This is a genomic window from Agrococcus sp. KRD186 (assembly GCF_017168255.1).
GTDB lineage: Bacteria > Actinomycetota > Actinomycetes > Actinomycetales > Microbacteriaceae > Agrococcus.
Genome location: NZ_JABFAP010000001.1, coordinates 1,051,267 through 1,103,241, shown reverse-complemented (window position 1 = coordinate 1,103,241; position 51,975 = coordinate 1,051,267). Strand labels below are relative to the sequence as shown.

Sequence of the window (51,975 nt, the reverse complement as noted above, 5' to 3'; positions counted from 1 at the left end):
TCTCGGGGCCGGGGGCCGCGGAGGACGTGGTCGGGGTGACGGAGGTGCCGGACGAGCCGGGGGTGCTGGTGACGGATGCGACGATGACGCGGGATGCGTCGGCATCGGCGGGTGCGGGGAAGGCGGTGCCGGGCATCGCGGCGGCTGCCGAGCCGTAGGCGACGGACTGCTGCAGGCGGCCTGCGGCGTCATCGCCGCGGGCCTCGGCGATCAGCCAGCCCGCGAGACTGGCATCGCCCGCGCCCACCGTCGAGCGCACGACGGTGGGCGGCGGTGCGGCGTGCAGCGTGTGCTCGGCGTCGGCGAGGATCGCGCCGTCGCCGCCGAGGGTGAGCAGCACGGTGCCGACGCCGCGGTCGACGAGCGCACGCGCTGCGGCCGCGGCGGTGCTGCCGTCGATCGTGCCGCGCACCAGGCCAAGCAGTTCCTCGAGCTCTTCATCGTTGGGCTTGACGAGGTCGACGCCGCCGGCGCGCACGGCTGCGGCGAGCGGTGCGCCCGAGCTGTCGACGGCGACGCGGATGCCCGGGCGTGCTTCGCGAGCGGCGCGGATGGCGTCGACCACCAGTTCGGCGTTCGCACCGGTCGGCAGCGAGCCGGCGATGACGAGCCACTCAGCCGCGCCGGCGTTCGCTCGCACTGCACCGAGCATGGCGGCGGCGGCCGCATCGTCGATCGCCGCGCCCGGCTCGTTGACCTTGGTGGTCGTGCCGTCCGGCTCAGTGAGCGCGAGGTTCGTCCGCACCCGCGCGCCGACCGGCACGCACACCGCGTCGACGCCGTCCGCGGCGAGCAGTGCGGCGAACCGGTCGTCGGGGCGGGCCATCACGATCGCGCGCGCGGCGACGCCGGCGGCGGCGAGCACGCGGGCGACGTTGACGCCCTTGCCGGCGGCGACCTCTGCTGCGGCGGCGGTCGCACGTTGCACTTCGCCGCGACCGAGGGCCCCGTCGAGCTCGACCGTGCGGTCGATTGAGGGGTTGAGGGTGAGCGTGAGGATCATGCGACCAGCACCTCACAACCGGCTGCCTCGAGCGCCGCGGCGAGCTCGCCGTCAGGTTCGGCGTCGGTGAGCAGCACGTCGAGCTGGTCGAGCGTGGCGAAGCGGCACAGCGACGCGGCGCCGAGCTTCGACGCGTCGGCGAGCACAGCGACGCGGCGGCCCGATGCGACGATCGCCTGCTTCACCGCCGCCTCGTCGGGGTCGGGCGTGGTGGCGCCGCTGCCGTCGAGCCCGTTGGCACCGAGCACGACGATGTCGGGGCGCAGCGCGTCGATCGCGAGCACGGTCTGCGCACCGACCGCAGCACCCGTGACCGCGCGGACCCTGCCGCCGAGCGCGTGCACCTCGATGGAGGGGTGCGCCGCGAGCTGCTGGGCGATCGCGGGGGAGTGCGTCGCCACCACGAGCCTCGGCCCCTCGGTGTGCGGCCAGGTCGCGACGAGCTCAGCGGCGAGCGCGGCGGTGGTCGTGCCGGCGTCGAGCAGCAGGCTGGTCGCGCCCGAGGCGAGCAGCCGCTCGCACGCGAGCCGCGCGATGCGGCGCTTGCCTGCGGCGTTGGCGTCGGTGCGCTCGGCGACCGCTGTCTCGACCAGGCTCGAACGGCCTGCGGCGACAGCCCCGCCGTGCACGCGCCGGGCGATGCCGGCCTGCTCGAGCGCGTCGAGGTCGCGGCGCACGGTCTCGGCCGTGATGCCGAGCTCGTGGGCGATGTCAGCGACGAGCACGCGGCCATCCGCCTGGATGCGTGCGGCGATCTCGTCGCGGCGCTGGGTTGCGAGCATGGGTGCCTCCTTGCGAGCACGCTAGCAGGCGAGCACAGAAAAACGCAACGAAACAAAGAAAAACGCAGACTAAGCGGCGCGACGATGCGCCCGGGCGCCCGGGCGACCGGGCGTCATGCGCCTGCCGGACTCGCGTCAGACGCCGCGCGCGAGCGCAGCGGCGCCGATGATGCCCGCGTTGTTCCGCAGCATCGCCGGCACGATGGGCGTCTTGAGGTCGAGCAGGGGCAGGAACTGCTCCGACGACTTCGAGACGCCGCCGCCGACCACGAACAGATCGGGAGAGAAGATGAACTCGAGGTGGCTGTAGTAGCGCTGCAGCCGTGCAGCCCACGCCTCCCAGCTGAGTTCCTCCCGCTCGCGGGCGCTGTTGGCGGCCCGCGACTCGGCGTCGTGGCCGTCGAGCTCGAGGTGGCCGAGCTCGACGTTCGGGATGAGCACGCCGTTGTAGATGAGCGCCCCGCCGATGCCGGTGCCGAGCGTCGTCAGGATGACGAGGCCCGAGGCATCCTTCGCCGCACCGTAGTGGTCCTCGGCGAAGCCCGCCGCATCCGCGTCGTTGACGAAGTGGATGTCGCGGCCCAGCGCATCCTCGAAGAGCTGCTCGGCCTCGAGGCCGATCCACGCCTTCGAGACGTTCGCGGCGCTCATCGTGCGGCCGTGCCGCACGATCGCAGGGAAGGTCACGCCTATCGGGGTGTCATCGTCGATGTCGAAGCGCTCGATGAGCTCGACCACCACGTCGCGGATCGCGTCGGGCTCGCCGCCCTCGGGCGTCGCGATCTTCTCGCGGTCGCTCAGCAGCTCACCGCTCTTGACGTCGACGAGCGCCGCCTTCACGCCGGTGCCGCCGATGTCCACGCCGACTGCCATCTGCTTCGATTTCGCCACGGCGTCGATCCTGCCACGGAATGTGTGCCGGGGCAGCCCGACCCTCAGGCGGAGGGCAGCGTGAGGATCTCGGCGCCCGTCTCGCGCACGACGATCGTGTGCTCGAACTGCGCCGTGATCGAGCGGTCCTTCGTCACGACCGTCCAGTCATCCGCCCACATGTCCCACTCGTGCGTGCCGAGCGTGAGCATCGGCTCGATCGTGAACACCATGCCCGGCACGATCTCGGTGTCGAATCGGTCGGTGTCGTAGTGGGGGATGATGAGACCCGAGTGGAACGACGTGCCCACGCCGTGCCCGGTGAAGTCGCGCACGACGCCGTAGCCGAAGCGCTTGGCGTACATCTCGATCGTGCGGCCGATGACGTTGACCCGGCGGCCCGGCAGCGCCGCCTTGATCGCGCGCCGCAGCGACTCCTCGGTGCGCTCGACCAGCTGCGTCACCTCGTCGCTCGCCGTCCCGGCGATGAAGGTGCGGTTCGAGTCGCCGTGCACGCCGTCCTTGTAGGCGGTGATGTCGATGTTGACGATGTCGCCCTCGCCGAGCACGGTGTCGTCGGGGATGCCGTGGCAGATGACCTCGTTGATGCTCGAGCAGACCGACTTGGGGAAGTCGCGGTAGCCGAGCGTCGAGGGGTACGCGCCGTGGCTTGTGACGTAGTCGTGCCCGATGGCGTCGAGCTCGTCGGTGGTGATGCCGGGCCGCACGGCGGCGCCGACGGCGGCGATCGCGTCGGCCGCGATGGTGCCTGCGGCGCGGATGCGCTCGACCGTCTCGTCGTCGTAGACGTCGCCGCCGGTGTGCTTGGCGGGGCCGGCCTTGCCGACGTACTCGGGCCTGGTGATGGATGGGTCGACCCGGCGCAGCGGGCCGATGCGGCCCGGGATGAGGTGACCTGAGGCGTCCTTGGGCATGTCCTCCATCCTAGGAGCGTCGGCTGCGGCCCGGCCGTCGCTGGAGCCGCCTCGCACCCGCTCGGCCGCTGTGCATCCGCTCGGCCTACACTGTGGCCTCATGAACGCTGCCGAGTACTGGTACAACCTCGAGACCGGTGTCGTCGAGGAGGGCATGGTCTCTCCCGGGTACGACCGGGCCGGGCCCTTCACGACGCGCGAGGAGGCCGCCCGCGCGCCCGAGATCATCAAGGAGCGCTCCCGCGCCTGGGCGGCGGAGGATGCCGCCGAGGACTCGTGGGGAGAGGGCGCCGATGGCGGTGCCGAGGCCCCGGAGGGCGATCCGGCCCAGCGCTGAGCCCGGCGTCACGCCGCGGCGAGCACCTTCCGCAGCGTGCGCAGGTTGCGGGTCGTGACGCGGTCCTTCGCGGTGCGCTCGAGCGCCTTCGCGAACGCGCTGGTGAGCGTCGTGCCCTTCGGGTTCGACCAGTGCACGACACCGTGGCCACCGCGCTTGCCTGCCGCGATCGACTCGCCGTCGCCCGGCTCGAGCTGCGCCAGCTCGGCGGCCAGTCGCGGCTCGAGCTCGAACACCACGTACGGCGTGTGCTCGTCGTCCTCGGCGTGCGGGTAGCCGTCCACGACCGCGGCGAGCGCGTCGATCGCGATTCCCAGCACCCGGATGCGCCTGCCGTACCGCGCTGCCAGGGCGGCCTCGGCGGCCTCGGCCGCGGACGACGCATCCGTCGCCGTCACCACGGCGTTCCCGCTGGCCAGCACGGTGACCACCTCGCCCATGCCCGCATCGGCGAGCAGCGCGCGCAGATCGGCCGAACGCACGGTGACGCCACCGACGTTGACGCCCCGCAGCAGCAGCGCGATGCGCATCGGGCTACTCGTACTCGTGCTCGGCCGCCGGGTAGGCGCCGCTGGCGACGTCCTCGCGGAACGCGATGGCGGCCTCCTCGAGCGTCTTCGCGAGCTGCGCGTACTGCTTGACGAACTTCGGGATGCGGCCGCTGGTCATGCCCGCCCAGTCGCTCCACACCAGCAGCTGGCCGTCGCAGTGCGGCCCGGCGCCGACCGAGAGCGTCGGGATCGAGAGCGCCTCGGTGACGAGCTTCGCCGACTCGGAGGGCACCATCTCGAGCACCACCGCGAACGCGCCGGCCTCCTCGACCGCGCGCGCATCGCGCAGCAGCTGCTCGGCACCCGCCTCACCGCGGCCCTGGATGACGTGGCCGCCCAGGCCGTGCTCGGACTGCGGCGTGTAGCCGACGTGGCCCATGACGGGGATGCCGGCCTCCACGACGCGGCGGATCTGCTCGGCCGAGCGCTCGCCGCCCTCGAGCTTGACGGCGTGGGCGCCGGTCTCCTTCATGAAGCGGATCGCGGTGTGCAGCGCCTCGCGGGCGTTGACCTCGTAGGAGCCGAAGGGCATGTCGGCGACCACGAGCGCGCGCTTCGCGGCCCGCGCGACCGCACGGGTGAGCGGGACGAGCTCGTCGACCGTCACCGGCAGCGTCGTGTCGTAGCCGAACACGGTGTTGCCGGCGGAGTCGCCGACCAGCAGGAAGTCGATGCCCGCGCTGTCGAACACCTGCGCGGAGAGGAAGTCGTAGCTCGTCAGCCCGACGATCTTGAGGCCGTCCTGCTTCGCCTTCTGGAAGTGCCGGATGCGCACGCGCTTCTGAGGGGCGCTCCCGCCGCCGTAGGGCGCGGCGGCCTCCTGGGGCTCGCCGGGCGTGACGGGGCCGCTCTCGTTGAATGCCATGCGCCCGAGCCTAGACCGCGCGGCGCGACCACTAGCCTGTGGGAAGGCGAGAGAGGGGCCGGGATGGACAAGCAGCAGGACTTCGTGCTTCGCACGATCGAGGAGCGCGGCGTCAAGTTCGTGCGACTCTGGTTCACGGACGTGCTGGGCTCGCTGAAGTCCGTCGCGATCGCGCCCGCAGAGGTCGAGGGCGCGTTCAGCGAGGGCATGGGCATCGACGGCTCGTCGATCGAGGGCCTCTCGCGCTCGTCCGAGGCTGATGTGATCGCCAAGGCCGACCCCTCGACGTTCCAGGTGCTGCCGTGGCGCGGCGAGACCGACCCGACCGCGCGCATGTTCTGCGACATCTACACGCCCGACGGCGAGCCGGCGGCGGCTGACCCCCGCAACGTGCTCAAGCGCACGCTGGCGAAGGCGGCCGACCGGGGCTTCAGCTTCTACACGCATCCCGAGTGCGAGTTCTACCTGCTGAAGTCGGCTGATGTGCGCAATCCTGAGCCGGTCGACCGCGCCGGCTACTTCGACAACGTGCCCGGCGGCACCGCGCACGACTTCCGACGCGCCTCCGTGCGCATGCTCGAGGACATCGGCATCTCGGTCGAGTTCAGCCACCACGAGGCCGGTCCCGGCCAGAACGAGATCGACCTGCGCTACGCCGACGCGCTCTCGACCGCCGACAACATCATGACCTTCCGCACGATCGTGAAGGAGGTCGCCATCTCTGAGGGCGTGTTCGCCACCTTCATGCCGAAGCCCTTCGAGGGGCAGCCCGGAAGCGGCATGCACACCCACATGTCGCTGTTCGAGGGCGAGCGCAACGCCTTCCACGACCCGAGCGGCAAGTACCAGCTCTCGAAGATGGGGCGCCAGTTCGTGGCCGGGCTGCTGCACCACGCGCCCGAGTTCACCGCCGTCACCAACCAGTTCGTCAACTCGTACAAGCGGCTGTGGGCCGGCGACGAGGCCCCCAGCTTCGTCAGCTGGGGCCACAACAACCGCTCGGCGCTCGTGCGCGTGCCGCTGTCGAAGCCGAACAAGGCGCAGTCGGCCCGCGTCGAGTACCGGGGGCTCGACTCGGCGGCGAACCCCTACCTGGCGTTCTCGGTGCTGATGGCCGCCGGCCTCAAGGGCATCGAGGAGGGCTACGAGCTGCCCGACGAGGCGGTCGAGGACATCTGGCAGCTCTCCGACAAGGAGCGCAGGGCGCTCGGCTACACGCCGCTGCCGACCAGTCTCGACGCGGCGCTGCAGGCGATGGAGGAATCCGAGCTCGTCGCCGAGACCCTCGGTGAGAAGGTCTTCTCGTTCTTCCTGCGCAACAAGCGCGAGGACTGGCGCAACTACCGCAATCAGGTCACCAGGGTCGAGCTCGAGTCGAACCTGCTCTCGCTCTGACGCATGCGCATCCCCTCGCCGCGGACGCGCCTGGCGCGCCTGGGGTACCGCGAGCCCGGCGCGGCCGAGGCGTGCCTCCACGAGCTGCCCGAGGCGCTGCGGGGCATGGCCGACGAGTGCGCGCGCACGGCCGACCCTGACACCGCGCTGCAGATGCTCGTGCGGCTCGTGCGCGCCGAGGTCGATCTGACGGATGCGCTGGGCGACGACGTGGCACGGGCGTCACTGCTGCGCGTGCTCGGGGGGTCGCAGGGCATCGCCGAGCACCTGGAACGGCATCCGGAGGATCTGGACGTCGTCATGCGCCCGGAGGAGTCGGAGGGCGCGGCCGCGTACCGCGCGAGCCTGCTGGAGGCGGTGGGCGCGCAGCAGCAGGGCCAGGGGCCGCTCGCGGCGACGCTGCCGCATGCCGAGGCGGTCGCCGCGATGCGCGGCCGCTACCGCAGGCACCTGGCAGAGCTGGTCGCCTGGGATCTCGCGCTCGAGGACCCGAAGGAGCGCGTCGACACCGTCTCGGCGGCGCTCGCCGATCTCGCCTCCGCGGCGCTGGAGGCGGGCATCGCCATCGCGCGCTCGGTCGCGCGCGAGCGCTTCGGCGCCGTCGCCGATCGCGTGCAGCTGGCGGTGATCGGCATGGGCAAGACCGGCGCCCGAGAGCTCAACTACCTCAGCGACGTCGACGTCATCTGGGTGCACGGCGTGGATGGGCACGGGCTGGATGCGCGCGGCGTGGATGCCGATGCGGCCGCCGGCGAGCTCGACGACAGCAGGGTGACGCAGATCGCGACGCTCCTCGCCCGCGAGACCACCGCGGCATGCACGCAGTTCCAGGCGACGCCGCCGCTGTGGGAGGTCGACGCCAACCTGCGCCCGGAGGGCAAGGACGGCGCTCTCACCCGCACGCTCGCCTCGCACGTCGCCTACTACGAGCGCTGGGCGAAGTCGTGGGAGTTCCAGGCGCTGCTGAAGGCGCGGCCCATCGCCGGCGATGAGGAGCTCGGCGCCGCGTACGACGCTGCCGTGCGCTCGCTGGTGTGGGAGTCGTCCAGCCGCGACGGCTTCGTCGACTCGGTGCAGCGGATGCGCGAGCGGGTCACCGAGCACATCCCGGCGGACGAGGTGGACCGGCAGCTGAAGCTCGGCCCTGGCGGCCTGCGCGACATCGAGTTCACCGTGCAGCTGCTGCAGCTCGTGCACGGCGCCGACGATCCCTCGCTGCGGCAGCGCGGCACGCTCGAGGCGCTCGACGCGCTCGCGGCCAGGGGCATCGTGGGCCGCTCCGACCGTGACGAGTTCAGCGACCACTACCGGTTCCTGCGCGTCATCGAGCACCGCATCCAGTTCTGGCGCATGCGTCGCACCCACCTGATGCCGACGGAGGACGACGAGCTGCGCAGGCTCGCCCGCACCGCCCGCATCGACAGCGCGACTGAGCTGGTGGCGCAGTGGCAGGCCGTGCGGCGGGCCGTGCGCAGCCTGCACGAGCGCATCTTCTACCGCCCGCTGCTGGGCGCGGTCGCCTCGCTCGAGCGCGACGACGTGCAGCTGACGCCCGAGGCCGCCCAGCGGCGCCTGCAGGCATCCGGCTACGTCGACCCGAAGGGCGCGCTCGGCCACATCGCCGAGCTCACGGCGGGACACACCCGTCGCGCGCAGATCCAGCGGCTGCTGCTGCCGGTGCTGCTGGGCTGGTTCGCCGAGGGCGCCGTGCCCGACATGGGGCTGCTGGCGTTCCGCCGGCTGAGCGAGGCGCTGGGCGAGAGCCCGTGGTTCCTGCGCATGCTGCGCGACTCGCCGGTGGCGGCGCGCAGGCTCACCAACCTGCTCTCCTCCTCGCGGCTGATCGGCGCGCTGATGGAGCGCATCCCCGAGTCGGCCTCATGGCTCGACAGCGACGAGCAGCTGCGGCCGCGATCGGAGGAGGCGCTGAGGGAGGAGGCCTCGGCCGTCCTGACCCGCCACAGGGACGACCCGGAGGCGCTGCAGCGCGCGCTGCGCGGCCTGCGCCGCCGCGAACACCTGCGCGTGGCGATCGCCAGCGCCCTGCAGCGCATCGACGAGACGGGCGTCGGCGCGGCGCTCACCGCGATCGCCGCGGCGCTCGTCGACGCCGCCGTCTCCCTGCACCGCCCGGAGGGACTCGAGCTCGCGATCATCACCATGGGCCGCACGGGAGGGCGGGAGATCGGCTTCGGCAGCGACATCGACGTGATGCACGTCGCGCGCGGCGGCGATGACCCGGTGGCGGCCGCCACCACCGTGGTGCGCAAGGTGCAGGAGACGCTGAACGACCCGACGCTGCCGTTCGAGCTGGATGCGGGGCTGCGGCCCGAGGGACGCCAGGGACCGCTGGTGCGCACGGTGGACAGCTACCGCGCCTACTACGACCGCTGGTCGGAGCCGTGGGAGGCGCAGGCGCTGCTGCGCGCGCGGCCGTTCGCCGGCGACGCAGGCCTCGCCGACGAGCTGATGGCGATCATCGACGAGCGCCGCTACCCGGCGGAGTTCCCGGCCTCATCGGTGCGGGAGGTGCGGCGCATCAAGGCGCGCGTCGAGGCCGAGCGGCTGCCGCAGGCGGCCGACCGCCGCCGCCACCTCAAGCTCGGCGACGGAGCGCTCAGCGATGTCGAGTGGCTCGTGCAGCTGCTGCAGCTGCGCCACGCGGGCCACGAGGCGAGCCTGCGCACCCCCTCGACGCTCGAGGCGCTGACGGCTGCCGCCCGCGCCGACCTCATCGCCGATCGCGATGCCGACGTGCTGCGCGAGGCATGGCTGCTCGCCACCCGCATCCGCAACGCGCTCGCGCTCGCGCGCGCCCGATCCATCGACCTGCTGCCGGAGGATCGCGGCGAGCTCGAGGCGGTCGCCCGGCTGGTCGGCCTGCCCGCGGGCTCTGCGGCAGCGCTCGAGGAGCAGTACCTCGCCACCACCCGGCGCTCGCGCCGCGTCTTCGACCGCTGCTTCTACGACGACTGACGAGGTGGACATCCGGTGGCAAGCCCGCTGCAGATGCCCCGGAATGGCTGTTGAGTGAGGATGGCACGGCCGCTGAGCGCGCGAGCCCGACGTCGAGGGGTCGCCACCGCCCCTCGGCGATGGCGACCCCTCGGCACGTTGCCGATTGTCAGCTCGTCCGGTCGAGCTTCCAGCGGCGCGTCTCGGGCGCGAGCAGTCCCGTCACGAGCGTGATCGCCGTCACAGCCATCAGGTACCAGATGAAGACGTGCTGGAGATCGTTGCTCGCGAACCATGTGTTCAGATACGGCGCAGTACCACCGAAGATGGCCGTGGCGAGCGACAAGGGTGCCGCGACACCCGCAGCGCGAACCGACGTGGGGAACACCTCGGCCCAGACCGCGCCGTTGACGGCGAAGAGGCACGCCATCAGCACCAGAGCGATGGTCATCGCGAGGAACAGACCCCAGAAGGAGCCATCGATCATGCCGTTCAGCACGAACGACAGGGCTATGAAGCCCACTCCGAACGCGATGATCAGCGGACGGCGCCCGATGCGGTCGCCGAGCATGCCCAGCAGCGGGAGCGCGATGAGGAACACGACTTGCGCGAGGAGCGCCGCGAGCAGCGCGCTTCCGGCATCTTGCCCGCGTGCAACCTGAGCGTAGGTCGGCGCATAGATCAGCCAGGTGTAGAACATGATGGATCCACCGGCGGACAGGCCCATGACGATGGCGACTCCCGACAGGTGCGGGCGGAGGCGCTGCCACAGCGGTGCACGCGGTTCCTTGCGGCGCTCGGACGGCTCGTCGACGACGGCCGTCTCCTGGATCCTGCGGCGCAGCCACAGCGCGTAGAGACCGAGGAGGCCGCCGAGGCCGAATGCGACGCGCCAGCCCCAGCCGGCGATGTCTGATTCGCTGAGCAGATTGGTCACGGCGAGTCCGGTCAGCGTGGCCAGCATAGTGCCGAGGATCACACTGACCCAGGATGAGCTGCCCCAGAGCGCGCGCCGTCCGTCCGGCGCCCGCTCGACGAGGTAGGTCACAGCCGTTCCCATCTCTCCTCCGTGCGCGAGGCCCTGCACGAGCCGGGCCAAGAGCAGGATGATGGATGCCGCGACGCCTACCGCGCCGTAGGTGGGTGATACGGCGATGACGAGGCTCCCGACCGCGACGATCGCCATCGCAAGGGTGAGCGCCGTCTTGCGTCCGTGGCGATCGGCGTATCTGCCGAACAGCCACCCGCCAAGGGGGCGCGTGACGAAGCCCACCGCGAAGACCGCGAGTGTCGCGAGCAACGCAGCGACGGGGTCATCAGTCGGAAAGAATTGACCGGCGAAGTACGGCGCGAAGATCGTGTAGATCGTCCAGTCGTACCACTCAAGTGTGTTGCCGGCATTGACCGCGATGAGATCGCGGGCGCGATGACCCTTGCTGTCGACGATGGTCGAGCCAGAGCCGACGACGTTGTCGGTGTTGGATGTCATGGTTCTCGTGTTCCTAGTCGTGTTTCTGATGTACGGGGCGGTCAGGCCGGGGAGCCTTCGAGCCCCAGTTGGGCGTCACCGTCAGCGCCGGGAACGCGCATCTCGAACGTCTCGGTCACACTCGTGTAATCGAAGTAGCCGAGCCGCGCGAGCGGGCGGATTCGGGGGATGTCGAGCTTGCCCTCGGGCGTGACGAAGGTGTCGTCGACGTGGATGCGCTCGACTTGACCGAAGACGATGTCGATCGCACCGACGGTGGAGCTGCCTGGCAGGCGGTGAGTCGAGTGGTAGCGGACCTCGAAATGACAGGGGCTCTCAGCGACCATCGGACCGGGTGCGAGCTCGGCGGAGACCTTGGACACGCCCGCCCGCTCGAACTCGCTCTCGCTCGGCGGCAGCGCCATCGCGCTGATGTTGACGGCTTCGCGCAGATCCCAAGTCGCCATGTTCCAGACGAACCACCCGGTCTCTTCAGCGTTGATCACGGTGTCCTTGCGGCGCCCGTCCGGGTACTGGTTCGCCGAGAACATCACCATCGGAGGATCGAAGGTGAGGTTCTGCCACTGGCTGTACGGCGCGAGGTTCTCGACGCCGTCGACGCTGACGGTCGACAGCCAGCCGATCGGACGCGGGACTGTGCAGCTCTTGAACGGTGAGTAGGGCAGAGGGCTCTTCTCGCGGCTCGGATCGTACTTCATCGTCGCTCCTGTTGCTCGTTGATGGTGAAACATCCATCCAACCGATATACAACCAACATATCGGCACTGATGCAAGAGTCGATACCGCGTACGCTTGAGCTCGTGGCAGACGAGCGCCCGCACGAGGGGAGTCGGATGAGCAACGGCGGTAAGGCCGAAGAGGCATACCAGGCGATTGAGGCACTCATCGTGTTCCAGCGTCTCGAGCCTGGGTCGCTGGTTTCCGAAGCGCAGCTGACCGAACTCACCGGACTCGGGCGCACACCGGTGCGAGAGGCGCTCCAGCGCTTGGCCCGCCACCGGATGGTGCACATCTATCCGAACCGGGGTGTGCTCATCCCCGCGACGTCAGTGGAGGAGCAGCTGCGGCTTCTCGAACTGCGGCTCGCCTTGGAGCAGCTTGCCGTGCAGCTCGCCTGCGAACGCGCCACCGCCGCCGACCGCGCCTCGATGGAGGGCATGGTGGGCATGCTGGCGCAGGACGGCGTGGACATGGATGCGTACGCGGGCACGGTGCGAGAGACGCACATGCAGATCGTGCGCGCCGCGCACAACGACTACCTGGCCGACGCCATCGCTCCGGTACAGGGGCTGTCGAGACGATTCTGGTTCGCTCACGTGAGCGATGAAGCTTCTGAGATCCGTACCGGCGCGCGGCTGCATCGAGCGATCCTCACTGCAGTTCTGGGTGGCGAGGTCCGTGCCGCCGAGGCAGCGGTCCGAGCGCTCAACCGCTATCTCGTGGAGTTTGCATACGCGACGATTCGGCCGCCGAAGATCACCGACGGCCGTTCATAGTCGATGCGGCCGAACTGTCGCCCACATCGTGGACCGAGCTCAACGACGACTGAGCGCAGCGCCTTGCAGGCGAGTGCGGTAGACCTCCTTGGAGAACGAGCACTCGCGCGTCCGAAGGGCTCTTCTACGCCTGCGGCTCTTCCAGCTTGAAGCCGACCTTGATCGTGACTTGGAAGTGCAGCACCTGTTCGTCGTCGGCGTGGCCGCGCACCGAGACGACCTCGAACCAGTCGATGTTGCGGATGGTCTGGCCGGCACGCTCGATGCCGTTGCGGATCGCGGCGTCCATGCCGTCCGGCGACGTGCCGACGATCTCCGAGACGCTGTAGGTATGGCTGCTCATGGACTGCTCCTTCGACGTTGAAGACTCGCGATGCTGCGCGCGTGTCCACCATGGCACCGGTCGCGCCGACGGGCCACCCGCTGATCGACCTGCCGGTCGCCGCTCCGCTTGCAGCGCGCATCGTGCCGAGGCTGCGGCGCAGTGCATCTACGACCCGGCGAAGCGGTGCACGTAGCGGCGCTGCCAGAGCGTCTCCACCGCGCGCGGGTGGTAGTGCTCGCGCACGAACGCGACGGCGCTCCCGGCGGGGACGCCGTCGAGGATCGCGATGCACGCGAGCGCGGTGCCGGTCCTGCCGCGGCCGCCGACGCACGCGACCTCCACGCGCTCGGAGGCAGCGCGGTGCCATGCTTCGCGGAGCGCGGCTGCGGCGTCGCGGCGATCGGCGGGCGCCCGAGAATCCGCCAGCGCACCCTCCGCGCATGCCACGGCACGGGCGGAGGGGGCTCCGGGAGAAGATAGAGCCCGAACTCCGGCGCCATGCCATCGGGTGCCGGATGGCCCAAGCCGCGGCCGCGGACCAGCCGACCCGACGGCAGGGCGAGGACGCCGTCGTCCGAGGCGCTCCAGGCATCGACGCTCACGACTGTAGGCGGCGCCGATCGGCCGACGGCGCGCATCCGCCCCTCATGCCCTTTGCGCGAGCGCGGGGCCGGGTCCCTGAAGGAACCCGGCCCCGCGTGCGCAGCCGTGTCAGACGCCGTAGTAGAGCTCGAACTCGTACGGGTGCGGACGAAGCGCCATCGGCAGGATCTCGTGCTCGCGCTTGTAGGCGATCCAGGTGTCGATGAGGTCCTTCGTGAACACGTTGCCCTCGAGCAGGAACTCGTGGTCGTTCTCGAGCGCGACCAGCGCCTCCTCGAGCGTGCCGGGCACCTGCGGGATGTTCTTGGCCTCCTCGGGCGGCAGCTCGTAGAGGTCCTTGTCGATCGGGTCCAGCGGCTCGATCCGGTTCTTGATGCCGTCGAGGCCGGCCATCATCTGCGCGGCGAAGGCGAGGTACGGGTTCGACGCGGCGTCCGGCACACGGAACTCGATGCGCTTGGCCTTCGGGTTCGAGCCGGTGATCGGGATGCGCACGGCGGCGGAGCGGTTGCCGGCCGAGTAGGCGAGGTTCACCGGCGCCTCGAAGCCCTTGACCAGGCGTCGGTAGGAGTTGATCGACGGGTTGGTGAACGCGAGCACCGCGGGAGCGTGCTTCAGCAGTCCGCCGATGTACCAGCGAGCGGTGTCGGAGAGGTTGCCGTAGCCGTTCTCGTCGAAGAACAGCGGCTTGCCGTCGAGCCACAGCGACTGGTGCGTGTGCATGCCCGAGCCGTTGTCGCCGAACAGCGGCTTGGGCATGAAGGTGGCCGTCTGGCCCCACTGCTCCGCCGTGTTCTTGACGATGTACTTGAACGCCAGGATCTCATCCGCCGACTTCACCATGGTGTTGAAGCGGTAATTGATCTCGGCCTGGCCGGCGGTGCCCACCTCGTGGTGGCTGCGCTCGACCTGCAGGCCGATCGCCTCGAGCTTGAGCACGATGTCGTCGCGCAGGTCGGCCTGCTTGTCGACGGGGGAGACGGGGAAGTAGCCGCCCTTGAAGGGGGTCTTGTTGCCCAGGTTGCCTCCCTCCTCGACGCGGCCGGAGTTCCAGGCCGCCTCTTCGGAGTCGATCGCGTAGAAGGAGCCCTCCGGCTTCACCTCGTAGCGGATGTCGTCGAAGATGTAGAACTCGGCCTCGGGCGCGAAGAAGGCGGTATCGGCGATGCCGGTCGAGGTCAGGTACTGCTCTGCCTTGTGCGCCACCTGGCGCGGGTCGCGGTGGTAGATCTCGCCCGTGCGCGGGTTGTAGATGTCGAAGATCATCACGAGCGTCTTCGCGTCGCGGAAGGGGTCGATGTAGGCGGTCGTGACATCGGGGATGAGCTGCATGTCCGACTCGTGGATGCTCGCGAAGCCGCGGATCGACGAGCCGTCGAAGAGCTGGCCGACGCTGAAGAACTCCTCGTCGACGGTCGACGCTGGGATGTTGAAGTGCTGCTGCACACCCGGCAGGTCGGTGAAGCGGATGTCGAGGAAAGCCACCCCCTCGTCCTTGATGTAGGCGAGGACCTCGGAGGAATCCTTGAACATGGTGCTCCTTGACTTGGGCGTGCGGGTGGGCGGTGGGCGGTTGCCGTGACCTCGACGCTACGCGGGAGCCGTTGCTCGTCGGTGACGCCGATGTTTCGGCGGTGTTACATCAGCGCGGGCGCCCCGGCCGCACTCGGCGGGGATCGATGCCCTTCGGGATGGGCAGGCTCGACTGGCCGAGCGACGTGAGGCGGTTGGAGACGGCCATCACCTCGGCACGGGCGAGCGTCCGCTTGAGGCGCCGCATGGTCTTGGTGAGCTTGCGCAGCTCGAGGGGCGAGTCGGGCCCGATCTCGATCACGTGGATCGGCACGTTCGGCACGATGCGCTTCACCTTGCGCTGCTCCTCGCTGAGGATGCGCGCGACGCGCTGCTGGGGGCCCTCGGCGATCAGCACGACGCCGGGCTTGCCGACCGCGCGGTAGACCGCGTCCTGCGTCTTGGGGTTGACCCCGACCGGCATCTCGCTCGTGGTCCAGTTGCCGCGCAGGCCGCTCTTGAGCACGGAGCCGACCGCGCCCGGGCGGCCCTCGATCTGCGCGAACGCGATCTTCTCCGCGCGCCACGTGAGCGTCATCATCATCAGCATCAGGCCGATGAGCACGCCCGAGACGATCCACAGGATCAGGAAGAGCACGTCCTGGCGGAAGACGATCGCCAGCACCGTGACGACGATGATGGGGCCGAAGAAGGCCAGCAGCATCAGCGGCAGCGCCAGCTTGTCGTGCTCTCGGGTCATCTTGAAGATGGACCACATCGTCTTGAGCCTGCCGGGCTCCTTCTCGGTGTCGCGTGCCATGCCATCAGGATACCGGGGCGATCGCGCTCCGCTCTCCACAGTCCTGCCGATCGCGCCGACGGCACTGCGGCTCGCGCTGGCATGGTCGCGTCCGTGGACGAGCATGCAGTGACGATCGCGGCCCACCCGCTGGTGCGGGCGCTGCGCAGGGACGCCGAGCGCGAGGTCTGGGTGGCGGCGGATGCGTCGGGTGCGGGCGTCGAGGTGCATCGCAGCCTCGCGGGTGGCGAGGCATCGCTCGCCCGCGAGGCGGAGGCGCTGCTGACGCTCGACCACCCCCATCTGGTGCCGATCCTCGACGTCGCGGTCGATGCGGGCACGGTGCTGGTGCGGCCGCTGCTGCAGCGGAACCTGGCCGACTGGCTGGTGCAGCGGCAGTCGCCGTCACCGGGCGAGGCGGTGACGGCGCTCGCGCCCATCGCCGCCGCCCTCGGCGCGCTGCATGCCCTCAGCGCGAGCGCCGGCGGGTGCAGCGCGGGCGACATCCGGCTCGACCCCGACGGCGCTCCGCTGCTGATGGCCGAGGGCGCACGCATCGAGACCGAGCGGGCGACGGATGCCTGGCGCGAGTCGAGCGAGGGCGTGGCGGCCGATGTCGCCGGCTGGCGGCAGCTCGCCCTTGCCGTGCTCGAGGCGGCCGGTGCGGCGCTGCCGGATTCGGTCGAGGCAGCCCTCGAGCAGCGGCAGCTGGCCTCGGCGGGCGATGCGCTGCTGGCGGCCTGGCCGGCGCTGCCGCTCGAGCTCGATGCAGCGGCGCCGCCGCTGGCGGACGTACGGGTGCGGATGCGTCGCCGCGACCGGGCGGTCGGCGTCGACGCCGTCTGGGCGCGGCTCGCGCTGCTGGCGGAGCGGCTCGCCGAGCGCGGCGGACCGCTGGCGCAGCGCGCGCTGGCCGCGCTCTCGGTCGTGCGGCCGAGGTTCTGGGCGGTCGCCGGCGGTGGAGCTGCCGCCCTGACCGTCATGGCAGTGCTGCTGTCGCAGGCGGGCGCCGCTGATGCCGGTGCGTTGGACGCCGGTGGCGCACGCACCGACGCTGTGCCGGCTGCTGCACCCGCGAGCGATGCGACCACTGACGCCGCACCCACGAGCACTGCGCCCACGAGCGCTGCGCCCACGACGATGGCGCCGACGGCCCCCGCACCCGCGGATCCAGGGCCGGCCGGTACCGCGACGCCGACCGCGGAGGGTGACCCGGTGGCGAGCGCCGCCGCGCTGCTGGCCGAGCGTGAGGCCTGCCTCGACGCGGGCGATGCGGCCTGCCTCGTCGCGCTGCACGACCCCGGCAGCCCGCAGCTGACAGCAGCGGACCCATGGCGGATGCCAGACGACGGCACGGTGGAGCTCGTGCAGCGGCTGGGCGACGCGTGGCTGCTGCGCGTGGTGTCCGAACGCGAACCGGCCTCGGTGCTCGTGATGAGCACCGAGGCCGGCTGGACGCTGCGAGACGCCTGGTCGGACTAGACCTCGAACTGTCCCGACTCGAGCCGGGCCTTGACCTGGCCGAGGTACCGGGCCGCGTCGGCGCCGTCGATGATGCGGTGGTCGTAGGACAGGGCCAGGAACACCATCGAGCGGATGGCGATCGAGTCCTGACCGTCGACCTGCACCACGACCGGGCGCTTCACGACCGTGCCGACGCCGAGGATGGCGCGCTGCGGCTGGAAGACGACGGGCGTGTCGAAGAGCGCGCCGCGCGAACCGGTGTTGGTCAGCGTGAACGTGCCGCCGGCCAGCTCGTCGGGCTTGAGCTGGTTGTTGCGCGTGCGCTGCGCGAGGTCGGCGATCGAGGCGGTGAGCTCCTTGATGCTCTTCGCGCTGGCGTCGCGGATGACCGGCGTCAGCAGACCGCGCTCGGTGTCGACCGCCATCGCGAGGTTCTCGGTCTCGGGGTAGGTGATCGTCTCGCCGTCGTCCGTGGCGTTGATGAGCGGGTGCGACTTGAGCGCCTGCACAGCAGCCTGCGTGAAGAACGGCAGGAAGGTCAGCTTGTTGCCCGTCTCCTGCTGGAACGAGGCCTTGCTCGCCTCGCGCAGCTGCGCGACCTTCGTCACGTCGACCTCGACGACCGTCGTCAGCTGGGCGAGCGTCTGCATCGACTCGACCGCGCGCTTGGCGACGACCTTGCGCAGGCGAGACATCGGCGCGGTGGTGCCGCGGAGCTCCGAGACCTCGACCTCAGCCGGGGCGGCGCTCGGCGCAGCGCTGCCGCCAGCGGCGGCCGGTGCGGCCTCGGCGGCCGAGAGCACGTCCTCCTTGCGGATGCGTCCGCCGACACCCGTGCCGGTCAGGCTGCCGAGGTCGACGCCGCGCTCGTTCGCGAGCTTGCGCACGATCGGCGTGACGTAGGCCGACGCCGAGCCCGCGGCGGGGGCCGCCGGAGCAGCAGGTGCTGCGGGCGCCGCCGGGGGAGCGGAAGCGGTCGATTCGGCTGCCTTGGGAGCCTCGGCCGCGGGCGCTGCCGCCTTCGGCTCTGCTGCCTTGGGTGCCTCGGCCTTGGGCTCCTCCGCCTTGGGAGCTGCTCCTGCCGGCTCCGGGTCCTTCGCCGGCGCGGGCTGCTCGGTCGAGGGCGCGGCGGGCGCCGGCTGCTCGGCCGGAGCGGCATCCTGTGCCTCGGCGGAGCCCTCGGACTCGGCAGGGGCCTCGTCGGTGTCGAACTTCTCTGCAGCTGGCGCAGCCTCGGCGGCGGGCGCACCGCCGACACGGGCGATGACGGCGCCGACCTCGACGGTGTCGTCCTCCTGCGCGAGGATCTCCGACAGCGTGCCGGCGATCGGCGAGGGGACCTCGGTGTCGACCTTGTCGGTGGAGATCTCGACGATGGGCTCGTCGACCGCGATCTCGTCGCCCACGGCCTTGAGCCAGCGCGTGATGGTGCCCTCGGTGACGCTCTCGCCGAGCTCTGGCAGCTTGATGTCCTGCGCGTCGCCGCCGCCGGCGGCGGGTGCGACCTCGGCCTGCGGTGCAGCCTGCTCGGCCCGCGGCGCAGCCTCCTCGTCCTGCTCCTTCGACGGCGAGTCCTGCGCCTCGGCGGCCGACTCCTCGTCGGCCTCCTGGTCGGGCTCGCTGTCGGTGCCCTCGGTCGCCGTCTCGGAGGCCGACTCGTCCTCGGCCGGCTCGGCAGTCGCGGGAGCCTCCTCGGCGGCAGCGTCCTCCTGAGCGGGCGCGTCGTCGGCAGCCGGTGCGTCGCCGGCATCGCCCACGCGGGCGATCACGGCGCCGACCTCGACCGTGTCGTCCTCGCCGACGAGCAGCTCGGTGATGGTGCCGGCGATCGGCGAGGGCACCTCGGTGTCGACCTTGTCGGTGGAGATCTCGACGATGGGCTCGTCGACCGCGATCTCGTCGCCCACGGCCTTCAGCCAGCGGGTGATCGTGCCCTCGGTGACGCTCTCGCCGAGCTCTGGGAGCTTGATGTCAGTCATGAGTTGTCTCCTGTGGCGGTGATCAGATGGCGTGCAGGGGGGTGCCGGCGAGCTTCAGCATGGTCTCGCCGAGCGACTCGGCCTGGGTCGGGTGTGCGTGGACGAGCTGCGACACGTCCTCCGGGTAGGCCTCCCAGTTGACGATCAGCTGCGCCTCGCCGATGAGCTCGCCCATGCGCGCGCCGATCATGTGGACGCCCACGACGGGGCCGTCCTTGACCCGCACGGCCTTGACGGAGCCCGAGGTGCCGACGATCTCGCTCTTGGCGTTGCCGCCCAGCGAGTACTCGTAGCTCTCGATCTTGTCCTCGCCGAACTTCTCCTTGGCCTTGGCCTCGCTGTAGCCGACCGAGGCGACCTCGGGGTCGCAGTAGGTGATCTTCGGGATGTTGACGTCCTCGACCATGCGCGGGCTGAGGCCGCCGATCTCCTCGGCGACGAAGATGCCGTGCTGGTAGCCGCGGTGCGCGAGCTGCAGACCGGGGGTGATGTCGCCGACGGCGTAGACGCCCTTGACGCTGGTCTCGAGGCGGTCGTTGACGGTGACGAAGCCGCGGTCCATCTCGATGCCGACCTCTTCGTAGCCGAGGTTGGCGGTCACCGGCCCGCGGCCGACTGCCACCAGCAGCAGGTCGGCGTCGATGGTCTCGCCCGTCTCGAGCGAGACGTGCACGCCAGAGTCGTCCTGGGTGACGCCCGAGAAGCGGGCGCCGAGCTGCAACTGGATGCCGCGCTTCTTGAACGCGCGCTCAAGCTGCTTGGAGATCGACTCCTCCTCGTTCGGCACGAGGTGGGGCAGGCCCTCGACGATGGTGACCTCTGCGCCGAAGGAGCGCCAGACGCTCGCGAACTCGACGCCGATGACACCGCCGCCGAGCACGGCAACGCGCTTCGGCAGCCAGTCGAGCTGCAGCGCCTGCTCGCTCGTGATGACGTTGCCGGTGATCTCGAGGCCCGGCAGGCTCTTCGAGAAGGACCCGGTGGCGAGCACGATGTTCTTCGCGGTCAGCGTCTGGTCGCCGACCTGCACGGTGGTGGGAGAGGTGAGCTTGCCCTCGCCGGCGATCACAGGGATCTTCTTCGCACTGAGCAGGCCCTGCAGGCCCTTGAACTTCTTGGCGACGATGTTGTCGCGGAACGACGAGACGCCCGCGATGTCGATGCCCTTGAGCTCGGCGTCGATGCCGGAGTGGCTGGAGTCGCGGACGACGTCGGCGACCTCCGCCGAGTGCAGCATGGCCTTCGTCGGCACGCAGCCGCGGTGCAGGCAGGTGCCGCCGAGCTTGTCCTTCTCGACGATGGCGACGGTCTTGCCGAGCTGCACGGCGCGCAGCGCCACGGCGTAGCCCGCGCTGCCTCCACCCAGGACGACGATGTCAAAGCTCTGATCGGACACGCACTTGCTCCTTATGAGTCTTCGTTCCCGCGCCGGTGGGCGCGGCGGTGCACGGCAGTTCCTGCCGGTCCCAGCCTAGTCGGATGGGCTGAGCGGAAACCGGTCACTCCGCTGATCGGGACATCTTCGACAGCGTGCGCAGCAGCCCGCGCACCGCGACACCGGTCGAGCCCGGGGGGGTGAACCCGAACGGCGAGCCCGTGTTGGTCGAGGGGCCGGCGATGTCGATGTGGGCCCACGGGATGGGCGAGCCGTCCCGCTCGCCGACGAACTCGTTCAGGAACGCGGCGGCCAGCAGCATGCCGCCCGCACGGTTGCCGACCTTCGCATTCATGAGATCCGCGACGTCGGAGTCGAGCATCCCGATCATCTCCTCCGGGATGGGCATCGGCCACAGCTGCTCGCCGACCTCGCGCGACGCGCGCAGCACGGCCTCGACGAAGGCCTCGTCGTTGCCCATCACGCCGCTGACTCGGTTGCCGAGCGCGACCATCTGCGCACCCGTGAGCGTGGCGACGTCGATGATCGCGTCGGGCTGCGCCTCGCTGGCGAGCACGAGCCCGTCGGCCATCACCAGACGGCCCTCCGCATCCGTGTTCGTCACCTCGACCGTCTTGCCGCCCCGCATCGTGATGACGTCGTCGGGGCGCGTCGAGGTCGAGGAGACCAGGTTCTCGGCCAGGCACAGGTGCGCGGTGATGCGGATGGGCAGCTGCAGCGCAGCGGCGGCGACGGTGACGGCGTAGACGGTCGCGGCACCGGTCATGTCGTACTTCATGTGCTGCATCGATGCGGCCGGCTTCAGCGAGAGGCCGCCCGAGTCGAACGTGATGCCCTTGCCGACCAGCACGACGTGGCGGGTGGCGTTCTCGGGCGTGTGCTCGACCGTCACCAGGCGCGGCGGTCGGCTCGAGCCCTGCCCGACGCCGACGATGCCGCCGAAGCCCTCGCGGCGCAGCCGCTCCTCGTCGCGCACGACCACGCTGAGCCCGGTCGTGGCGGTCTCGGCGACGACCCGGTCGGCGAAGTCGACGGGGCTGAGCAGGTTGGGCGGGGTGTTGGACAGGTCGCGCGTGGTCCAGACCGCCTGCGCCGCGATGCCCGCGCTCTGCACGATGTAGGGGGAGACCTCTGCGTCTCCCGCCACCACCGCGATCTCGCACACGACCCGGTCGCCCTCGGCGCGCCGGCGGTGCTCGTAGCGGTAGGCGCCGAGGGCAGCGCCCTCGAGCACCGCCTGCACCTCGGTTCCGGTCGTCACCGGCAGCGAGATAGCGAGCGAGGGCACGTCGCGAAGCGAGCGCACCGCAGCGCCCGCCACCTCCCGCAGCCGGTCGGCGGTGACCGTGTCGCCGAGGCCGACGAACGCGATCTTCCTGCCGTCGACGACGGCGCGGGTGACCTGCTCGCGCTTGCCGGTGATGCCGAGCGCGGTCAGCAGCTCGGCGTCGAAGCCGGGGGCTGAGGGCGTCTCGCCGGCGAGCACGCCGTGCACGATCAGCTCTGCGGTCGCGTCGTCGGGGCTGGCGATGATGGAGAGTGCGGGGATGGGCATAGGTCACGAGGATACCGGCGCCCGGCGGCTCAGTAGGCTGGGTGGGTGTTCGATCCCCACGAGCTGACGCTTGCCCTAGAGGACCTCGAGTCCGTGCCGCGAGGCCTCGATCTTGTGATCGCGATCCACGGCTTCGTGGACGCGGGTGCCGCCGCAGAGGCGGCCGCGGCGGCGATCCTGGACACGCTGCCGTTCCGCGGCATCGTCGAGTTCGACACCGACCTGCTGATCGATCACCGATCCCGCCGCCCGCGCATCCTCTTCAACGAGGACCGCATCGACGAGTACCTGCCGCACACCCTCACGCTGCTGCAGGTCGAGGACGACGCGGGCAAGCCCTTCCTGCTGCTCACGGGACCCGAGCCCGACTGGATGTGGGAGCGGTTCACGGATGCGCTGCTCGAGCTGCACGAGCAGCTGGGCGTGGCGAGCACCACGATCATCACGTCCATCGGCATGCCGGTGCCGCACACGCGCCCGCTCGTCTCGACCGTCTCCGGCAACCGCTCCGAGCTGATCGAGCAGTACTCGGCCTGGCGGCCGGTGTCGTCCGTGCCGGCATCCGTCATCCACCGCATCGAGCACCGGCTGCACGACCTCGCCCCCGTCACCACCTTCACGGTGCTGGTGCCGCACTACGTCGGAGAGTCCGGCTCGGCCGGGCCGGCGCTCGCCGCGCTCGAGGGCGTCACGAGCGCCACCTCCCTGGCGTTCCGCACCGAGGAGCTGCGGCAGGCCGATCGCGAGTTCCAGCAGCTCGTCGCGCAGCAGATGGAGACGAACGAGGAGCTGCGGCGGATCGTGCGCACGCTCGAGGCCCGGTACGACGCCTTCATGGCGCAGTCGTCCGTGCGCTCGCCGCTCACCGATGAGGATGGCACGCTGCCCAGCGCGGATGAGATCGCCGACGAGCTCGAGCGCTACCTGCGGCAGCAGCGCCGGCCGGGCTCGGATCCGATCGGATGAACAGCGCCCGCTCCTGGCTGGTCTGGGGCGCTGGCGCTCTCGCCTACATCATCGCCATCCTGCACCGCTCCTCGCTCGGGGTCGCCGGGCCCGATGCCGCCGCGCGCTTCGAGGTGCAGGCGACGCTGCTGGCGACGCTCGGGGCCGTGCAGATCGGCGTCTACGCCGCCATGCAGGTGCCGGTCGGCGTGCTGCTCGACCGATACGGCCCGCGGGTGCTCATCGCCTCGGGCGCGATCATCATGGCCGGCGGGCAGGTGCTCGTCGCCCTCGCCGAGGAGCTGCCGCTCGCGGTGGCCGGCCGCATCCTGATCGGCATCGGCGATGCGGCGACGTTCATCTCGGTGATCCGGCTGCAGTCGGGCTGGTTCCGCGGCCCGATCGTGGCGCAGATGTCGCAGTGGACCGCCGTCGGCGGGCAGTTCGGTCAACTGGCCTCCGCGGTGCCGTTCGCGTGGTTCCTGCAGCAGGCCGGCTGGACGCTCTCGTTCGGCACCCTCGCCATCCTCGGCGTCGGCGCCTTCGTGCTCGTGCTGCTGCTGGTGTTCGACGCGCCGCCCGGGGGTGCTCCGGCGACCGGCTCGATCGACGTGCCGGAGGGCTGGTGGCCGCGCCTGAAGGCCGCCTTCCGACAGCCGGGCACGCGCCTGGGGTTCTGGACGCACTTCTCGCTGCTGGCATCCACCAACGTGTTCATGCTGCTGTGGGGCTTCCCGATGCTCGTCGACGGGCTCGGCTACACGACCACCGCGGCCGCCGGCCTGATGTCGGTCGTGGTGATCACCGGCATGATCGTCGGCCCCGTCGTCGGCATCGCGACCGCCAGGTTCCCGCTCCGCCGCTCCACGCTGGTGCTGTGCATCGTGGCGCTGGTGATGGCGACGTGGAGCGTGGTGCTGCTGTGGCCGGGCCATCCTCCGGGGTGGCTGGTGCTGACGCTGGTGATCGTGCTCGGCATCGCCGGCCCCGGCTCGACGGTGGGATTCGACTTCGCGCGCACCTTCAACCCGCTGCGCATCCTCGGCTCTGCCAACGGCATCGTCAACATCGGCGGGTTCCTCGCCTCATTCGCGATCATGCCCGCCATCGGCATCCTGCTCGACATCGTCCACTCCGTCCGGGTCTCGAACGGCGAGCAGGTCGGCCTCTACGACTGGGAGGGCTTCCGCATCGCGCTCTCCTCGCAGCTCGTGCTGCTCGTGCTCGGCTTCGTCATGGTGGTGCGGATGCGTCGCATCACCCGGTCGAAGATGCGCGAGGAGGGACTCGAGGTCGGCCCGATCTGGACCGCCGTCGCCCACTGGCTGCGCGATCGGAGGCGCTGAGGCAGAGGACTGCGCCGCCTGGGAATGCCTATGCCATACGCGGCGCTATACTGTCAAGACCGACCCAGTCGAATCTCGTGCCAGCCGCGGGACTTGACTTGGGTCATTCGACTGCCCTCAGTCCGACCGCACTGGGTCGGGGCGCCCGAGACCGACCGGAGGACGCATGCCAGCCAAGGCAACCACCACGACGCCAGAAGAGAAGGCACCTGCCAAGAAGGCGCCGGTGAAGCAGGCGGCTGCGACGAAGCCTGCCGCTGAGAAGACGACTGCGGCTGCTGCGAAGACCACTGCCGCGAAGGCACCGGCAAAGACGGCCGCTGCCAAGACGACCGCCGCCAAGGCGCCCGCGAAGACGACCGCCGCCAAGGCACCGGCCGCGAAGACGGCCGCGAAGACGACAGCTACCAAGACGACCGCTGCGAAGACGACCGCTACCAAGACGACAGCCGCCAAGACGACCGCTGCGAAGACGACCGCCGCGAAGGCGCCGGCAGCGAAGACGACCGCCGCCAAGAAGACCGCCGCTGCGAAGGCAGCGCCGGCGGGCACCAGCGCGGCCGCGAAGGCTGCGGCCGAGGCCGCCAAGGCGCCGGCGGCGAAGAAGGCCGCTGCGAAGCGCCCGACCACGCGCCGCAAGGCCGCCGCGGCGGAGGAGCCCGAGACCGTCGAGCCCACCGGCGAGGCAGAGCCCGAGGAGGACGAGGAGAAGGTCCACGTCGAGAAGCTCCCGACGGGTGCGCTGCGCCTCTCGGGGGACGACGACGAGCCGGCTCCGACGCAGATCACCGGTGCCACGGCCGACCCGGTCAAGGACTACCTCAAGCAGATCGGCAAGGTCGCGCTGCTGAACGCCGAGCAGGAGGTCGACCTCGCCATGCGCATCGAGGCGGGCCTGTTCGCCGAGGAGAAGCTCTCGGTCGAGGGCGACGAGCTCGAGTGGCAGCTCAAGCGCGACCTCACCCGCATCGCCCGCGATGGGCAGCGCGCCAAGAGCCACCTGCTGGGCGCCAACCTGCGCCTGGTGGTGTCGCTCGCGAAGCGCTACACCGGTCGCGGCATGCAGTTCCTGGATCTCATCCAGGAGGGCAACCTGGGCCTCATCCGTGCGGTGGAGAAGTTCGACTACACCAAGGGCTTCAAGTTCTCGACCTACGCCACCTGGTGGATCCGCCAGGCCATCACGCGCGCCATGGCCGACCAGGCCCGCACCATCCGCATCCCCGTGCACATGGTCGAGGTCATCAACAAGCTCGCCCGCGTGCAGCGGCAGATGCTGCAGGATCTCGGACGCGAGCCGAGCCCCGAGGAGCTCGCGCGCGAGCTCGACATGACCCCCGAGAAGGTCATCGAGGTGCAAAAGTACGGCCGCGAGCCCATCTCGCTGCACACCCCGCTCGGTGAGGACGGCGACAGCGAGTTCGGCGACCTCATCGAGGACACCGAGGCGGTCGTGCCCGCCGACGCGGTGGGCTTCACGATGCTGCAGCGTCAGCTCGAGTCGCTGCTCGACTCGCTCTCCGAGCGCGAGGCGGGCGTGATCCGCATGCGTTTCGGTCTCGGCGACGGCATGCCGAAGACCCTCGACCAGATCGGCGACACGTTCGGCGTCACGCGCGAGCGCATCCGCCAGATCGAGTCGAAGACGATGGCCAAGCTGCGCCACCCCTCGCGCTCGCAGCAGCTGCGCGACTACCTGGAGTGATCCGTCACGGATCGTCACGAGGCCGCCCGGGGACACTCGGGCGGCCTCGCTCGTTCTAGGATGGGTCAATACCCCCAAGAAGGAGCGCTCATGCCTCGTCCCCGCACGATCCTGTCCCGGCTCGCCCCCGTCGCGGCCATCGCCGCCGCCTCCGTCGCCCTCGCCGGCTGCGCCAGCGGCCAGCCAGCCTCGAGCGCTGAGCCCGCCGCGAGCGGTGAGTCGTCGACCGGCCTGACGATCGATCAGGTGCAGGAGGCCGGCGTCCTCGTCGTGGGCACCGAGGGCACGTACTCGCCGTTCTCGTTCCGCGAGGGCGGCACGGGCGAGCTGACCGGCTACGACGTCGACATCATCACCGCCGTCGCGGAGGAGTTCGGCGTCGAGGTGGAGTTCGTCGAGACGCCCTGGGACGCGATCTTCGCGGCGCTCGACGCCGGCCGCGTCGACGTCATCGCCAACCAGGTCTCGATCACCCCCGAGCGCCTCGAGCGCTACCTGTTCAGCGAGCCGTACACGTACTCGCCCGGCGTGCTGATCGTCGCCGAGGGCAGCGACATCGAGTCGTTCGAGGACCTCACGGGTCGCACGAGCGCGCAGTCGCTGACGAGCAACTGGGCCGAGATCGCGACCGAGGCGGGCGCCGACGTCGAGGAGGTCGAGGGCTTCGCCCAGGCGGCCGAGCTGCTGCGGCAGGGCCGCGTCGACGCGACGATCAACGACCGCCTCACCTACCTCGACTACGTGCAGTCGCAGGGCGGCGAGACCGGCCTCGTCGACGTCGCCGAGACCGAGGAGACGAGCGAGAACGCGCTCGCGTTCCGTGCCGGCAGCGAGTCGCTCGTGACCGCGGTCGACGAGGCGCTCGCCGCGCTCGCCGCCGACGGCACCCTCACCGAGATCTCCCAGCGGTACTTCGGCGAGGACGTCTCGCAGCCGTGACGGGCGGCACGTCGAGGCCGCGTAGGCTCGCGCCGTGAACTGGCAGCTGATCCTCGACTCGGTCGGGCCGATCGCGCTCGGCGCACTGACGGGCACCATCCCGCTCACCCTCGCGTCGTTCGCGCTCGGTCTGCTGATCGCGATCGGGATGGCGCTCATGCGCATCTCGGGCAGCGCGGTGCTCTCCGGCATCGCCCGCGTCTACATCTCGATCATCCGCGGCACACCCATGCTCGTGCAGCTGTTCGTGATCTTCTACGGCATGCCGCAGATCGGCATCATCCTCGACCCCTGGCCGAGCGCCATCATCGCGCTCTCGCTCAATGTGGGCGGCTACGCGGCCGAGATCATCCGGGCTGCCATCCTCTCCATCCCGAAGGGGCAGTGGGAGGCAGGCGCGATGATCGGCATGTCGCGCGGGCAGACGCTCGTGCGCATCGTGCTGCCGCAGGCCGCGCGCGTGTCGGTGCCGCCGCTGTCGAACACGTTCATCTCGCTCGTGAAGGACACCTCGCTCACCTCCGTCATCCTGGTGACCGAGCTGTTCCGCATCGCGCAGCGCATCGCCGCGCCGAGCGGCGAGTTCCTCACCGTCTACCTCGTGGCGGCCGCCGTCTACTGGGTCATCTGCTTCGTGCTTGCGCTCGGGCAGGACAGCATCGAGAGGAGGCTCGACCGCTATGCCGTCTGAGATCGCACCCCCGCCATCCGACCTTGGCTCCGGGCTGCTGCTGCGCGCCCGTGGCCTGCACAAGTCCTTCGGGGACAACCATGTGCTGCGCGGCGTCGATCTCGACATCGCGCCCGGCTCCGTGCACGCGCTCATCGGCCCCTCGGGCTCCGGCAAGACCACCGTGCTGCGCTCGCTCAACGGCCTCGAGTCGCCGGAGGCCGGCACGCTCGAGATCGGCGAGCTCGCGATCGACTTCTCGAGCTCGCGCACGCGCGCCGAGCGCGCGGCGCTGCACCGCGCATCCGCCATGGTCTTCCAGCAGCACCAGCTCTTCCCGCACCTGAGCGTGCTCGGCAACGTCACCATCGGTCCGCTGCGCGTGCAGCGCCGTTCCCGCGACGAGGTGATGACGGATGCGCTGGCGCTGCTCGAGCGCGTCGGCCTGCGGGAGAAGGCGGATGCGTTCCCCTCGTCGCTCTCCGGCGGCCAGCAGCAGCGGGTCGGCATCGTGCGAGCGCTCGCGCTCGCGCCCAGCATGCTGCTGTTCGACGAGCCCACCTCGTCGCTCGACCCGGAGCTGGTCGGCGAGGTGCTCGCAGTCATGACCGAGCTCGCGCAGGAGGGCTGGACGATGGCGGTCGTCACCCACGAGCTGGGCTTCGCGCGCGAGGTCGCCGACCAGGTCTCGTTCTTCGACGAGGGCGTGGTGGTCGAGCGCGGCGCGCCGGAGCGGGTCTTCGGCGACCCGCAGAAGGAGCGCACGAAGCGCTTCCTGCAGCGACTCCGGGGCCCCTTCGGGCACTGAGTCCGCGAGCTCGGCGACGGGGCTGGGCGCGAGCGCTCGCGCGGGTGGCCGGGCGACGAAGAAGCGGCCCGCCCCTCGAGGGGCGGGCCGCTTGCCGGTCGTGCTCGGGTCAGCGCTCGTTGAGCTTCTCCGACTCGTCGTGCCACACCTTCGCGAGCGGCTGGAGGGCTTCACGGTGCTTCGCGGCGTGGTGGGCGCAGAAGAGCAGCGTGCCGCTCTCCATGGTCGCGCGGATGTACGCCTGGGCGCCGCAGCTGTCGCAGCGGTCGAGCCCGTTCAGCGGCGCGCTCGCGTCGTCGACCTCGAGCGTCGTGGTCTGGGTGTCGTTCACGGTGCCCTCCTTGCTTCGTCCTAGGCACCATCGTCGCATGCCCACCCGGCAGTTCGCCGCCAATTCGCGGGCGGTTCGCCAGCGGCGCAACCCTGCAGCGCGCCGCGTGGCCTGCGCCGGCGCGGGTCTCGGCGGCCATAGGCTGGCAGGCGCGCTCGCAGCGACACGGTGCTTCCCGCCCGTGCATCCCGGGCGCGTCACGGCCATCGGGCGTGACCGGCAAGACAGGATGGGGGATCGGTTGGCAAGCGCGGCATCCGACTACTCGGCACGGCACCTGACCGTCCTCGAGGGCCTCGAGGCGGTGCGCAAGCGGCCCGGCATGTACATCGGCTCGACCGACTCGCGCGGGCTCATGCACTGCCTGTGGGAGATCATCGACAACTCGGTCGACGAGGCGCTCGGCGGCTTCGGCACCGAGATCTCGGTGGTGCTGCACGCCGACGGCTCCGTCGAGGTCGCCGACCGCGCCCGCGGCCTGCCCATCGACGTCGAGCCCCGCACGGGCCTGACCGGCGTCGAGGTGATCTTCACTAAGCTGCACGCCGGCGGCAAGTTCGGCGGCGGCGCATACAAGTCCTCCGGCGGTCTGCACGGCGTCGGCGCCTCCGTCGTCAACGCGCTCTCGGCGCGCCTCGACGTCGAGGTCGACCGCGACGGCGCGACCTGGGCGATGTCGTTCCACCGCGGTGAGCCCGGCGAGTTCCTCGACCAGGGGGAGCCCTCGCCCGAGGCGACCTTCGTGCCGTTCACGGATGCGTCCAGGCTGCGCAAGGTGGGCAAGGTCAAGAAGGGCGTCACCGGCACCCGCGTGCGCTATTGGGCCGATCCGCAGGTGTTCACCAAGGGCGCGGACTTCCTCGCCGACGAGCTCGCCCGCCGTGCCCGGCAGACGGCCTTCCTGGTGCCGGGGCTCGGCATCCAGATCATCGACGAGCGCGGTGACGAGCGCCTCGTGCACGACTTCCGGTACGACGGCGGCATCACCGAGTTCGCCGAGTACCTGGCGCCCGATCCGGCGCTGACGGCGACCTGGCGGCTGACGGGCGAGGGCGACTTCCAGGAGACCATCCCCGTCCTCGACGAGGAGACCGGCCACATGGTCACCCGCGAGGTCGACCGCACGTGCGAGGTCGACATCGCGCTGCGCTGGGGCACCGGCTACGACACGCACGTGCAGACCTTCGTCAACATCATCGCCACGCCGAAGGGCGGCTCCCACCTGGCCGGCTTCGAGCAGTCGCTGCTGAAGCTGATCCGCGACCAGGTGGCCGCGAACGCGCGCAAGCTGAAGGCCGGCAACGACAAGGTCGAGAAGGATGACGCCCTCGCGGGCCTCACCGCCGTCGTCACCGTGCGCCTGCCGGAGCCGCAGTTCGAGGGCCAGACGAAGGAGGTGCTCGGCACGCCCGCCGTGCGCCAGATCGTCGCCCAGGTCGTGCAGCGCGAGCTGGGCGCCATCCTGAAGTCGTCCAAGCGGGACGAGAAGGCGCAGGCCGGGCAGCTGCTCGAGAAGGTCGTGAGCGAGATGAAGGCGCGCCTGTCGGCGCGCTCGCTCAAGGAGACCGCGCGACGCAAGAGCGCGCTCGAGTCGTCGTCGCTGCCGGTGAAGCTCGTCGACTGCCGCTCGAGCGACGTCGCGCAGACCGAGCTGTTCATCGTCGAGGGCGACAGCGCGCTCGGCACCGCCAAGCCCGCGCGCGACAGCGAGTTCCAGGCGATCCTGCCCATCCGCGGCAAGATCCTGAACGTGCAGAAGGCCTCGGTCGGCGACATGCTCGGCAACGCCGAGTGCGCGGCGATCATCCAGTCGATCGGCGCCGGCTCCGGCCGCTCGTTCGACCTCTCCGCCGCGCGCTACGGCAAGGTGATCATGCTCTCCGACGCCGATGTCGACGGCGCACACATCCGCACCCTGCTGCTCACGCTCATCCATCGCTACATGCGTCCCCTGATCGAGGAGGGGCGCGTGTTCGCGGCCGTGCCGCCGCTGCACCGCGTGCTCGTCAAGCACCGCGGCAAGCCCGACGAGGCGGTGTACACCTACTCCGATGCCGAGCTGCACCGCGTGCTGGCGAAGTTGAAGAAGGCCGGCAAGTCGTGGCACGAGCCGCCGCAGCGCTACAAGGGCTTGGGCGAGATGGATGCCGATCAGCTGGCGGAGACGACCATGGATCGCTCGCGGCGCACGCTGCGGCGCGTGACGATCAGCGATGCCGAGAAGGCGACCGAGATCTTCGAGCTGCTGATGGGCAACGAGGTCGCCCCGCGCCGCGAGCTCATCGTCTCCAACCAGGTCGACCGCGAGCGCATCGACGCCTGAGCGCCGCGCGGCGTCAGGCGCCGAGCTGCGAGCCCACCGCGCCGATCGTGCCGTCGATCGCGACCCCGGAGCCGGCGCGCGCCGCGCCGCCGGGCGGCAGCTGGCGCTGCGAGCCATCGGCGCCGACCGCCATCGGCGAGGGACCGACCCACGCCAGCGAGAGCCCGAGCTCGCCCTTCAGCAGCCGGTGCGCCTGCACGCCGCCGGTGCCGCGGCCCTTGGGCGGGAACTCCGCGAGGTCGGAGACCTTGACCCGCGGCTCGTCGAGCCCGGCGAGCGTCTCGGCCGCCGCGGTGACGGTGACGACCTGGGCACCCTCGTCGACGACGCCCGCGAACGTCACCGACGCATCCGCCTTGAGTCCGATGCCCTTCATGCCGGCGGCGCCCGCGCCCTGCGGGTTCACCTGCGCGGCGGGGAAGCGCAGCAGCTGCGCGTCGCTCGTGACGAGCACGATCCAGGCGTCGTCCGGGGCGGGCGCGATGCCGACCACCCGGTCGCCGTCCTTGAGCGAGATGATGCTCTCGCGGTCGCGATCGCGCAGCTCGGTGGGCTTGACTCGCTTCACGCTGCCCGTCGCGGTGGCGACGAGCCATGGCACGGCGTCGCCCTGGGCAGGGCTCGTCAGATCGATGAGCGCGACCGGCTCCTCGCCGCGCTCGAAGGCGCCGAGCTCGCGCACCTTGATGCCGGCTGTGAGGCCGACGGATGCGGGAGGCACGCTGGGCAGGTCGGCCGGCGTCAGGCGCAGCACGGCCCCCGACGAGGTGACGATGCCGAAGGCGCCGCGGGTGGTGGTGCCGACGACCGAGCGGATGGCGTCGTGGCGGCTGCGCCGCGAGGGCACGGGGATGGGCTCGTCGCCGTCGACGCGCACGACGCGGCCGGTGGCCGACAGCAGCACGCGCGTGGGCGCATCCGCGATCTCGAGGCTCGCGGCGAGCTTGGCGGCCGAGGCGCGGCCGGTGGTCGGCTGGCCGTTGCCGTTCGTGAGCAGCGTGCGGCGCGGCGTGCCGAAGCGCTCGGCGACCTCGTCGAGCTCGTCGGAGACCACTGTGTGCAGTGCCTCGACCGAGCCGAGGATGCGCTCGAGCTCGGCTATCTGCGCCTTCAGCTCGTCGCGCTCGGCCTCGAGCTCGATGCGGCTGAACTTCGTCAGCCGCCGCAGCCGCAGCTCGAGGATGTACTCGGCTTGCGCCTCCGAGAGGTCGAAGATGCCCTGCAGCCGCCCGCGCGCCTGCTCCGAGTCGTCCGAGGAGCGGATGACCTGGATGACCTCGTCGATGTCGAGGATCGCGATCAGCAGGCCCTCGACCAGGTGCAGCCGGTCGCGCTTCTTCGCCAGCCGGAACTCGCTGCGGCGGCGCACCACCGAGACGCGGTGGTCGATGTAGACCCGCAGCAGCTGCTTCAGCCCGAGCGTCTCCGGCTTGCCCTCGACGAGCGCGACGTTGTTGATCGAGAAGCCGTCCTCGAGCGGCGTGAAGCGGTAGAGCTGCTGCAGCACCGCCTCGGGGTCGAAGCCGGTCTTGATGCCGATCACGAGCCGCAGGCCGTGCTTGCGGTCGGTGAAGTCCTGCACGTCGGAGAGCCCCTGCAGCTTCTTCGACTGCACGCCGTCCTTGATCTTCTCGATCAGGCGCTCCGGGCCCACCTGGTAGGGCAGCTCGGTGACGATGATCTGCGTCTTGCGGCCCTGCCGCTCGATCGAGGTGCGCGCGCGGGTCTTGAACGCGCCGCGGCCCGACTCGTACGCATCCTTGATGCCGTCGAGGCCGACGATGACGCCGCCGCCGGGCAGGTCGGGGCCGGGCACGTGCCGCATGAGGTCGGTGACGGATGCGTCGGGGTGCGCGAGCAGGTGCTTGGCCGCCTGCACGACCTCGACGAGGTTGTGGGGCGCCATGTTCGTCGCCATGCCCACCGCGATGCCGCTCGCGCCGTTGACGAGCAGGTTCGGGTAGGAGGCCGGCAGCACGTCGGGCTGCTGGTACGAGTTGTCGTAGTTGGGCACGAAGTCGACGACGTCCTCGTCGAGGCCCTCCGTGAGCGACAGGCCCGCGGCGGCCAGGCGCGCCTCGGTGTAGCGGGCGGCGGCGGGGCCGTCGTCGAGCGAGCCGAAGTTGCCGTGCCCGTCGATCAGCGGCAGGCGCAGGCTGAACGGCTGCGCGAGGCGCACGAGCGCGTCGTAGATCGCGGTGTCGCCGTGCGGGTGCAGCTTGCCCATCACGTCGCCGACCACGCGCGCGCTCTTCACGTGGCTCTTCTCGGGGCGCAGCCCCATCTCGGACATCTGGAAGAGGATGCGCCGCTGCACGGGCTTGAGGCCGTCGCGGGCGTCCGGCAGGGCGCGTGCGTAGATGACGGAGTACGCGTACTCGAGGAAGGAGTCCTGCATCTCGGCAGCGACGTCGATGTCGTCGATGCGCTCGGCGGATTCGGCGTTCCCGGATGCGGGAGGGGCAGGTGTGGCAGTCATAGGCTGAAGGAATGCTACCGACCAGGGCGCCCGGATCCCGGAGCCTTGCCGACGTTCTGCGCAGCTCGTCGCTCGCCACGCGCGGCGAGCCCAACGCCCTTTCGCTGCCGGCGGTGCAGACCGCCGTCGTGCTGCTGGTCGACGGCCTCGGCGCGGCCCAGCTCGGGCAGCGCGCCGGGCACGCGCGCACCCTCGCGACGGCGCCGGGCGGATCGCTCGACGCGGGCTTCCCCTCCACCACCGCGGTGGCGCTGGCGAGCCTGACGACCGGCGCGCTGGCCGGTGAGCACGGCATCGTCGGCTACGACGCGCTCGTGCCCGGGGTGGGGGTGCGTAACCAGCTGCGCGACTGGGGCGGGCCGATGGATCCGGCCCTCTGGCAGCGCCTGCCGACCCTCTTCGAGCAGCAGCCGTCGATCGTGATCGCGGAGCCGAAGCACGCCGAGAGCGGCTTCACGCACGCGGTGCTGCGCGGTGCTGAGTACCGGGGCGGCCGCTCGATGGCTGACCGCTTCGCGATCGCTGCCGAGGCTGCCCGCGAGCGCGCGCTGGTCTACCTCTACGTGCCGGAGCTCGACCGCATCGGCCACGAGCACGGCTGGCAGAGCGACCGCTGGATCGACGCCCTCGAGCAGCTCGACGGCCACATCCGTGCGCTCGCCGACGCGCTGCCGCACCAGACGGGCCTCATCGTCACCGCAGATCACGGCATGGTCGACGTCGACGCATCCGCTCACCTCATCGTGCCGCAGGGGCTGCTCGATGCCGTTGCGCACGTGGCGGGGGAGCCGCGGTGCCTGCAGCTGCATCTGTCGGCCGAGGCGCAGGCCGAGGGCACGACGGCGGATGCGCTGGCGCACGAGTGGCAGGCATGGCTCGGCGATGCGGCGTGGGTCGCCACCAGGCAGCAGGTGGTCGACGCCGGCTGGCTGGGGCCGCTGCACCCGGAGGTCGCGCCGCGGCTGGGCGACGTGCTCGTCGCTGCGCGCGGCCGGCGCGCGATCTACGTCGACGAGCTCGACAAGGCCCGCGGCATGATCGGTCAGCACGGCTCGCTGACGCCCGACGAGCTGCGCGTGCCGCTGCGCCGCTTCGGCGCCTTCGCGTGAGCGGCAACTCGGCTACTCTGCGGCTGAGGGGCGACGGCGCCCAGGAGGAGGCGTCCATGGTGACGAGGTCGACCCGCGCGACCGTGGCTGCGCTGGTCGGGGGTGCCGCGCTGCTGCTGACGGGGTGCGCCTCGGGGCCCGCGCCGCTCTCCGAGCCCGAGATCACGGCCGTGCTCGCAGCGATCGAGCCCGGTTCAGGGGTTACCGTGGGCGATGCACTGGCGCTGGCGCGCGAGGGCACGATCGGCATGATCGACGCCCGGATCGCGACGGGCGTCGGGCAGGCGCAGGACGTGTTCGAGGGCGCGCCGCCGGCCGGCTACCACGACTGGGCCATCGTCGCGACGTGCAGCTACGGCTCATCCATCCCCTCGATCGAGGTGGCTGCCGTGCCGCCGGCCGATCTGGACGCGGCGATGGCGAGCCGAGGATGGAACCTGCAGTGTGACGGAGGATCGGACGAGCTGCTCCCGTGAGCGTCAGCCGAACCGCACGACCTGCCGGATCGCCTTGCCGTCGGCGAGCGTGTCGAGCGCCTCGTTGAGCTGCTCGAGCGCGATCTCGCTCGTCACGAGCGCCTCCGCCGGCAGCCGCCCCTCGCGCCACAGCTGCTCGTAGCGCGGGATGTCGCGCGAGGGCACGGCCGAACCCAGGTAGGAGCCGATCACCGTGCGCGCCTCGGCGGTGAACGTCAGCGGCGACAGCGACGACCGGGCATCCGGATGCGGCAGGCCGACGGTCACGGTCGTCCCGCCGGGCGCGGTGAGGGCGAAGGCGGTCTCGAACGCCTTCGGGTGGCCGGCGGCCTCGATCACCACGGGTGCCCGCAGTCCCCGATCGAGCGCCTCGTCGGGGGAGAGCGCGAGGTGCGCGCCCAGCTCGCGTGCCGTGTCGAGCTTGGCGGGCACCGCATCCACCCCGATGACCCTGCCGAGCCCCAGTGACGCTGCCGCCAGCAGTGCGGCCATGCCGACGCCGCCGAGACCGACGATCACGATGTCGTCGCCTTCGGCCGGCTTGCCGGCGTTGACGACTGCGCCGCCGCCGGTGAGCATCGCGCAGCCGAGCACGGCCGCGACCTGCGGCGGCACGTCGGCACCGACCGGCACCACCGAGCGGCGATCGAGCACCGCGTGCGTCGCGAAGGCGGAGACGCCCAGATGATGGTGCACGTCCGCTCCCCGGCCCACGTCGCCCACCTCATGCAGGCGCCGCCCGCCGCCGAGCAGCTCGCCCGCGCCGTTCGAGGCACTGCCGCGCTCGCAGGGCAGCCGGCCGTCGGTGGCGCACGCCGCACACTCGCCGCAGCGCGGCAGGAACGTCGTCACGACGCGATCGCCGAGCGCCACGTCGTCGACGCCCTCGCCGAGCGCCTCGACGATGCCGGCGGCCTCGTGGCCCAGCAGCATCGGCACCGGGCGGGGGCGTGCGCCGTCGACCACAGAGAGGTCGCTGTGGCACAGGCCGGCGGCCTCGATGCGGATCAGCAGCTCACCGGGGCCGGGGTCGTCGAGCTCGAGCTCGACCAGCTCGAGCGGCTGCGACTGCGCGAAGGGGCGCTCGGCGCCGATCGCGCGCAGCACGGCGCCGCGGATGCGCATCAGCTGCCGTTCCAGCCCTCGACCGAGCCGTCAGGGCTCGCCTCGCGCACCACGAGCGTGCAGTCCTTGCCGCCGAAGCCGTCGTCGAGCAGTCGCTGCAGCTGGTCGCGGATGAGCGTCGCCGCGGGCACGTGCACGCCGGCCGCCTCGGCACCCGCGACGGCAAGGGTGACGTCCTTGTGGGCGAGCATCGCTGAGAAGGAGGCGTCGAAGTTCTGGTTGGCGGCTGCGCCCGGCACCACGCCCGGCACCGGGTACCAGGTGCGCACCGCCCACGAGTCGCCGGAGGAGACGCGGGCGACGTCGAAGAACGCCTTCGGGTCGAGTCCGAGCTGGTGGGCGAGCTGCGAGCCCTCGGACATCGCGAGGATCGAGACGCCGAGCATCATGTTGTTCACGAGCTTCGCCGCGATGCCGTGCGTGGCCTCGCCGACCGCGAGCACGTTGCCCGCCATGGGCGTGACGATCGCCTTGGCGTCTGCCACGTCGGCGTCGCTGCCGCCGAGCATGAAGGCGAGCGTGCCGGCCTCGGCGCCCTGCGTGCCGCCCGAGACCGGGGAGTCGACGAAGCGGAAGCCGCGCGCGTCGGCCTCGTCGTGGCACCAGCGCGAGGTGTCGAGGTCGACCGTCGAGGTGTCGAGGATGAGCGTGTTCGGGGCGGCGTGGTCGAAGACCCCGTCGGCGTCGGCGAGCACCGAGCGCACGTGCTCGCCCTTGGGGAGGCTCAGGATGACGACCGCCGCGCCGTCCACCGCCTCGCCGATCGAGTCCACCGCCGTGATGCCGTGCTGCGACGCGCCTGCTCGCAGGGCGTCGACGACGTCGTAGCCCTTCACCTCATGGCCGGCGGAGACCAGGTGGGAGGACATGCGGCTGCCCATGTTGCCGAGCCCGATCCAGGCGATTGACGTCATCGTCGATTCCTTCCGAAGGTGTGACTTCCACGCTATCCCGTGAGACGCGGAACGGGCGGCGAACTCGCGCTCACCGCCCGTCCCGATCAGGGTGCTGATCGAGCGATCAGACCGTGCCCCTCTCCTCCAGCACGCGGCGACGGTCCTCGTCGTCGACGTCGTGCAGCGAGATGCCCTTGGTCTCCTTGAGCGCGAACACCGCGATCAGGGTGATCACGCAGGCGATCAAGAGGTAGATCGCCACCGGGATGTGGCTCTCGTACTGCCGCAGCAGCGCCGTGGCGATGATCGGTGCGAGCGAGCCCGCGACGATCGAGGTGACCTGGTAGCCGAGCGAGACACCCGAGTAGCGCATGCGCGTCGGGAAGATCTCGGCCATGATCGCCGGCTGGCCGGCGTACATGAGTGCGTGGAAGAACAGCCCGAGCACGATGCCGAGCAGGATGATCGCGTCGTTGCCGCTCTGGAACATCGGGAAGGCGATGAAGCCCCACGACGCACCGGTGATCGCGCCGGCCATGTAGACGGGCCGCCGTCCGACGGTGTCGACGAAGCGGCCCACCAGCGGCACGAAGATCATGTGCGCCACGTGGGCGATCGCCATCAGGCCGAGCACTCGGGTCACGTCGTACTCCATCGCGACGCCCAGGTAGGTGATCGAGAAGACCACCACCAGGTAGTACAGGATGTTCTCGGCGAAGCGCAGGCCCATGGCCGTCAGCACGCCCTTGGGGTAGCGCTTCAACACCTCGGTGACGCCGTAGCCCTGCGCCTTCGAGGCCGCGACCTCATCCTTGACCTGCTGGAAGATCGGCGCGTCCTCGATGCGGGTGCGGATGTAGTAGCCGATCGCGACGATGACGACCGAGAGCCAGAACGCGATGCGCCAGCCCCAGCTGAGGAACGCCTCGTCGTCGAGCGTCCACTGCAGCACGAGCAGCACGACCGTGGCGAGCAGGTTGCCGATCGGCACCGCCGCCTGCGGGAACGACGCCCAGAATCCGCGCTCCTTGTTGGGAGCGTGCTCGGCGACCAGCAGCACGCCGCCGCCCCATTCGCCGCCGACCGCGAAGCCCTGGAAGAAGCGCAGGATGACCAGCAGCGCCGGAGCCCAGTAGCCGATCTGCTCGAAGGTGGGCAGGCAGCCCATCAGGAACGTCGAGACGCCGACCAGGATGATCGCGAGCTGCAGCAGCTTCTTGCGCCCGTACTTGTCGCCGAAGTGGCCGAACACGATGCCGCCGAGCGGGCGCGCGATGAAGCCCACCGCGTAGGTGAGGAACGCGCTGATGATGGGCGCGTACGGGTCATCGCTGGGCGGGAAGAAGAGCACGTTGAAGACGATCGTCGCCGCGGTGGCGTACAGGAAGAACTCGTACCACTCGACGACAGTGCCTGCCATCGAGGCGGTGACGACCTTGCCGAGCCCCTTGCGGGTGTTGTCTCTCGACGTGTCATGGACGGACTGGGTCATGCCTACCTCCTTGTAGGTGCACGGGACGTGCCGTCGAGCAACCTAACATGACGTGCCGTTCATGTCTGCATTTCTGCTCAGGAAACGCCGAAGCGGGAGGCGCCAGGGCGCCTCCCGCTTCGCGGCCGTCGCGGTCAGTCGTCGGTGCGCGAGCCGAAGACGATCTCGTCCCAGCTGGGCATGGCGGCGCGCGAGCCGCGCTTGCGGCCGGGCACCGGTCCTGTGCCGGTGGCGCGCTGCGGGCGCTGCTCCTGCTGAGCAGGCGCCGACGGCGCCGCGTCGGCGGTCTCTGGCTCGACCTCGAACAGGCTCGGCTCGCTCTCGGCCGTGCGCAGCGTCGCCTCGCGCTCGCTGCGGCGGCGGCGCAGGGCATCGAGCAGCTCCGCGGTGTGGTTGGGCTGCGCGGATGCCGCAGGACGGTTGATCGCCGCGTGCTGCACGTCCTCCGGCTGGCTGCCCACCTCGCCGCCGCGACGGCGCAGCCACGGGTTGTCGGCCTTCGTGGGCTCCTGCTGCCGACTGGGGGCGGGCGCCTCGGACGGCGCGGGCGCCGAGGAGCTCTCGACGGCCTCCTCGAGGCCGACTCCGGGCTCGACCGGCTCGGGAGCGGGACGGGTGGTGGCGCGCTGGATGCGGAAGGCGTCGGAGTGGAAGCGACCCGTGTCGCGCTGCGCCGCGCGCTGCGAGATCGGAGGTGCGTCCGCGTCGTCGGCGGGTGCCGGAGCCGAGACCGGTGCCGTGGCGGCGGCATCGGGGGCCGCAGGGCGCTGCTGACGATCGATCGCCCGCAGTCGTGGCACGAGCACGCTCGTCGCGTCGCCGGTCTGGCTGAGCGAGGTCGCCTCCTTGCCGCGCGGCGTCAGCGTCGCCTTTTTGGGCTCGTAGCCCCAGACGGCCTCGTGCTGGATCGCCTCCGTCGTGAAGCGCAGGCGCACCGTCCAGGCACCACCTTCGGCGTCCTTCCAGGCCGCCCACGTGCGGTCGGATGCGCGCAGGTCGCTCAGTCGCTCGTCGATCGCGGCCCCGAAGGTCGTCTCGCCCGCGAGCGGATCGATGTCGCCGGATGCGACCGGGATCGAGAGTGCCGAGGCGAGCACATGGTTACGCTCGGCGACCACGGGCCCTTCGAAGCGCTCGATGTAGGCGAGCTCCTCGCCGGTCACCGAAGCGACCTCCTCGGCGGTCATGCCGCCGCGGATGAGCGCCTGAATGTCGCGCGGTCGGGCCTTGCGCTCCCGGTGGGGGATCGCTGCCGCCGGCTTGCGGTGCTCGGGCAGGGCATCGACGGGCACGCGGAAGCGCTCGCCGGACGCGGACTCGAGGATGAGCACGTCGTCCTCGACGCCGATGACGCTCAGCTGCTGCATGATTCGTCGGTCCTTCCTGGCCAGATCTCAGATTGCGACAGCATCCCACGCAGACCGTCGCCTGAGCGGGAATGGGGCGGGCGCGCCGTGCGTTCCATGCGGTGCAGGACACCGGCCTGCCCAGCAACGTATCGACGCACGAGCCGCACCTGGATATCTGATTTGCCTCGGATGCCGCTTTCGTGCAGAATGTGCGCCGACGCCGCCCACCAACGCCCAGCAAGGAAATGCCAGATGGCCACCGATTACGACGCCCCGCGCAAGACCGACGACGAGAACGAGTCGATCGAGGCGCTCAAGGAGCGAGTGCCGTCGAAGAGCGTCGCGACTGACGACGACGCCGACAACCCCGGCAGCTTCGACCTCTCCGCAGCCGACCTCGCCGATGTCGAGCTCGACGTGGTAGTGCTGCCCCCGCAGGAGCACGAGTTCACCTGCGTGAGCTGCTTCCTGGTGAAGGACCGCCTGCAGTTCGACCACGAGACCAAGCTCGGGCCGATCTGCGCGGAGTGCGCGTCCTGAGTCGCTCCCGCACAGGCCAGCACTGAGCCGCTGACGCGTCGCGTCAGCGGCTCTTCTGCGCCGCCTCGATGGCGGCGGCGAGGCGCTCCGGTCGGCGGGTGCTCATGATCCAGGCAGGCGTGGGGTCCTCCTCGTCGATCACCGGCACGCGCACGAGCGAGGTGGTCCAGGGTGAGACGACGTGATGGTCTGCGGGATCCCAGCCCGCCCGCAGGGCGAGCTTCGCCTCGGAGCCCAGCACCGCATCCGGTGTGCCGAGCTCGTGCACGCCGATGCGGGCCCTGCCCGCGCGCAGCTGGCCGTCGCGCAGCTCGATGCTCGGCGCGCCGAGCCAGAGCGCCAGCACGATCGCGGCGTAGAGGCCGATGGCGACGATCATGCCGGTCACGATGCTGACGGGCAGGAACACCAGCAGTGCGGCGGGCACGATGAGGAGCAGGACGGCGAGCATCCACCACGGCGGCACGAGCCGTTCGCGGTGCGAGGGGACGGATTCCATGCCTCCATCATCCCGTGTCCCGCAACTCCGGTTCGCCGCGCGTGCGGTGCTCGGCTAGCCTCGACTGCGATGCATCAGGTCGAGATCCTCATCACCGGAACGCCGGTGCCCGCCTACGCGCACCCGGGAGACGCCGGTGCAGACATGCACGCCGCAGAGGCGGTGACCCTCGAACCCGGCCAGCGCGCGCTGGTCGGCACGGGGATCGCGATCGCCCTGCCGGACGGCTACGCCGCCTTCGTGCACCCGCGCAGCGGCCTGGCTGCCAAGCACGGGATCACGATCGTGAACGCGCCGGGCACCGTGGACGCGGGCTATCGGGGCGAGATCAAGGTCAACCTGCTCAACACCGGCGACGAGCCGCACCGCATCGAGGTCGGCGACCGCATCGCGCAGCTGATCGTGCAGCGTGTCGAGCGCGCCCGGTTCATCGAGGTCGAGCGACTGCCGGGATCGGATCGAGGCGAGCGCGGGCACGGATCCACCGGCCACGGCGCCGCACCAGAGGGGACAGCACGATGACGGAGACCACTGACGACGGTCAGCTGCGCGACGACGAGGAGCTGGTCGAGAAGAGCGCACCGGCCGATCGCGCCGAAGTCGGCCCGCTCGACGAGTCCGAGGCGCCCGTGCGCCCCTACGTCGACCTCGGAGGCCTGCGCATCGTGCCGCGGCCGGGGATGCAGATGCGCCTGGAGGTCGAGGAGAAGACGAAGCGGATCGTGGCGGTCACCCTCGAGCACGAGGGCTCGACCGTGCAGCTGCAGCCGTTCGCGGCTCCGCGCAGCGAGGGCATCTGGGCGCCGGTGCGCGAGGTGCTGCGCACCCAGCTGGAGCGCCAGGGCGCCACGGTCGAGGAGGCCGAGGGGCTGCTCGGACGCGAGCTGCGGGCGCGCCTGCAGTCCGGGCCTGACGGCGCTCCGCGGGCCGTGCGGATCATCGGTGTCGACGGCCCGCGCTGGATGCTGCAGGGCCTGATCGGCGGCCAGGCGGCGATCGACGACACGAAGGCCGCCGCCGCGATCGAGCTCTTCCGCTCGACCGTGGTGTGCCGAGGCGTCGAGCCGATGCCGCCTCGCGAGCTCATCGCGCTCCGCGCCCCGAAGTCGGCGTGACGGTGGCGGGGGAGTCTCACGACGGCGAGTCCCACGAGCGAGACCCGCACGACCAGCCCGATCCGGAGCAGCCGCGCGAGCCGTCGTTCGCCGACCAGGTGGGCGGCGCGATCCGCGGCTCGAAGCTCGGCCAGCTCGACCCGACCGCGAAGCCGAGTCCCCGCGCGCTGATCGAGGCGATGGGCGGCGTCCGCGGCCTCATCGAGTCGCTGCTGCCCGGCATCGTCTTCCTGGTGCTCTACGCGACCACGAAGACCGTCTGGCTCTCGGTGCTGGTGCCGCTGGTCATCTCCATCGGCTTCGTCGCCTGGCGCGTGCTGCAGAAGGGGCAGCCCGTGCTCGCGTTCGCGGGCCTCATCGGCGTAGGGATCTCGGCCGTGGTGGCACTGTTCACCGGCCAGGGCGAGGACAACTTCCTCTGGGGCTTCACCGTCAACACGGTGGTCGTGCTGGTGCTGCTGACCAGCATGCTGCTGCGGCGACCGCTCGTCGGCGTGATCGCCGGCGCCCTCACAGCGACGCCGCACGCGTGGCGCACCGAGCGGGCCAAGCGCACGGTCGCCTGGCAGTCGACGATCCTGTGGTTGATCGTCATCGGTGCCCGCCTCGCGGTGCAGGTGCCGCTGTACTTCGCCGCGGAGCAGGGGACCGTGGGCGCGGTCGAGCTGCTCGCCGGCGCGAAGATCCTGATGGGCGTGCCGCTCTACCTCGCGACACTCTGGGTGACGTGGCTGATGGTGCGCACCGTGCTCGAGACTCCGGACGCAGACACGCCAGCGGGCACGCCGGAACCGGGAACGCGCTAAGATATCTTGACGTCAAGATAACTCGCTTCGAGCCCGCCCACGGCGAAGGCCCGAGGCATACACTCGAGGCGCATCCAGCGCATCCTGCGAGACCGCTAAGGAGTCACCATGGCGAATCCGAACAGCTTCGACAGCAAGAGCTCGCTGTCAGTCGGAGGCACCGACTACACGCTCTACCGAATCGACAAGGTGGCGGGGCATGAGCGCCTGCCGTTCAGCCTCAAGGTGCTGCTCGAGAACCTGCTGCGCACCGAGGACGGCGCGAACGTCACGAAGCAGCAGATCGAGGCGCTCGGCTCGTGGGATGCGTCGGCAGAGCCCAACGTCGAGATCCAGTTCACACCGGCGCGCGTCGTGCTCCAGGACTTCACCGGCGTGCCCTGCATCGTCGATCTCGCGACCATGCGCGAGGCCGTGGCGGAGCTGGGCGGCGACGCCAACCAGATCAACCCGCTCGCACCCGTCGAGCTCGTGATCGACCACTCGGTGATCGCCGACCTGTTCGGCACCCCCGACGCGTTCGAGCGCAACGTCGAGATCGAGTACCAGCGCAACGGCGAGCGCTACCAGTTCCTGCGCTGGGGCCAGACGGCCTTCGACGACTTCAAGGTGGTCCCGCCGGGCACCGGCATCGTGCACCAGGTCAACATCGAGAACCTCGCGAAGGTCACCTACGCCCGCGAGTTCGACGGCGAGCTGACCGTCTACCCCGACACCGTCGTCGGCACCGACTCGCACACCACGATGGTCAACGGCCTGGGCGTGCTCGGCTGGGGCGTGGGCGGCATCGAGGCTGAGGCGGCCATGCTCGGCCAGCCCGTCTCGATGCTCATCCCGCGGGTTGTCGGCTTCAGGCTCACGGGCGAGATCGCCACCGGCGTGACGGCGACGGATGTGGTGCTCACCATCACCGAACTGCTCCGCAAGCACGGCGTGGTGGGCAAGTTCGTCGAGTTCTACGGCACCGGCGTCGGCGCCGTGCCGCTCGCCAACCGCGCGACGATCGGCAACATGAGCCCAGAGTTCGGCTCGACGGCCGCCATCTTCCCGGTCGACGACGTCACGCTCGACTACCTGCGGCTCACCGGCCGCGACGAGCAGCAGGTCGCGCTCGTCGAGGCCTACGCGAAGCAGCAGGGCCTGTGGCACGACCCCTCGGTCGAGCCGGAGTTCTCGGAGTACCTCGAGCTCGACCTGAGCACCGTCGTGCCGTCGATCGCCGGCCCGAAGCGTCCGCAGGACCGCATCGAGCTGTCGAAGGCGAAGGCGCAGTTCTCGAAGGACATCCTGAACTACGCGACCGCGTCTACGAGCAACTCGATGGTCGACCTCGAGTCGAAGCACTCGTTCCCCGCATCCGACCCCGGCGCCGGCCCCGGCGACGAGGACTCGGACACCCGCGAGGTGCACATCAACAGCGGCGGGCCCCACTCGGTGTCCCATCCGGTTGAGGTGCAGTCGGCCAGCGGCGAATCGTATGTGCTCGACCATGGCGCCGTCACCATCGCCGCCATCACCTCGTGCACCAACACGTCGAACCCCTCGGTGATGCTCGCCGCTGGTCTGCTCGCGCGCAAGGCGGTTGCGCAGGGGCTCAAGGCCAAGCCGTGGGTCAAGACGACGCTGGCTCCAGGCTCGAAGGTCGTCACCGACTACTACGACAAGTCGGGTCTGACGAAGGATCTCGACGAGCTCGGCTTCTACACGGTCGGCTACGGCTGCACTACGTGCATCGGCAACTCGGGCCCACTCATCGAAGAGGTCTCCGCGGCGATCAACGAGCACGATCTCTCGGTCTCCGCCGTGCTCTCCGGCAACCGCAACTTCGAGGGTCGCATCAACCCCGACGTGAAGATGAATTACCTCGCGTCGCCGCCGCTGGTCATCGCATACTCGCTCGCGGGCACGATGGACTTCGACTTCGAGAACCAGCCGCTGGGCAAGGGCAAGGACGGCCAAGACGTCTTCCTCGCCGACATCTGGCCCTCGGCCGAAGAGGTGCAGTCGACGATCGACTCGTCGATCGACACCGAGATGTTCATCAAGCAGTACGGTGCCGTGTTCGACGGCGACGAGCGCTGGCAGAGCCTGCCCACGCCCGACGGCGACGTCTTCGAGTGGGATGCCGAGTCGACCTACGTCCGGAAGCCCCCGTACTTCGAGGGCATGACGATGGAGCTCACGCCCGTGGCCGACGTGCAGGGCGCCCGCGTGCTGGCCGCGCTCGGCGACTCGGTCACCACCGACCACATCTCGCCGGCAGGCGCGATCAAGGCCGACAGCCCGGCGGGTCACTACCTGACCGAGCACGGCGTCGAGCGCAAGGACTTCAACTCCTACGGCTCGCGTCGCGGCAACCACGAGATCATGATCCGCGGCACGTTCGCGAACATCCGGCTGAAGAACCAGCTGCTCGACGGCGTGGAGGGCGGCTTCACCCGTGACTTCACGACCGACGCCGGCGACCAGGCGGCGATCTACGACGCATCCGTCAACTACCAGGCGCAGGGCACCCCGCTCGTCGTGCTGGGCGGCAAGGAGTACGGCTCGGGCTCGAGCCGCGACTGGGCTGCCAAGGGCACGAGCCTGCTCGGCGTCTCCGCGGTCATCGTCGAGTCGTTCGAGCGCATCCACCGCTCCAACCTCATCGGCATGGGCGTCGTGCCGCTGCAGTTCCCGGCAGGGGAGAGCTGGTCGTCGCTCGGCCTCGACGGCACCGAGTCGATCTCGATCTCGGGTCTGACCGAGCTGAACGAGGGCCGCACGCCGAAGACGGTGCACGTGATCGCCGAGCCGACCGACCACAGCCCCGAGGGCAAGCAGACGGTCGAGTTCGATGCCGACGTGCGCATCGACACGCCCGGTGAGGCCGACTACTACCGCCACGGCGGCATCCTCCAGTACGTCCTCCGCTCGCTGGTCTGATCCCAGTTGCACGAACGGCCCCGCGCTCCTCGAGAGTGCGGGGCTGTTCTGCATTCCTTGCCCGATCGTCGAGACGATTGCGGAGTAGCCTGAACGGCGCAGAGGCCTGATCGCGCGCTCGAAGGAGAGCACCGCATGAGCATCGACGATTCGTCGGCCGCCGAGGCATCGCACCTCGACCCGGTCCTGCCTGCGGGCGACCATGAGCGAGCTGTCGAAGCGTTCGCCGACCGGATGCTGCAAGCCGCACTCGCGACCACCGACTTGCTGGCTGCCTACCTCGGCGACAGGCTCGGGTGGTACCGCGATCTTGCGGCGCACGGCGCCAGCACGGCGGCCGAGCTCGCCGAGCGGACCGGCACCGTGGAGCGCTACGCGCGCGAGTGGCTGGAGCAGCAGGCGGTCAGCGGCGTGCTCTCGATGGAGGACGCGCGCAGCGACCCGGCGGCGCGACGCTTCACGCTGCCCGGGGCTGCCGCAGAAGTGCTGACCGACGAGTCCAGCCTCGCCTACCTCGGGCCGCTGCCGCGCATGTTCGGGGCCATCGGCCCGCAGCTGCCCGGTCTGCTCCAGGCCTACCGCGCCGGCGGCGGCGTGAGCTGGGCGCAGCTCGGCGAGGACGCGCGTGCGGCGCAGGCGGATCTCAACCGGCCGTGGTTCGGGCGGCTCCCCGCCGTGCTCGCCGAGGTGCCGGTGATCGACGCCGTGCTCGGCCGCCCCGGCGCCCGTGTCGCGGACGTCGGCGCCGGCGGGGGCTGGTCCGCGATCGCGCTCGCCGAGGCGCACCCCGGACTGCACGTCGAGGGATTCGATGTCGACGAGCCCTCGGTGCTCGCCGCGCGCGACAACGCGGCCCTGGCGGGGGTGTCGGACCGCGTGCGGTTCCACGTCGCGGACGGCGCCGATCTCGCCGACCACGGCCCGTTCGACGCGGCGTTCGCCTTCGAGTGCCTGCACGACATGCCGCAGCCCGTCGAGGTGCTCGAGGCGATGCGCCTGGCGGTGCGCCCTGGCGGCCCGGTCGTCATCATGGACGAGGCTGTCGCGGAGGAGCTCACGGCTCCCGGCGACGATGTCGACCGCCTCATGTACGGCTTCAGCCTGTTCGTCTGCCTGCCCGACGGGCTGTCGCATCCGCGCAGTGCCGGCACGGGCACCGTCATGCGGCCCTCGACCCTGCGTCGCTATGCCCTGGAGGCGGGCTTCACCGGTGTCGAGGTGCTGCCGATCGAGGACTTCAGCTTCTTCCGCTTCTACTCGCTGACGCGCTGACCGCAGGCACCGTGTCTCACGCGTGAGACGGGGGACATCGGTGCCCGCGGGGCTACGATGGAAGGATCATGGCGATCCTCGAGCAGATCACGGGCCCGCGGGACCTGGACCGGCTCTCGAAGGCCGAGCTCGTCGAGCTGGCCGCCGAGATCCGGTCGTTCCTGATCCGGGAAGTCGCGCGCACCGGCGGGCATCTCGGGCCCAACCTCGGCGTCGTGGAGCTGACCATGGCGATGCACCGGGTGTTCCACTCGCCGCGCGACGCCTTCGTCTTCGACACCGGCCACCAGTCCTACGTGCACAAGCTGCTCACCGGGAGGCAGGACTTCTCCCGGCTGCGTCAGAAGGGCGGCCTGGCGGGCTACCCGCAGCGCGCCGAGAGCGAGCACGACATCGTCGAGTCGAGCCACGCATCCTCGTCGCTGTCCTGGGCGGACGGCATCAGCCGCGCCTTCGACATCACCGGCCAGCACGACCGCTCGGTCGTCGCCGTGGTCGGCGACGGCGCGCTCACCGGCGGCATGACGTGGGAGGCGCTCAACAACATCTCCGACGACAACCGCCGCAGGCTCGTCATCGTCGTCAACGACAACGGCCGCTCCTACGCGCCGACCATCGGCGGCATGGCGCGCTTCCTGAACGGCGTGCGCACGCAGCGCTCGTATCGCACGCTCCGGGGCAGCTCAGAGCGGGCCTTCTCGCGGCTCGGCCATCCCGGCCGCGCGATCTACCGCGGCGTGCGCGGCGCCACGCACGGCTTCCTGTCGCGGTTCGTCAACAACGAGGCGCTCTACTCGAACCTCGACATCAAGTACCTCGGGCCGATCGACGGCCACGACCTCGATGCGCTCCAGGAGGCGCTGACGCAGGCGCGCGACTACGGCTCGCCCGTGATCGTGCACGTCATCACGCAGAAGGGGCAGGGCTTCGACCCGGCCATCAACGACGTGGCCGATCAGTTCCATGCCGTCGGCCAGATCGACCCCGAGACGGGTGAGGCGATCGCGAGCGCCGGCCGGCCGTCGTGGACCTCGGTGTTCGCCGAGGAGCTGGTGTCGATCGCCCGCAAGGATGAGCGCGTCGTCGGCATCACCGCCGCCATGCTGCGCCCCACCGGGCTCGACCGGCTGGCCGCGCTGGACGCCTCTCGCGTGCTCGACGTCGGCATCGCCGAGCAGCATGCCGTCACCACCGCCGCCGGCCTCGCCTACGGCGGCCTGCACCCGGTGGTGGCGATCTACGCGACCTTCATCAACCGCGCGTTCGACCAGGTGCTCATGGATGTCGCGCTGCACAAGGCGGGCGTGACCTTCGTGCTCGACCGCGCCGGCGTGACGGGTCCGGATGGGCCCAGTCACCACGGCATGTGGGATCTGGCGCTGCTGCAGTTCGTGCCGGGCATCCGCCTCGCCGCCCCGCGCGATGCCGTGCGCCTCGAGGAGGAGCTGCGCGAGGCCGTCGCCGTCGACGACGCGCCCACGGTCATCCGCTACCCGAAGGGCTCGGTGCCGAACCAGCTCGACGCCGTGCGGCGGACAGCTGACGGCGTCGACGTGCTGCTCGAGGCGCCGCACCGCGACGTGCTGATCATCGCGATCGGCTCGTTCGCGCACCTCGCGATGGACGTCGCGCAGCGGGTGCAGGCGCAGGGCATCGGCGTGACGGTGGTCGACCCGCGCTGGGTGGTGCCCGTGGCGGGCTCCGTGATCGAGCTCGCACGCGACCACCGCATCGTCATCACGCTGGAGGACGGCGTGCGGGTCGGCGGCATCGGCACCCGAATCCGTCAGGAGCTGCGGGCAGCCGGAGTCGATACGGCCGTCGATGAGCTCGGCCTGCCGGACGCGTTCATCGACCACGCGGAGCGCGGCGAGATCCTCGAGGAGTTCGGGCTCTCGGCGCAGACCATCGCCCGCAACATCGTGCAGCAGGTGCTCGGCACCGGCCGCCTGCCGATCGCCCGCTCGCTGCCGGGGGAGCAGGAGCTGCGGATCGACCAGGATGCTCCCGTGCGACCGCCGGTCGGCGACTGACGCGACTCAGCGCACGGAATCTGCGCCCAGCTGCTCCGGATCGATCGGCTGCAGTCCCGGCGGCGCGATCTCCCGTTCGATCGTCTCCACGCCGGTGGCCTCGCCGGTCAGTCGCCTGGTCGCCTCGTCGAGCTGCTGCGTGATCGCGGCGACCGCGGCCTCCGCGTCGCCTTCGGCCAGCGCGTCGAGGAGCGCGCGGTACGTGGGGGAGACCGTGCGCCGCACGGCATAGCCCTCTGGTGCGCTCAGGCTCGCGATGCGCGTCTCGATGGCGAGCGTAGCCATGTAGTGGGAGAGCCGCCGATTGCCCGCTGTGTCGACGAGCAGCCGGTGGAAGGCGAGGTCGGCGTCGCCGATGGCGAGGGCGTCGTCGTGCTCACTCGCGCGCTCGAGCGCTGCGAGCGCCGCCTCGAGCCCGTCGAGCGCCGGCGCGGCGGCCGCGATGCGGCGAACCGCCTGGCTCTCGATAGCGATGCGGGCCTCGTTGAGGTCGGGCACGTGCTCGGGCGCGATCACGCTCACCCGCAGTCCGCGACCGGGCACCGAGGCGAGCAGACCCTCCTGCACGAGCCGCTGCGCCGCCTCACGGAACGGGCTCCGGCTCACGCCGAGCTGCGTGGCCGTCTCGACCTCGCCCAGCGCGGAGCCAACGGGCAGCGCTCCCGAGAAGATGGCCGCGCGCAGCTCTGCGGCGATGAGGTCGACCGTCGATGGGCGGGCGACGCGCAGCACCGAACCCTGCCGTGCTGTGCCGCTCGTGACGCTCATGCTGCTCCTCGGCTGGGTTCCGGCAGCGGGGGCGCCGCCGTGATCATTGTCGCGCTTCGCGAGCGCGATCCCCGGCATCGCCGAGGCTGGTCGATCGTAACGTTTCCATATCGCTGTCGACAATCTGCGACTCTGCGGTTCTGCGTGGCGACACGGGTGCATAGTGTGGATCGTGGCGCTCGCCCGACGGCGCGCGTGCACCTGCCGACAGCGAAGGAGACCACCATGAGCACACGACGAGGAATCGGACGAAGCGGACTGGCTGCGATCGGGGTGGTGGCGCTCGGGCTGACGGGCTGCGCGGCCGGCGGTGAATCCGGTGGTGAGACCACCGCGCCCAGTGAGGGCGCCGACGGCTCGGCCGGCACGCTCGCGGCCGCTCAGGAGGCCGGCGCGATCACGCTCGCCATCGCCGACGAGCGACCCTACTCATGGGTCGAGGGCGGCGAGCCGATGGGCGCCACCATCGCCATGCACGAGCAGATCTTCAGCAACCTCGGCATCGACGACATCGAGGTCGTCGAGGTCGACTGGAACTCGCTGATCCCGGGCCTCAACGCCGGTCGCTTCGACGCCGTCAGCGCCGGCATGTCGATCCTCCCTGACCGCTGCGCCGAGGCCGCGTTCAGCGACCCCGAGATCATGTACACCACGGCGCTCATGGTTCCCGAGGGCAACCCGCAGGGCCTCACCGACCTGCAGTCGGTCGTCGACGCAGGCGGAGACGTGCAGCTCGCTGTCCTCAACGGCGGCATCGAGTCGGGCTACGCCGACGCGCTCGGCATCACCGGCACGACGCCGGTCGAGAATGCCCAGAGCGGCATGGACATCGTCGCGAACGGGCGCGCAGACGCCTTCGCCATGACGGCGATTTCGCTGAACTGGATGGCCGACAACAGCGACGCCCCGGTCGAGGTGACGGATGCCTTCGTGGCCGTCATCGACGGTGTCGAGCAGATCGGTGCGGGCTCGACCGTCTTCCGCCAGGGGGACACCGAGCTGCTCGAGGCGTACAACGCAGAGCTCGCGACCATCACCGGCGACGTCGACACCTACATGAGCCTGGTCGGCGAGTACGGATTCACCGAGGAGAACCTGCCTCCGGCCGACCTCACCACCGAGCAGCTCTGCTCTGGCGAGCTCGAGTAGCGATCGGCGTTGAGCTCTGATCTCAGCGCCCTCTGGACGGCGATCCCGCAAGTCCTCGAGGGCCTCGGCATCACCGTCGTCCTGACGGCGGGCGGAGCCGCGCTCGCGTTCGTGATCGCGATCGTCTTCGGCCTGCTCGCGGGGTCGCGCGCGCTGCTCGTGCGCGGCTTCGCGAGGGTCGTGATCGAGTTCTTCCGCGGCACGTCGCTCGTGGTGCAGCTGTTCCTGTTCTTCTTCGTGCTGCCCAGGTTCGGCATCCCGTGGCTGGAGTGGCCGCCGCTGGTCGCCGGCATCCTCGCGTTCGGCTTCAACTACGGCGCCTACGGCGCAGAGGTGGTGCGCGGCTCGATCACGGCGGTGCCGCGCGGGCAGTGGGAGGCGTCGACGGCGCTGAGCTTCTCGCCTGCGCACCGCATGCGCCGCATCATCATCCCGCAGGCATGGGCGCTCATGATCCCGTCGCTCAACAACCTGCTGATCCAACTCCTGAAGGGCACGGCGATCGTCGGCTTCATCACGCTGTTCGACCTGACGGTCTCGATCGAGAAGCTGCGCATCGCGACC

General features: G+C 70.7%; 46 protein-coding genes (1 of these 46 only partly in view). 23 read left to right on the top strand and 23 right to left on the bottom strand.

What is annotated here, in order from left to right; genetic code table 11:
* The 4 genes from J1M46_RS05275 to map all read right to left on the bottom strand — a co-directional run.
* Nucleotides 1-1,003, bottom strand: a 1,003-nt coding sequence (locus J1M46_RS05275; protein ID WP_206446873.1) for a 1-phosphofructokinase family hexose kinase, incomplete at its 3' end; no start/stop codon positions are given.
* Nucleotides 1,000-1,785, bottom strand: coding sequence for a DeoR/GlpR family DNA-binding transcription regulator (locus J1M46_RS05270; protein ID WP_206446872.1), 786 nt, complete (start codon nucleotides 1,783-1,785; stop codon nucleotides 1,000-1,002). The genes J1M46_RS05275 and J1M46_RS05270, both read right to left, overlap by 4 nt.
* Nucleotides 1,786-1,920: 135 nt before the next feature.
* Nucleotides 1,921-2,658: a polyphosphate--glucose phosphotransferase gene (gene ppgK, locus J1M46_RS05265; RefSeq protein ID WP_206448590.1), complete on the bottom strand. Its 738-nt coding sequence runs from the start codon at nucleotides 2,656-2,658 to the stop codon at nucleotides 1,921-1,923.
* A gap of 62 nt (nucleotides 2,659-2,720) precedes the next feature.
* Nucleotides 2,721-3,590, bottom strand: coding sequence for a type I methionyl aminopeptidase (map, locus tag J1M46_RS05260; RefSeq protein WP_206446871.1), 870 nt, complete (start codon nucleotides 3,588-3,590; stop codon nucleotides 2,721-2,723).
* A gap of 100 nt (nucleotides 3,591-3,690) precedes the next feature.
* On the opposite strand from map, the gene J1M46_RS05255 reads away from it, so the two are divergent.
* Nucleotides 3,691-3,927, top strand: a complete 237-nt coding sequence (locus J1M46_RS05255) for an SPOR domain-containing protein (RefSeq protein WP_206446870.1) — start codon at nucleotides 3,691-3,693, stop codon at nucleotides 3,925-3,927.
* A gap of 8 nt (nucleotides 3,928-3,935) precedes the next feature.
* On the opposite strand, the gene J1M46_RS05250 is transcribed toward J1M46_RS05255, so the two are convergent.
* Together J1M46_RS05250 and panB are read right to left on the bottom strand one after the other, a co-directional pair.
* Entirely contained in the window at nucleotides 3,936-4,457 is a 522-nt protein-coding gene (locus tag J1M46_RS05250) for a DUF1697 domain-containing protein (RefSeq protein ID WP_206446869.1), read from the bottom strand.
* Nucleotides 4,458-4,461: 4 nt separating this feature from the next.
* Nucleotides 4,462-5,343, bottom strand: coding sequence for a 3-methyl-2-oxobutanoate hydroxymethyltransferase (gene panB / locus J1M46_RS05245; RefSeq protein WP_206446868.1), 882 nt, complete (start codon nucleotides 5,341-5,343; stop codon nucleotides 4,462-4,464).
* Nucleotides 5,344-5,406: 63 nt separating this feature from the next.
* Between panB and J1M46_RS05240 the strand changes: the two genes are divergently transcribed.
* The gene (locus J1M46_RS05240) at nucleotides 5,407-6,738 is read left to right on the top strand and encodes a glutamine synthetase family protein (RefSeq protein ID WP_206446867.1); all 1,332 of its coding nucleotides are present in this window, start codon (nucleotides 5,407-5,409) and stop codon (nucleotides 6,736-6,738) included.
* Nucleotides 6,739-6,741: 3 nt separating this feature from the next.
* Complete coding sequence (locus tag J1M46_RS05235) at nucleotides 6,742-9,714, top strand: bifunctional [glutamine synthetase] adenylyltransferase/[glutamine synthetase]-adenylyl-L-tyrosine phosphorylase (RefSeq protein WP_206446866.1); 2,973 nt, start codon at nucleotides 6,742-6,744, stop codon at nucleotides 9,712-9,714.
* Between the two features lie 148 nt (nucleotides 9,715-9,862).
* On the opposite strand, the gene J1M46_RS05230 is transcribed toward J1M46_RS05235, so the two are convergent.
* Together J1M46_RS05230 and J1M46_RS05225 are read right to left on the bottom strand one after the other, a co-directional pair.
* On the bottom strand, nucleotides 9,863-11,182 hold the full coding sequence (locus tag J1M46_RS05230) for an MFS transporter (RefSeq protein WP_206446865.1): 1,320 nt from the start codon (nucleotides 11,180-11,182) through the stop codon (nucleotides 9,863-9,865).
* A gap of 41 nt (nucleotides 11,183-11,223) precedes the next feature.
* Nucleotides 11,224-11,880: a flavin reductase family protein gene (locus J1M46_RS05225; RefSeq protein ID WP_206446864.1), complete on the bottom strand. Its 657-nt coding sequence runs from the start codon at nucleotides 11,878-11,880 to the stop codon at nucleotides 11,224-11,226.
* 102 nt (nucleotides 11,881-11,982) lie between these two features.
* On the opposite strand from J1M46_RS05225, the gene J1M46_RS05220 reads away from it, so the two are divergent.
* Complete coding sequence (locus J1M46_RS05220; RefSeq protein WP_342384283.1) at nucleotides 11,983-12,678, top strand: GntR family transcriptional regulator; 696 nt, start codon at nucleotides 11,983-11,985, stop codon at nucleotides 12,676-12,678.
* Nucleotides 12,679-12,802: 124 nt separating this feature from the next.
* On the opposite strand, the gene J1M46_RS05215 is transcribed toward J1M46_RS05220, so the two are convergent.
* The 4 genes from J1M46_RS05215 to J1M46_RS05200 form a co-directional block, all read right to left on the bottom strand.
* Complete coding sequence (locus J1M46_RS05215) at nucleotides 12,803-13,021, bottom strand: dodecin (protein ID WP_206446863.1); 219 nt, start codon at nucleotides 13,019-13,021, stop codon at nucleotides 12,803-12,805.
* A 147-nt stretch (nucleotides 13,022-13,168) separates the two neighbouring features.
* Nucleotides 13,169-13,345, bottom strand: a complete 177-nt coding sequence (locus J1M46_RS15275) for a protein-tyrosine phosphatase family protein (RefSeq protein WP_241249024.1) — start codon at nucleotides 13,343-13,345, stop codon at nucleotides 13,169-13,171.
* 369 nt (nucleotides 13,346-13,714) lie between these two features.
* Nucleotides 13,715-15,139, bottom strand: a complete 1,425-nt coding sequence (gene glnA / locus J1M46_RS05205; protein WP_206446862.1) for a type I glutamate--ammonia ligase — start codon at nucleotides 15,137-15,139, stop codon at nucleotides 13,715-13,717.
* A 109-nt stretch (nucleotides 15,140-15,248) separates the two neighbouring features.
* On the bottom strand, nucleotides 15,249-15,938 hold the full coding sequence (locus J1M46_RS05200) for a DUF4191 domain-containing protein (protein ID WP_206446861.1): 690 nt from the start codon (nucleotides 15,936-15,938) through the stop codon (nucleotides 15,249-15,251).
* A 93-nt stretch (nucleotides 15,939-16,031) separates the two neighbouring features.
* Between J1M46_RS05200 and J1M46_RS05195 the strand changes: the two genes are divergently transcribed.
* A complete protein-coding gene (locus tag J1M46_RS05195) occupies nucleotides 16,032-17,399 on the top strand; it encodes a hypothetical protein (protein ID WP_206446860.1) in 1,368 nt (455 codons plus the stop codon).
* Here the strand turns inward: J1M46_RS05195 and sucB are convergent.
* The 3 genes from sucB to J1M46_RS05180 form a co-directional block, all read right to left on the bottom strand.
* On the bottom strand, nucleotides 17,396-19,360 hold the full coding sequence (gene sucB, locus J1M46_RS05190; protein ID WP_206446859.1) for a 2-oxoglutarate dehydrogenase, E2 component, dihydrolipoamide succinyltransferase: 1,965 nt from the start codon (nucleotides 19,358-19,360) through the stop codon (nucleotides 17,396-17,398). The two genes, J1M46_RS05195 and sucB, sit on opposite strands and share 4 nt — an antisense overlap.
* Before the next feature lie 22 nt (nucleotides 19,361-19,382).
* Nucleotides 19,383-20,756, bottom strand: coding sequence for a dihydrolipoyl dehydrogenase (gene lpdA / locus J1M46_RS05185; protein ID WP_206446858.1), 1,374 nt, complete (start codon nucleotides 20,754-20,756; stop codon nucleotides 19,383-19,385).
* Nucleotides 20,757-20,859: 103 nt separating this feature from the next.
* Nucleotides 20,860-22,311: a leucyl aminopeptidase gene (locus J1M46_RS05180; protein WP_206446857.1), complete on the bottom strand. Its 1,452-nt coding sequence runs from the start codon at nucleotides 22,309-22,311 to the stop codon at nucleotides 20,860-20,862.
* Between the two features lie 45 nt (nucleotides 22,312-22,356).
* On the opposite strand from J1M46_RS05180, the gene J1M46_RS05175 reads away from it, so the two are divergent.
* The 6 genes from J1M46_RS05175 (at nucleotide 22,357) to J1M46_RS05150 (ending at nucleotide 28,724) form a co-directional block, all read left to right on the top strand.
* The gene (locus J1M46_RS05175) at nucleotides 22,357-23,277 is read left to right on the top strand and encodes a PAC2 family protein (RefSeq protein WP_206446856.1); all 921 of its coding nucleotides are present in this window, start codon (nucleotides 22,357-22,359) and stop codon (nucleotides 23,275-23,277) included.
* Nucleotides 23,274-24,602, top strand: coding sequence for an MFS transporter (locus J1M46_RS05170; RefSeq protein ID WP_206446855.1), 1,329 nt, complete (start codon nucleotides 23,274-23,276; stop codon nucleotides 24,600-24,602). The genes J1M46_RS05175 and J1M46_RS05170 overlap by 4 nt, the downstream gene beginning before the upstream one ends.
* Before the next feature lie 166 nt (nucleotides 24,603-24,768).
* The gene (locus J1M46_RS05165) at nucleotides 24,769-26,307 is read left to right on the top strand and encodes an RNA polymerase sigma factor (RefSeq protein WP_206446854.1); all 1,539 of its coding nucleotides are present in this window, start codon (nucleotides 24,769-24,771) and stop codon (nucleotides 26,305-26,307) included.
* A 90-nt stretch (nucleotides 26,308-26,397) separates the two neighbouring features.
* Nucleotides 26,398-27,246, top strand: a complete 849-nt coding sequence (locus J1M46_RS05160; protein WP_206446853.1) for an amino acid ABC transporter substrate-binding protein — start codon at nucleotides 26,398-26,400, stop codon at nucleotides 27,244-27,246.
* Between the two features lie 34 nt (nucleotides 27,247-27,280).
* Nucleotides 27,281-27,937: an ABC transporter permease subunit gene (locus tag J1M46_RS05155; protein ID WP_206446852.1), complete on the top strand. Its 657-nt coding sequence runs from the start codon at nucleotides 27,281-27,283 to the stop codon at nucleotides 27,935-27,937.
* Nucleotides 27,927-28,724: an amino acid ABC transporter ATP-binding protein gene (locus J1M46_RS05150; RefSeq protein WP_274606909.1), complete on the top strand. Its 798-nt coding sequence runs from the start codon at nucleotides 27,927-27,929 to the stop codon at nucleotides 28,722-28,724. The genes J1M46_RS05155 and J1M46_RS05150 overlap by 11 nt, the downstream gene beginning before the upstream one ends.
* 109 nt (nucleotides 28,725-28,833) lie before the next feature.
* On the opposite strand, the gene J1M46_RS05145 is transcribed toward J1M46_RS05150, so the two are convergent.
* Entirely contained in the window at nucleotides 28,834-29,055 is a 222-nt protein-coding gene (locus tag J1M46_RS05145; protein ID WP_206446851.1) for a DUF7455 domain-containing protein, read from the bottom strand.
* Nucleotides 29,056-29,284: 229 nt separating this feature from the next.
* Between J1M46_RS05145 and J1M46_RS05140 the strand changes: the two genes are divergently transcribed.
* A complete protein-coding gene (locus tag J1M46_RS05140) occupies nucleotides 29,285-31,378 on the top strand; it encodes a DNA topoisomerase IV subunit B (RefSeq protein WP_206446850.1) in 2,094 nt (697 codons plus the stop codon).
* Between the two features lie 13 nt (nucleotides 31,379-31,391).
* On the opposite strand, the gene J1M46_RS05135 is transcribed toward J1M46_RS05140, so the two are convergent.
* Complete coding sequence (locus tag J1M46_RS05135; RefSeq protein WP_206446849.1) at nucleotides 31,392-33,857, bottom strand: DNA gyrase/topoisomerase IV subunit A; 2,466 nt, start codon at nucleotides 33,855-33,857, stop codon at nucleotides 31,392-31,394.
* 113 nt (nucleotides 33,858-33,970) lie between these two features.
* On the opposite strand from J1M46_RS05135, the gene J1M46_RS05130 reads away from it, so the two are divergent.
* Both J1M46_RS05130 and J1M46_RS05125 read left to right on the top strand, forming a co-directional pair.
* Nucleotides 33,971-34,966 carry an alkaline phosphatase family protein gene (locus J1M46_RS05130; RefSeq protein WP_342384282.1) on the top strand — a complete coding sequence of 332 codons (996 nt, stop codon included), beginning with the start codon at nucleotides 33,971-33,973 and terminating at the stop codon, nucleotides 34,964-34,966.
* 56 nt (nucleotides 34,967-35,022) lie between these two features.
* The gene (locus tag J1M46_RS05125; protein WP_206446847.1) at nucleotides 35,023-35,442 is read left to right on the top strand and encodes a hypothetical protein; all 420 of its coding nucleotides are present in this window, start codon (nucleotides 35,023-35,025) and stop codon (nucleotides 35,440-35,442) included.
* Between the two features lie 3 nt (nucleotides 35,443-35,445).
* Here J1M46_RS05125 and J1M46_RS05120 read toward each other — a convergent pair whose 3' ends face one another.
* The 4 genes from J1M46_RS05120 to sepH all read right to left on the bottom strand — a co-directional run bounded on the left by J1M46_RS05120 (nucleotide 35,446) and on the right by sepH (nucleotide 40,322).
* Entirely contained in the window at nucleotides 35,446-36,567 is a 1,122-nt protein-coding gene (locus tag J1M46_RS05120; RefSeq protein WP_206446846.1) for an alcohol dehydrogenase catalytic domain-containing protein, read from the bottom strand.
* Nucleotides 36,567-37,481 carry an NAD(P)-dependent oxidoreductase gene (locus J1M46_RS05115; protein WP_206446845.1) on the bottom strand — a complete coding sequence of 305 codons (915 nt, stop codon included), beginning with the start codon at nucleotides 37,479-37,481 and terminating at the stop codon, nucleotides 36,567-36,569. The genes J1M46_RS05120 and J1M46_RS05115 overlap by 1 nt, the downstream gene beginning before the upstream one ends.
* Before the next feature lie 106 nt (nucleotides 37,482-37,587).
* Nucleotides 37,588-38,955 (bottom strand): MFS transporter, encoded by a 1,368-nt coding sequence (locus tag J1M46_RS05110; protein ID WP_206446844.1) that lies wholly within the window; start codon nucleotides 38,953-38,955, stop codon nucleotides 37,588-37,590.
* 134 nt (nucleotides 38,956-39,089) lie between these two features.
* Complete coding sequence (gene sepH / locus J1M46_RS05105; protein ID WP_206446843.1) at nucleotides 39,090-40,322, bottom strand: septation protein SepH; 1,233 nt, start codon at nucleotides 40,320-40,322, stop codon at nucleotides 39,090-39,092.
* 234 nt (nucleotides 40,323-40,556) lie between these two features.
* Here sepH and J1M46_RS05100 point away from each other — a divergent pair, with 234 nt between their 5' ends.
* Complete coding sequence (locus tag J1M46_RS05100; protein WP_092919696.1) at nucleotides 40,557-40,844, top strand: DUF4193 domain-containing protein; 288 nt, start codon at nucleotides 40,557-40,559, stop codon at nucleotides 40,842-40,844.
* A gap of 43 nt (nucleotides 40,845-40,887) precedes the next feature.
* Here J1M46_RS05100 and J1M46_RS05095 read toward each other — a convergent pair whose 3' ends face one another.
* Nucleotides 40,888-41,343: a DUF3093 domain-containing protein gene (locus J1M46_RS05095; protein WP_206446842.1), complete on the bottom strand. Its 456-nt coding sequence runs from the start codon at nucleotides 41,341-41,343 to the stop codon at nucleotides 40,888-40,890.
* A gap of 69 nt (nucleotides 41,344-41,412) precedes the next feature.
* Between J1M46_RS05095 and dut the strand changes: the two genes are divergently transcribed.
* From dut to dxs, 6 genes are all read left to right on the top strand, one after another.
* Nucleotides 41,413-41,865, top strand: coding sequence for a dUTP diphosphatase (dut, locus tag J1M46_RS05090; RefSeq protein ID WP_206446841.1), 453 nt, complete (start codon nucleotides 41,413-41,415; stop codon nucleotides 41,863-41,865).
* Nucleotides 41,862-42,458 carry a DUF3710 domain-containing protein gene (locus tag J1M46_RS05085; protein ID WP_206446840.1) on the top strand — a complete coding sequence of 199 codons (597 nt, stop codon included), beginning with the start codon at nucleotides 41,862-41,864 and terminating at the stop codon, nucleotides 42,456-42,458. The genes dut and J1M46_RS05085 overlap by 4 nt, the downstream gene beginning before the upstream one ends.
* 2 nt (nucleotides 42,459-42,460) lie before the next feature.
* A complete protein-coding gene (locus tag J1M46_RS05080) occupies nucleotides 42,461-43,264 on the top strand; it encodes a DUF3159 domain-containing protein (protein WP_206446839.1) in 804 nt (267 codons plus the stop codon).
* Between the two features lie 108 nt (nucleotides 43,265-43,372).
* Nucleotides 43,373-46,189, top strand: coding sequence for an aconitate hydratase (locus tag J1M46_RS05075; protein ID WP_206446838.1), 2,817 nt, complete (start codon nucleotides 43,373-43,375; stop codon nucleotides 46,187-46,189).
* 135 nt (nucleotides 46,190-46,324) lie between these two features.
* Nucleotides 46,325-47,461, top strand: a complete 1,137-nt coding sequence (locus J1M46_RS05070) for a class I SAM-dependent methyltransferase (RefSeq protein ID WP_206446837.1) — start codon at nucleotides 46,325-46,327, stop codon at nucleotides 47,459-47,461.
* Between the two features lie 68 nt (nucleotides 47,462-47,529).
* Nucleotides 47,530-49,494 carry a 1-deoxy-D-xylulose-5-phosphate synthase gene (dxs, locus tag J1M46_RS05065; protein ID WP_206446836.1) on the top strand — a complete coding sequence of 655 codons (1,965 nt, stop codon included), beginning with the start codon at nucleotides 47,530-47,532 and terminating at the stop codon, nucleotides 49,492-49,494.
* A 6-nt stretch (nucleotides 49,495-49,500) separates the two neighbouring features.
* Here dxs and J1M46_RS05060 read toward each other — a convergent pair whose 3' ends face one another.
* Nucleotides 49,501-50,262 (bottom strand): GntR family transcriptional regulator, encoded by a 762-nt coding sequence (locus J1M46_RS05060; RefSeq protein WP_206446835.1) that lies wholly within the window; start codon nucleotides 50,260-50,262, stop codon nucleotides 49,501-49,503.
* A gap of 225 nt (nucleotides 50,263-50,487) precedes the next feature.
* Between J1M46_RS05060 and J1M46_RS05055 the strand changes: the two genes are divergently transcribed.
* Both J1M46_RS05055 and J1M46_RS05050 read left to right on the top strand, forming a co-directional pair.
* Nucleotides 50,488-51,411 carry a transporter substrate-binding domain-containing protein gene (locus J1M46_RS05055; RefSeq protein ID WP_206446834.1) on the top strand — a complete coding sequence of 308 codons (924 nt, stop codon included), beginning with the start codon at nucleotides 50,488-50,490 and terminating at the stop codon, nucleotides 51,409-51,411.
* Nucleotides 51,412-51,420: 9 nt separating this feature from the next.
* On the top strand, nucleotides 51,421-51,975 hold the 5' portion of the coding sequence (locus J1M46_RS05050; protein ID WP_206446833.1) for an amino acid ABC transporter permease. It continues 177 nt past the right edge of the window; the window shows 555 of its 732 coding nt (coding positions 1-555); it begins with the start codon at nucleotides 51,421-51,423; the stop codon falls past the right edge of the window.

Coding starts and splice junctions, on each gene's coding strand:
- sepH (WP_206446843.1), bottom strand. CDS start 40,322: ATGCAGCAGCTGAGCGTCATCGGCGTCGAGGACGACGTGCTCATCCTC.
- J1M46_RS05060 (WP_206446835.1), bottom strand. CDS start 50,262: ATGAGCGTCACGAGCGGCACAGCACGGCAGGGTTCGGTGCTGCGCGTC.
- J1M46_RS05230 (WP_206446865.1), bottom strand. CDS start 11,182: ATGACATCCAACACCGACAACGTCGTCGGCTCTGGCTCGACCATCGTC.
- J1M46_RS05100 (WP_092919696.1), top strand. CDS start 40,557: ATGGCCACCGATTACGACGCCCCGCGCAAGACCGACGACGAGAACGAG.
- J1M46_RS05270 (WP_206446872.1), bottom strand. CDS start 1,785: ATGCTCGCAACCCAGCGCCGCGACGAGATCGCCGCACGCATCCAGGCG.
- J1M46_RS05250 (WP_206446869.1), bottom strand. CDS start 4,457: ATGCGCATCGCGCTGCTGCTGCGGGGCGTCAACGTCGGTGGCGTCACC.
- sucB (WP_206446859.1), bottom strand. CDS start 19,360: ATGACTGACATCAAGCTCCCAGAGCTCGGCGAGAGCGTCACCGAGGGC.
- panB (WP_206446868.1), bottom strand. CDS start 5,343: ATGGCATTCAACGAGAGCGGCCCCGTCACGCCCGGCGAGCCCCAGGAG.
- J1M46_RS05180 (WP_206446857.1), bottom strand. CDS start 22,311: ATGCCCATCCCCGCACTCTCCATCATCGCCAGCCCCGACGACGCGACC.
- ppgK (WP_206448590.1), bottom strand. CDS start 2,658: ATGGCAGTCGGCGTGGACATCGGCGGCACCGGCGTGAAGGCGGCGCTC.
- J1M46_RS05055 (WP_206446834.1), top strand. CDS start 50,488: ATGAGCACACGACGAGGAATCGGACGAAGCGGACTGGCTGCGATCGGG.
- map (WP_206446871.1), bottom strand. CDS start 3,590: ATGCCCAAGGACGCCTCAGGTCACCTCATCCCGGGCCGCATCGGCCCG.
- J1M46_RS05165 (WP_206446854.1), top strand. CDS start 24,769: ATGCCAGCCAAGGCAACCACCACGACGCCAGAAGAGAAGGCACCTGCC.
- J1M46_RS05095 (WP_206446842.1), bottom strand. CDS start 41,343: ATGGAATCCGTCCCCTCGCACCGCGAACGGCTCGTGCCGCCGTGGTGG.
- J1M46_RS05135 (WP_206446849.1), bottom strand. CDS start 33,857: ATGACTGCCACACCTGCCCCTCCCGCATCCGGGAACGCCGAATCCGCC.
- J1M46_RS05075 (WP_206446838.1), top strand. CDS start 43,373: ATGGCGAATCCGAACAGCTTCGACAGCAAGAGCTCGCTGTCAGTCGGA.
- J1M46_RS05215 (WP_206446863.1), bottom strand. CDS start 13,021: ATGAGCAGCCATACCTACAGCGTCTCGGAGATCGTCGGCACGTCGCCG.
- dxs (WP_206446836.1), top strand. CDS start 47,530: ATGGCGATCCTCGAGCAGATCACGGGCCCGCGGGACCTGGACCGGCTC.
- J1M46_RS05085 (WP_206446840.1), top strand. CDS start 41,862: ATGACGGAGACCACTGACGACGGTCAGCTGCGCGACGACGAGGAGCTG.
- J1M46_RS05240 (WP_206446867.1), top strand. CDS start 5,407: ATGGACAAGCAGCAGGACTTCGTGCTTCGCACGATCGAGGAGCGCGGC.
- J1M46_RS05140 (WP_206446850.1), top strand. CDS start 29,285: ATGGGGGATCGGTTGGCAAGCGCGGCATCCGACTACTCGGCACGGCAC.
- J1M46_RS05160 (WP_206446853.1), top strand. CDS start 26,398: ATGCCTCGTCCCCGCACGATCCTGTCCCGGCTCGCCCCCGTCGCGGCC.
- J1M46_RS05120 (WP_206446846.1), bottom strand. CDS start 36,567: ATGCGCATCCGCGGCGCCGTGCTGCGCGCGATCGGCGCCGAGCGCCCC.
- J1M46_RS05125 (WP_206446847.1), top strand. CDS start 35,023: ATGGTGACGAGGTCGACCCGCGCGACCGTGGCTGCGCTGGTCGGGGGT.
- J1M46_RS05170 (WP_206446855.1), top strand. CDS start 23,274: ATGAACAGCGCCCGCTCCTGGCTGGTCTGGGGCGCTGGCGCTCTCGCC.
- J1M46_RS05225 (WP_206446864.1), bottom strand. CDS start 11,880: ATGAAGTACGATCCGAGCCGCGAGAAGAGCCCTCTGCCCTACTCACCG.
- J1M46_RS05070 (WP_206446837.1), top strand. CDS start 46,325: ATGAGCATCGACGATTCGTCGGCCGCCGAGGCATCGCACCTCGACCCG.
- J1M46_RS05200 (WP_206446861.1), bottom strand. CDS start 15,938: ATGGCACGCGACACCGAGAAGGAGCCCGGCAGGCTCAAGACGATGTGG.
- glnA (WP_206446862.1), bottom strand. CDS start 15,139: ATGTTCAAGGATTCCTCCGAGGTCCTCGCCTACATCAAGGACGAGGGG.
- J1M46_RS05235 (WP_206446866.1), top strand. CDS start 6,742: ATGCGCATCCCCTCGCCGCGGACGCGCCTGGCGCGCCTGGGGTACCGC.
- dut (WP_206446841.1), top strand. CDS start 41,413: ATGCATCAGGTCGAGATCCTCATCACCGGAACGCCGGTGCCCGCCTAC.
- J1M46_RS05115 (WP_206446845.1), bottom strand. CDS start 37,481: ATGACGTCAATCGCCTGGATCGGGCTCGGCAACATGGGCAGCCGCATG.
- J1M46_RS05150 (WP_274606909.1), top strand. CDS start 27,927: ATGCCGTCTGAGATCGCACCCCCGCCATCCGACCTTGGCTCCGGGCTG.
- J1M46_RS05255 (WP_206446870.1), top strand. CDS start 3,691: ATGAACGCTGCCGAGTACTGGTACAACCTCGAGACCGGTGTCGTCGAG.
- J1M46_RS05110 (WP_206446844.1), bottom strand. CDS start 38,955: ATGACCCAGTCCGTCCATGACACGTCGAGAGACAACACCCGCAAGGGG.